This window comes from Halalkalirubrum salinum, assembly GCF_005543295.1.
Classification (GTDB): Archaea; Halobacteriota; Halobacteria; order Halobacteriales; family Haloferacaceae; genus Halalkalirubrum; species Halalkalirubrum salinum.
The window spans coordinates 1-51,457 of the sequence record NZ_SRSG01000053.1; the positions used below are offsets into that span (position 1 = coordinate 1).

Below are 51,457 nucleotides of genomic sequence, written 5' to 3' on the forward strand. Positions count from 1 at the left end.
TTTAAACGAGTAACGCCCCCAGCAGCCACTCCTGCAAACCGAGTATTGAACGTTTTTGCGTTGGACTGGTATCGCCCGAGTTCACTGAGTTTCGATCCTCTTCAGGCACTCGCAAAACACGGAGAAGATACCCCGATAGACACTTTCCGACCACGGCTACAGGACCTCATCCACCGACGATTCCTTCTTGATACCTGGAATTACGACTACATTACAGTCTATCCGGGTCACGAAGCCCGGTCACATAGTTCACAATTAGTAGAACTAGCACAGGACGCCGTGCTTGAAACCGAAATCATCTATACGCCGCTTCTTGAACGAACTGAAACCGTCGAACGTCAACGCGAGAAATCGGAGGAAGAACGCCGACAAGTCGCTTTCCATCCCTCTGAATCGCTCCGCACACGAGCAAAACTCCACGATGATACCGTCATTTTGCTCGACGACATCTGCACGACTGGTAGCTCACTCCTTGCGGGGGCTCATCTTCTCCGCAAGGCCGGTGCTGACCGCGTCGTCTGTATCGCTCTCGGTCTTACCCCTGGCGGACCACAGACCGACGTGAAAGAGATCACTGACCCAGAGGCCTCCGCATCAGAAATCATCGCAGGAGTAGACCAATGAAGCTCAAAAATAAAGCGCTACTGGCTGCCCTCACCGACATCTCTGGGATTGGGGATGCACGTGCATACGAACTATACAACTACTTCGACGACCCGAGAGATCTACTCAGCGCTCCAGCGTCTCTGACCGACAAATACCACTACGTAGACGAAACCACACTTACAGACATCCGGTCGCTCGAAGACGAGGTCGAAGGCTATATTGACCGTTTCGGTGCCTACGAATCGAATGGAATCACAATTCTTGGTATCACGGAAGATCGGTATCCGGAAGCAGTCCGTGCCGGCCCAGCACCGGTTCTCTTATACGCAAAAGGAAACGTCGGACTCCTGATCGAAGACGCAATCGGTGTCTCAGGATCGCGTGAAACGAACGAAACCGGGCAACAATGGATCGAATCGCTCTCGGCAGAACTCGGAGAAAATGGGTACACACTCGTTAGTGGTGGAGCCCGTGGAGCTGATACCGCCGCTCACCGGGGCGCGTTAGGCACGGATGGTTCAACCATCGCCGTTCTCGGAACGGGCGTCAACGTCGCATACCCGCCAGAGAATCAATCCTTATTCGACCAAATCATCGATACAAGCGGGCTCATCCTCTCAATGCGCCCACCCGACGCTGACCCCGCCCGTCATGCGTTCCTTGACCGAAATGAACTCATCGCGGCACTGAGTGACGGGATGATTTTCGTTGCCACCGATGGAAATGGGGGAACCATGGCTCAATACAAAATAGCACTCAAACACGATCGGCCTATATTCGTTCCCCCAACAGATTTGAATATCGCCCCGAACGACGGATTGGCTACGATCCGAGAAGCAGACACTACAAAGAGTATAAGTACTGCTTCCGACCTGCAGAATACACTTGCAACGAGGGATGCTGAGCAAAAGAATCTCGATGAGTGGACGTGACACTCGCTTAGTATCGGAACGAGGTGTGCCGCATCAATAACAACAGTACTCACCTAACAAATCGGAGTTCAAACGGTGACAGAGGCTGGCTGCCAGTCATATTATTCGGTATTTTTTGTCCCCGTACGTAGATTCTCTCGGTACATCACCCACGCTTGATACATCTCTGCTCGTTCCGCTTCGGTCATCGTATCGTGCTCGTCCGAATCGAAAAACGGGAGTTCTTCCTTTTCGGGCATTGCCATCACCTGGCTGAGCGGGTAGAGTTGCTGATAATAATGCTCCAACACCCAGTCTTCGCCGTGCTTATCAATGGCTTGCTGGATATACGAAGCACCATCAGGGTACTTGTCAGCGAGTGTTTCAGTCATTGATTGTCGTGTGCTGTTGTGTTTGTCCAAGTCTGTATATCCACAAGTCAGAATTCAGGCGCTCGTGAATTCTGCGAGCGAGTAATTCTGGCTGTCACTATTCCACTTCCCGATTTGAATCAGGTCGAACGTGTCCAGGGGCTCGTCAAGTTCGTCGTCGATCTGCGTCCGGACTGCGGTGGTGAGATTATCCACACGGATCGCGGTGAGCGCGTGCTGGCCGAGGAAGTAACTGGTTGCGAGGCTCGTGGGGGCGACGATAATGACGTTCGACCCATCGACGTCATCAAGCGCGACTTGAGCATCTCGGTATTGGAGCACTGTCGCATCCAGTTCCTCAATAGGGAAAAGACAGCCAGCAGAACCGTATTCGATACTCGCCCCTGCCGACGTAAAATGTCCTTTGGGCATAATCAAGTAAAAATATATGTTTGATAGACATTAACTTTGTGGGAGATGGATGTATTAATCCGCGACAACACCGCAGACAGCCCCCCATTTTGACTAGCACTGCCCCCCCAATTAGCCGATATGCCCCGGGACCTCTACGACTGCACCGCAGCCGAACTCGCAACTCGCTCCGTCGAACACCTTGGACAAAACACACCACCAAGCGACGCCGCTGCATGGCTGAATTCGAACGGCTACGACGCCGCCCCTGTCTACGCTGGCGACGACCCGATCGGATTCATTCACAAACACGACGTCACCACCGACGACGACGGTGACACTCTCGACAACCACCTCACCCCGCTGACCATCGATTACATGATCAGCGGCGACACCTCGTTCACAGACATTCTTTCCGCAGTCATTGAGCAACCCGTCTTCTTCAAGTCGGTGATTGAACCCGAGTCTGGCATCGTTCTGATTGTCAGGTCGTTCGTGGAGCGTACCGCTCGCGGACAACTGGTGAAAACAGCGAAATGAGGAGTACTCTTATCACTGGATCAACCAATTTTGTACGTATCCGAGGTTCGAGTCCGTGCCATTATCATCTGTTCAACAACAGTTCACAGGAACGCTAGTCTTGTCATCGTTCGGTACAGAGAACGTCACACAAACCGTAGAAAATGAGTACCGATCGCTTCTTGATGAGCACGATTCTGAGGAGGTGCTCGTGATTACGGGCGCACCAACGAGCACCAAGACGTTCCGGGAGGCGTTGAGTGAGGAGATCCCGGGCCCAGCGATACCGTACGTGACGTCGCTTGTCGTGCACGCGACTGATGTTCTCAATCAGACTGACGATCGTGTCATTCTCTCCGACGCGTTGCGGCGTGAACTCCTCCACCGATTTCTCGCAGACTACGAGTGGGAAACCGAGTACTTGCGACGAGCGGCTGTGCAACCGTCGTTTATTGAGGACGTGGATGCAGTGATGGGCACGATTTCTTGGCAGACAGTCACGCCTGACGAGGCGCCGGAACTCCAGGCGATCGCGGCTGCACTTGAGGCGTTCCACGGATGGCTCGCTGAGCACGGTCACATGGAGCGCGGGCAACTCATTTCGGAGGCGCTTGCCGTGCTCGCTAGTGATACCCGCAATGATGTCGTTGATGTAGAGGCGGTGTTAGCAGTGGAGTTTGAGGAGTTCTTCCCGCTCGACCGCGCGTACCTCGACGCGCTCGCGGGGGACTGTGAGCTCGTCTGTATCGCTGAGGAGAACGGGAGTGTGCGTCGTACGTGGGTTGAGGACGGCCCTGTCACGGAGTATGTCTCGTTCAACGAGTCTCGACGTGGGGTATCGGAGACACCGTCAACGCGACCGGCTGCAACGGCAGCGTATTTCGCCGAAGAAACGGTTCTAAAAGATCCGGGAGCAGGGTTGGTTTCGGTCCTTGCTGCAAACTCTAGTGACGAGCAACTCGCGGAGATTGCCAACGAGATCGAAGACCTCGTTGCGCAGCCGGACTGGGGGTACGACGACATCGCGGTCGCCACGAAACAAAGCGGCAGTGCTGTAACAGACACGATCGAAGCGCTCGAAGGCACCGGAATTCCGACGGAATCGACGACTGTCATAGGATTCGGTGACGATCCTGCGATTCGAGAACTTCTCGCCGCCGTTCGACATCTCGCCGAAGAGGATGAAGATGAAAGTCCCGAGCACGGCCCTGACCTTGATACGGAACGCTTAGATCGGGTCAGCGAAATGGATAGCCTCGAAAACGCGATCCGGTGGTGGGCGACAGATTCGGGGTTAAAACAGCGGATCGCGGATCGAGCGTCACCGCTTGACGCGCGGGCGCAGTTCGGGAACGTTCGACGGGCGTTCCGCATGGCTGAGTTTCTCGAAGAGACTGCGTTCGTGGATACGACGTGGGGATCGTTCAAGCAGATGCTCGAACGCGCCCACGAGTACGCCTCGCAGCAGAATCAGACGAGCGCGACTGACCTCGACGGTGGCGTCCGTGTCGATCACTTGCAGGCGATTAAGAACGAGTCGTTCCGCGCGGTTTTTCTGGTGAACCTTGTGGACGGTGAGTACCCGGGTGACGCGTTCTTGACACGGTTGTTCCCGACTGAGCGTGTCGTGTCGATGCCGGATTATCCGGGTGTCACGCAACTCGATGAAGGGGATGTGGATGCAACGTTCCCAACGACATCGACCGCGTCTGGACTACCGTTCGCGCAGTACCACACAGAGCACGCGCGACGCCAGTTAGCGATTGGGGCTGGTGCCGCGACAGAGCGGCTGTACTGTTGTCTCTACGAGTACGAAGATACGGCACTCGAAGAACGTACGCAGGCGTCTCGATTCCTCACCACAGCGTATGAAGATCTCCCGTGGGTGATCGAGGCGGACGAACCACACATTACGAGTGAACGAGCAGCGGAAAAGTACCTGTTGTCGCGGGTTGATGACACGCTCGCGGAGGTGCGTCGCGCGAATAGTCAGAACGTGACGGTGTCGCTTGACGAGGTTGAATCGGAACTCGGTGAGATTCAGGACCTCCTCGATGAAAGCGGTTCCCGCGGTGCCGAGCTCCGGGAAGCGTTGCGTGCGCGTGTCGAATTTGCGAACGGGGAGGTCCGGCGATGAGTTCGTCGCTCTCCCCGTCGCGGTTAGCGACGTACGCGACGTGTCCGCGCCTGTACGACTACCGGCACGTACAGGATGTTAACACTCCAGATCGGACTGAACTGTACCTTACTCAAGGAACGATTTACCACGAGACGATCGAGGATGTCTGTGATGCAACCAGCCGTGACGATGATCCGGGGGTGATTTACGACCGGGCGATGCGGATCTTCGATGCGAAGTGGGACGAGCACAGTACGCCGGATGATTACAAATCACTGGCACATCAAGAGTACCAGCGCGTTGAGAATCGTACTGCTGTGGAGTCGTTTTTTGAGCCGGATGGTGGTGATGGGATCGAGCACGCTCGGCGATCGCTTGCCACGGAGTGCTGGGTTGAATGTGACGTTGATGGGCGAGCGCTGCATGGGAAAGCAGACAATGTTGTCAGAACTGACGAAGGTCTCCATATTTTTGATTACAAGCGGAACACTCGCGGTGTGCTCTCGTCAGGGACAGCCGAGTATCTCGGAGCGCATCTCGACGGAGAGGCGCACGAACCGAAGCGCGTGCGAAATGCGTTCCAGACAGCGACGTACATTGAGGGGGTAAAGAACGAACCGTTCTACGAGGACGGTATGGAGGTCCGGTTCAGTTTCTACGGGCTTCTCAACCACACGTCGTTCGAAAGTACCCCGGACGGGTACGACGTGTCTGCACGTGGGTGGTCACGGGAAACGACTGAGATTTACGACGAGCACTACGACACAATTTGGGCGTTGATTCGGCATGCGCACGACGGCATCACGGCCGAAACCTACGCCCCAGAGCCCTTCGAACTCATCCACGATGAGGCGTGCGCGGACTGTGACTACCGGGAGATGTGTGCTGATCGGTTGTCACCGGAGGTGCGACAATGACCGACCACAGTGACGACTACCCGTCGTGGTACCCGGTCCCAGAGGAAGAGGTGTCGCCGGAGCCCCAGCAGCGAACGATTATCGACTCTGACGCGTACCCGATGCGTGTGCTCGCCGGCGCGGGAACAGGAAAAACGTTCACAATGGTGCGGAAAATCGAGCACCTCATCGACGAGGAAGACGTGTCCCCAGACCGGGTTCTCGCGTTGACGTTCACGAATAACGCTGCGGACTCGATGCGTGAGAAACTCAACGCGAAACTCGGGACGGCCGGGTACGACATTGACGCGTACACGTATCACTCCATTTGTAACGAGATTCTCACTGACTACGCGTACGACGCCGGGATCGATCCTGACTTCGAGGTCGCCACGGATGCCGAAAAGTATGCGATCGTCATCGACGTCCTTGATGAGATTGAGTATCGGTCGGTGAAACCCAACGTGTACGGCAGTGACGGGTACGCGTCAGGTGCGGCGTCGAAACTTCTGAATTTCATCGGGTCAATGAAACGCAGCGGGATTACGCCCAACGACATTGACGCATTCCTCGGCCCCGCTGACCGTGTCTACGAGGTCGCCGGCCTCTCGGAACGCGTCGAGACGATCGCCAGCGACCACTTGGGCGGCCGCTCCGTGTCGAGCGTACTGGACTCGCTTCCAGACGTGCGTGCCGACCTCGTCACTGAACGCGACGCGCTCAGGATAGACGGAATGGTGGCCAGCGCACACGAATTCCTCGACGGTCTCGTGGATCTTTGTGACGCACTAGAAGCAGCGTTCGAAGCCCATGAGGCAGGCAAGCGGGAACTTCCAGAGAATGCACATAAGCTCCCGAAGTACCTTCTCGGTGGATACGCGAACGGTGCACCGACAGGCATTCCGGACGATCTCAACATCGAACTCACAGACCATCTCGACTCGTTCCTCTCAGACTGTCTCACCGCCCGTGATTTGACAGCAGGGTACGCGGCGTATGAACGCGAACTTGACGAGCGGAACCTCATCGACTTCGACGGCCTGGTCGTCAAGACGGCTGCGCTGATGGACTCGCCGGTCGGTGAGAAAATCGCTGAGCGGTGGGACTACGTGTTCTGCGATGAGTTCCAAGACACCGATCGCCTTCAGTTTGAGCTCGTCACGTCGCTTGTCACCGATGATAACCTGTTCGTTGTCGGCGACGACGATCAGGCGATTTACGAGTGGCGCGGTGCGCACGTCGCCAACATCACTGAGGAACTGGACGACGCGTTCGCGGCACTCACGGACGAACCTCTCGAAGAGAACTTTCGTTCCCGACAACCGATCCTTGACCTTGCGAACGAAGCGATTCAGAAACTCGATCATCGTGAACGGCACAAAACCCTTACTCGTGTCAACGAACCCGCGTACAACGGTGACACCGTCGCCACCATCGAACTACCTGCTGACGATGATTCGGACGGTGCAGCCCAGCTTCGCACCGTCGTGCAGAATCTAATGAGTGGAGCAGCAGAAAATCTCGATACAGCGTACGACCCCGGTGAGATCGCGTTACTCGTTCGGAAAAACAGTCACGCGACCCCTGTCATCGAGGAATTCGACGACGCCGGCATCCCGTACCAAGTTGCTGGCGATCTAGCCACGGAATCCGTCGGTGTCAGGACCGTCACTGCGTACCTCAAAGCGCTTGCACGGCCGAAAGACGAAGTGAGTTGGAATCGTGTCCTCTTGATGCGATACCGGCTCTGTGACGCAGACCTCCGCACACTCAACGCCGGTGACGACTTGCTCGTGGAGACGCTCCAAGAAACACCGCTCGACGAGTTCACAGAGCCCGATCGCGTCGCAAAAGCCCGCGAGCATGCGACGGAGCTACTCGAACTCCGCGACGCAGCGTCACTCAGCCGTTTGTACCGTGAACTCACGGATCTTACAAACATTGAGTGGTATCTCAGCGAGCAAGAACGCCGGGACCTCGCCCAACTTGAAGACGTCATCGAACAGTACGGCGATAGTGCAGTCCAACCACCGCTTACTCCGGAGTTCATCGATTCGCTCGAACATTACGATTCTCTGTTCGATGAGAGTGGCACTGCACCCACGAGTCAACCGGATGTCGCCGACGACGCGGTCAACGTGATGACCATCCACAAAAGCAAGGGCCTGGACTTCCCGGTCGTCCTCATCCCGCAAGTCACGGCTGACGAGTGGGCACCGAGTTCACGCACGTACGACGCGTTCGAAACAAGCCTTTCAGATGGCGCACAGGCAGCGTTTGCTGAGGACTTCGTTGAGCGTGATGCTCATGAGACCCGTCGTGTGTTCCACGTCGGGATCACGCGTGCCGAGGACATCCTCGTCCTGCAGGGTGGTAGCGAGGAAAGCGACGATACTGCGGACGAAGACGCTGTTTCTCGATTGGTTGACGACGTGCTTCCATCTCGAATCCCGTGGCAGCCAAAGCGAGGACAGCTCCCGCTCTGGACCGACGTCGAAGAGTGTTTCCCAGACGAAGCAGCAGACTGGACTCACACGTTAGCCAGCAAGCCGATCGGGAACGTCGGTGGGACCGTTACGCATCATGGGGAGGAGCTCCCAGTTGAGACTGCACGCGACCGCGTGGTACACCTCGCAACAGCCTCTCTCAACGGGGGCCTCTCACCGGGAGATGGGCGAGAAACACTCCAAGTTACGTCATTGAGTGGTCCATCGACACCGTCACCATCACTCACCCATAGCTACACCTCACTCGCAGCGTACGAACAATGTCCGCGGAGTCACTACCTAGACTACGTGGTAAACGCGTTCGCTGATTACCAGGAATCTACGACAACTGATGGGAGCGATGTGTCCCAACGTGATATCGGGTTGTTGTTCCACGACACTGCAGAGCAAGCCGCGAATCATGGCACGGACCGCCGTGAGGAGTGGTATGAAATCTGCGAGCGGATCGCCAGTCAACGCCGCGCCGAGGATACACTCCCAGCGGCGAAAGAATGCATCGACCGCTACTTTCAGTTGGATCTCCCCAAGTACGAAATCATCGATTCAGAGCGGGAGTTCGAACTCGATATCAATGGGTACGAACTCGTTGGGTACATTGACGCCGTCTACCGGACACCTGGCGATGAACTGGTTGTTATCGATTACAAAGCGACCGAACGTCACCGTGACCTCCAAGACGACAAGCAACTTCCTATCTACCTGTTGGCATGCCGAGACCTGTACGATAAACCAATCAAACAGGCAGGATACGCGTACGTCGGTGAGATCGGCCCAAAAGTTGAATCACGGCTGTTCACCGAAGCCGAACTAGAAGCAGTCAAAAAAGACGTGACAGAATCGATGAACCGTATTACTCAATTCTCGTTCAGCCGGTACACTGCAGGTGAACACTGCCAATGGTGTCAACACAACCAGCTCCCCTGCGCACCAGATTCGCTCGCGGTCGGTCTTGGACTCGAAAAGTGACCTCCATCTACGACTGATGTTGTGGATTTTCTCCGTGATTTTCCGTACTCTACTGTCTATCGGTTACCGAGCGAAGCCAGTTCGATTCCACTTTCACTACGGTTGGCTGGAGCTTTTTACTCCAGAACACAAACGAGTATATGGAACTTGGACACTGTCACACGCTCCAAGTTCTTCCCCCTTACACTCATGTCGCACGCAGCATCCACGATCGGAACCTGCCCATTTTGCAGCGCTGTGGTCCCCGAAACTGCTGTACTCATCGAGTACGTGGTAAATGCCGAAAAGAGACTCTTTGCAGAATGCTCTCAGTGCGGTGACCCAGTTAGGCCCCAGTAGTTACGTAGGACCCACGTTGCTACTCGCATTTCATGGGATAATTTGTATGCGCAGTCTTGATATTCTCCACACAACTGAAGTCGTGGGATTTCTCCTCAATGTTCTGTAATTAGCTCATCGACGCGCTCACCGATCGCAATTGCAGGAGCGTTGGTATTGCCACTGGTAATTTTCGGCATGATCGATGTGTCGGCGACCCGGAGGCCTTCGACGCCGCGAACGCTGAGCTGTCGATCGACACCAGCGTCTCGCCGCTGCGGCACTACCAGATGATCGCCCAGGGCGGATGCGTGATCACAGTTCCCATTGGTGACGAAGTTGGCTGTCTCGATCGAAGTCCACTCAGTGTGGTGGCCTGTGACTGCCGGACCTGTACCGTATTGATGCAATAAACACACAAGTAGCGTCCCCAGTAACCAGTAGCTATGGCATCTACACTTGCCGATGAGAGCTGTGAGGCCTGTACAACAGACGACGAACCGCTCACAGAAGAGGAGTACGCCGAGTACCTGGCTGCACTCGACGAGACGGTCTGGGACGTCGTTGACGAGCACCATCTGCACGCAACGTATCCGTTCGAGGATTTCCGTTCTGCGCTTGAGTTCACCTATGAGATCGGTGAGCTTGCAGAAACAGAGTGGCATCATCCAGACATCCAGCTTGAGTGGGGAGAAGTGCAAGTCGAGATGTGGACTCACAAAATCGACGGCCTCCACAAGACCGACTTCGTGATGGCCGCACGCATGGATCGCATCCACGAGCAATACGCTCCCGAGTGACGTTTGAAAGACAGTTTGACACATTGGGATATAGTAGCGTTTGCAATTATTTTCTCAGTTCGATTCAGGAACTGCGGGTTCACGCTCTCTCGGACTGCTTTTTGAGGTGCTTGGTGCAAAGCGTTGCAAACGTTACTATAGTTGAGCCATTCAGATACTGGCGTGCTCTTGTATATGTGTATCTCTGTGTCTTCGCAGTATTGTCCGAGGTCGAAACTGATCGAGTTACCGTATAATTCGATTACGAGCTATTGTGCTGGCTTACCAGCAAGCAGAATTTTCATACTCACGTGCTGGATCACCTCAGATTGTACGACCTGTTTCAATTTCGTGCTGGGTTATCTGGGGGTATTGACGGCCGCAACCGCAAATGTAGCGTAATCACTTGTGTGAAAAACATTCATAATCTTATTATACAGATCTCATATATACGTACTCACTCTAACAGTCAGTATATGATTACCCGTCGTGACACTTAGAATTATAATAATGCCGAATAGAGAAACAGTCACCGCCTCACGGGAGCCCAGTGACAAGCCGATCACGGTGTTGCTCGTCGACGACAACGAGCAGTGGGCCCAATTTGTCGCCACTGATCTCGAAGCTGAGTATCCATCACTCACTGTTCATGTCGCTCTCAGCCCCAACGAAGCAATGTTGCGGCTCGGAGAGCTCGACATCGACTGCGTTGTCGCCGACTATCAGATGCCCGAAGTCGACGGACTTGAACTTCTGAAGCGGTTCCACCAAGAGCATCCAGAGATCCCCTACATTCTTGCAACGAGCGAGGGAAGCGAAGACGTTGCGTCGGCAGCTATCGATGCGGGCGTTTCGGATTATGTTATCAAAGATCCACGAGTTGACCAGTCGTCGATGTTCGCCAGCAAGATCAAGCGAGCCGTCGAGACAGCACGTCTCCGGAACGAGATCGCCGAAAGTGAACGTCGCTATCGGTCACTATCTGAACAGAGCAGTGATGGGATCATTATCGTCCAAGACGGTACGTTGGTGTTCTACAATCAGCGGTTCGTCGACCTCACGGGGCGACATCGACGGTGGTTCGAGCCGACTCGACGACTCACAGAGATCGTCCATCCTGCGGATAAAGATGACGTTCGAAGCGTTGTTGATCACTGGAAAGAGAATCCGGGTGGCAGGCAACTTCACGAGATTCGGTTGGTAACTCCCGATGGGGAGGTCCGCCACTGTGAGTACACTGGCCAAAGAATCAGCCACGACGGAGAGCAGGCAGTCATGATCTCCATCCGTGACGTGACCGAGCGGAAACAACGCCAACGTGAAATCCGCTGGCAAAGAGACCTCAATCAAGCTGTTAACAACATCCTCGTTGCAGCCCAAACTCGAGATGAGATTGAGCGTGGCGTTGTCGATCTGTTGGCTGACCATGGCTACGCGCTCGCGTGGATCGGTGTTCCCGAAGGTGGTACGCTTACACCCCGAGCACAGAGCGGCGACAATAATTCACAGACCACAGATTTCACTTACCTAGCGGCAGTCGACTACTCGCTGGAAAGTGGGGCTGCCGACAGCGAGCCAAGTCTCTGGGCGGCCCGCTCGGGCGACAGTCGGTTCGTCACCGACTTCGAGGAGTTGTTCCCGACAGACTGGTGTGAAAAGGCGCTCACAAGAGGTTACCGATCGGGAGCGGCGATTCCGCTTTCGTACAACGGGATTTGGTACGGTGTGTTGGCCATCTATCACGCCGAATCCGATCGGTTCGACCAAACTGAACGCCGACTGCTCGAAGCGCTTGCCGACAGTATCGCCTTTGGGATCCATACTGTCGAAACTGAACAATCACTTGCCTCGGACCATACTGTCGAGGTAACCCTCCGAGTGGCTAACGAGGCGTACTATCTCGTTGCTATCGCCCGCGAAATAGGGTGTACTGACGATGGAACAATCACAGTCCACGGAACCCTCCGTCACGCAAATGGACAGTTACTACAGTATCTATCTGTAGATGAATCAACAGTCGACGCACTCAGAACAGCCCTCGCTGGTCGCCCTGAAATCATTGATGTGGAAACGATTGGTGCGGGACCCACGCCTCGTCTTCAAATCATCGTCGACGCTCCGACACCGGAGTCGCTTCTGATCGATCACGGCGCTGTCGTCCGGTCGACTACCGTCGATACCCGTGGGGCGGATTTGATTGTCGAACTCCCAGCACGAGATACCGTGCGAACGACCGTCGAGAGCGTAGGAGCGGCGTTTGTGGACGTGTCAGTACGCTCGGTGACCGAGGTCACGCACTCCGATACTGACTCAGCAGAGGTGAGCTGTATCGACAGGAGCGAACTCACTGACAAGCAGGCTGCCGCGCTCAAAGCGGCGTTCCATCATGGCTACTTTGAGAAACCACGAGGGAGTTCGGCCACAGAAATCGGGGAGTCCCTAGATATTGCCCACTCGACGTTTCTCCAGCATCTCCGCACCGCCCAGCAGAAGCTCTTTTCTGAATTATACCGGTAACCGAGCGGTCGACGAACAATTATGCTATCGGCCGACGTGTGATTTTTGTCATTACTGCAACCACAATGTTTTCCAACCGGTTCCGCAATGAAGTCGTATGGATTGGCACGTACAGTTGGGATGGTACCGCTGTTGTTCGGTTCGGCATTCCTCTGGGCAACTGTTGGCACTCGGCTCTTGTGTCGACAGGCTGGACGGCGCTCATCCGGGCAGTTACTCGCTATCGGATCTGTTGCTGCGGTAAGACTCTCGCTCGGACTAGAAATGATTCATGCATATGTCAACTGAACTTTAATTTCTCCAAGTTCTCCTCATCGCTAACTTCGTTCTTGGATTAGTTTTTATTTATTATCTTCTCAACAATCGGGACCAGCGAGCAGCAACATCACTCCTCGTCTTGTTTGCTGGACTACTAGTTTGGTTGCTTGCAGACATCATACAAATCTGGACACCCACAAATCCCGCACCACCAATCGGAACAGTACTGAGATTGCCGGGTGCAGATATTACGATTATCGGACTCCTACTGTTTGCATTTGAGTATACTGGCAGAGAAGACCTGATACGCAAACGGGTTCTCGCTTTACTATCCATCAAGCCCATTGTTTCTCTCGTCGTGGTTCTCACACCCACGTTAGATGAGCTTGTACAATTCACCACACCTGAAACGGTTGTGCAAGGATACCAGTTTGTAACGACCCCGTTTTTTGTTTTTCATATCACGTATAATTGGATTTTGACAGGTCTTGCAATAGCAATCCTTGTTCGAATGACGTTCCAGTTAGAGTACCAAAAGTATCGCCAACTATCTATACTTTTTATTGCATTCCTTATTCCAATCGGTGCGAATGTGTTACTCCGTCTTAATGTCACTCGACTAGATCTAACGACTGCCGCGTTTTTTGTGACGGCGACAGCACTAATGTATGCCACATTTAGACTTCAAATATTTAATAAGTTGCCGGTTGCTCGCCGGGCTGTCTTAGAAAAAATGGATGAGCTTGTATTCGTCTTAGATGAGACAGGAACTATTGTGATGGCAAACAGTGCAGCCAGTGAACTGTTCAATCATAAAAGTACGCTAGTAGGGACACAAATATCGTCGATATTAGGCGAGGATACGACTACACTGTCGAATACTGGAGAGCGTCAAGTCGATATTGCCACCAGTATTGATGGTGAATTGCGATACTTCACCGTCAGTCAGACAACGCTAACGGATTACTACGAGAGAGTCGGCGGACACCTGCTTGTCTGTCGAGATGTAACCGAGCGCAAACGCCGCGAGCGCGAAGTTGAAGCCCTGAATACACGCCTCGAACTCGCTCTCGATGAAACCAATACCGGTGTGTGGGAGGCCACTTTAGACGCTGAAGTGCTATTTTTCGATGAGGCATCCGAGCGGCTTTATCGATACGCCCCTGGGGAGTTTCCGAACACTGTCGAGGGGTTTACCGACCGGCTCTCGGATGCGGATTTCGAGGATATCGAACGCAGATTTCAAAAGGCAGTCGACGGCGATGGTGAGTATAGTGCCGACTTCAGAGTCACCCTCCCCGACGGCAGTCATCGATGGATTCAGGCTCGCGGTGTCGTCCAAGATGATGAGGACGGATCACCGGGACGAATGGTTGGTATTCAGACCGACATTACAGCGCTAAAGCGGCATGAACAGCGACTCGAAAATCAAAACAGCCGCCTTATGTTGCTCAACAAACTCGTCCGCCATGACATCCGTAACCAAGCCAACCTGATTACGACACTCACAAGCAGACTCAACACCGATTTGAGTTCCGCGACTGCTACTGGGGAGTACATTACCTATGTCGATCAGATCGCCGCCAGCAGCGACCAGATCATTGACCTCACTCAGCAGGCCCGAGATCTGATGTCTGTCATTTCATCAATAGGGGAGTCGCTGTCTCCCATGGGATTGTCAGAGACGCTCGACCGCGAGATCGCCAGCGCCTCGATGATCGATATGGAGACGACGATCCGAACCGATGGTGTGCCCGATGTCGACGTCGTTGCCAACGAACTGCTCGGCGCGCTGTTCCGCAACCTACTAACCAACGCGATCAAGCATAATGACTCCGAGGCTCCAGAGGTTGTTGTCTCGGGGACGGTCGACGATGAGATGGCGTGTGTTACGATTGCTGACAACGGCCCCGGTATCCCCGTATCCGACCGCGAGGCAGTGTTCATCGAGGGAAAAACACTCCCTGGCAGCGACGGCACCGGCTTCGGACTGTCTCTCGTCAAAACGCTCGTCGAGCAGTACGGCGGGAGCGTCGAGATCGGCGAGGCCGAGGACCTCGGCGGGGCGGCTTTCACGGTCCGACTCCCACTTGCCGAACCGACCGCTACGGACGATGGGACCGCTACCGACACATGACGGTGGGAGAGCTATGTTGCGGCGAGCATTTGTACTGCCATGTCTGATTCACTTGGTGAAGCCGCGATCACGGTCTCGCTTCGGATCGCTGGGCAGAATGCCACAACCAACTGATGACCTTTCCAGCCGAGGCCTGCGCCGAAATTCGTCACATGTCGGTAGTAGAGCTATGACCCAACAGAGCGAATGATTAGCATGTCCAACCGAATTCGGATCCTCTACGTCGACGACAGCCCCTTGACGACGCGGGCCCATAGCAAAATACTGGTCGAGTATGGCTTTGAGGTAGTGACTGCCAATAGCCCCCAAGACGGGCTCGATCACCTCGATGGGGAAACAGTCGATTGCATAGTGAGTGATCTGGAGATGCCTGGCACCGACGGCCTCGAGTTCCTGTCGACGATCAGAACCAACTACCCCGAACTGCCGTTTATTTTATTTACTGGAAGGGAATCCGAGCAAGCTATCGTCGAAGCCTTCGACCGAGGCGCAACCGATTTCGTCCCGAAATCCGTCTGTCGCATCTCTGAGGAACTACTGTGTCGACGGATCGAACAGGCAGTCTCAACAGCATAGATGTCATAGTCATCGGCACAGCCTGACGGAGTCGATTGGAACCTCGTGATCCAGTATTCGGGCATTGGTGGCTCGCTACTCGGGTGGACTGCGGTCGTGGCAGCAGTCGTCTCTTCGGCGCAATTTTTGTGAGCCCAAGACAGCGGGGATGGTATTCCCGTTGCCCGCCGAGAGGAGGTGTTCCAGCCCGGCCGATCGACCCATCCCGACAGGACTGGTCTCGGACTGCCGATCGTCAAGGAAATTGTCGACGCATATGGGTGGTCGACTACTGTCACTCAAAGTCCCGAAGGCGGTGATTGAATCGAAATCACGGGAATCGAGTGACTGACATCGGTGTTTTCGAATAGGTACCCGGCGTAGTCGCGTGGTTCAGTGCGGGTGCGTGAGTAAATCTCTATCTCATCCGTGTCATACCGACATATGAAGCCATCAAAAATACAAAACAGGAACATATCGTTTTTCTGCATTTCAGGGGCTCTAGGGCGTATTTTCAACTCAAAACACGACTTCTCGAAGCGGTTCTGCGCTACAGTTATTGCAAATGGGAGTTGCAGGCGAGACTCACTGATCTCGATACCTTCAGATGTCGCAGTTTAGTATAAGACATCTACTGGTATTTTTATTCTATGTCTTTCGAACGGGTAACGCGGGTCTGTACAGGTTCTCATCCCTGTGATAGGACCTGGCAATGGCGGAACATGGAACTGTTGCCGACCAAATGGGCACTCAATGGTGATAGCCGGTGAGTCACCAGTCGGTTCGGGTCCACGCAGTTGTGTTCACTCGTCAACGTTCTCTCGCAAGTCGCGTAGTTCACCGCTTTTCGGGGATCGGCGGCAGTCTCCTCGGTGGCAGGGCGTTGTGGCCCAGTCAGCCAGCGACAACTCTCGGAGGGATGTATGAATAAATCTAGCCAGCGCGTTGGCGCGGTGGCGTTTGTTTTCCTGCTGGTCGCTTCGTTAGGGCTCGTGTCCTTTGCTGCCGTCCCCGCCGCAGCCGATCACACCGACACATCCGGCGACGGTCACTTCACTGAAGGAAGTAGCGAGAATGTCTCTGTAAATCAATCATTATCGCTGAATATCGATGACAAGGATCAGACCGTCGACGAAGCACGGATCATCCTCGAGAATCCACATAAGGATGACACTATCGAGGTCGACGACTCGGTCAACGACAACGTCGACGTCAAGAGTACTGCCGCGAACACCACCGATGAGATCGGTGAGACGCGGATGGTCATCGAACTGGAAGGGCTTGATAGCAATGGTGACCCTGCCCCGACAAAGGTCAGCGACTTCGAGGAAGTGTTCCAGACCGCCGAGTTCAGGAACACCGCATCGGACACCTCGCTCGAAGAGCGCCGGATCCGGTTCTCGCTGGGGTCACGGCTTCCACTGCCTGAGACCGGCCACTACTACGGAAAATCGTCCGACCCGAAATCGTGGCCGGATGCTAACGATGCCACGCACACGTACCCACTAAACGGAACTCTCGAGGTTGACGGATACCTCGCAACGATTCGCTCCGAGACCGAGAACGAGTGGGTCAAGTCGGTCGCCGACGGGGACTATGTCTTGATCGGTGCCTACGATGGCAACGACGATCAGTCCCAGGGAGTATTCGAGTGGGAGACCGGTCCCGAAGACGAGGTTCGCTTCTACGATGATAACAAAGATGATGGCGAGAAGTTGTTGCGTGGGTACGCGAACATGGACCTCGACGGCGGTGACTACCTCGTAATGAGGGACTCAGGGGTCTGGGCGGACACAGATGGCACGACCAAATTCGACTACGTATATGAGTACGGTGACCACGCCATCGGCTCGGACCTGAACATGGTGTCGACGGTCAAGATCTCGGACCCGGACGCGGGCGGCGCAAGCTTCCCCCTGACCGAAGATTTCAATTCCGGTTCCGTGCCGTCGAACTGGACCATCGGCGGTGACGCGGACTGGTCAGCCCCACACAACGGATCGGCGAGCGATGAGACGCTCCGGCTCACGACTGATGGTGAATTCGAGGCTGGCTACGGGCTCTTCGACAAGGGGTTCGACTCTGAAAAGGGTGTGTACGCAGAATTCGATTACTACGCTGGTGATGGAAGTGGCGGCGCTGATGGACTCTCATTCTTCCTCGTGAACGGGACAGTCACCGACGCGTCGAATATCGGTACTTCCTCTGTTGGCGGTGCTGGCCTCGGCTACACACAACTCGACAACGGCTCAGACCTTGATGGCGTTAACTCGAACGGCGCTAGCACACCAGGATTCATCTCGGACTCCGAGGAACAGGGCGTTCCTAATGCGTACGTCGGCGTCGGGTTCGACGAGTATGGTTTGTTCTCTGACGACGGAGAAGGCAAAGACGGTGGCCCAGGACAGACTGCGAACAGCGTCGCCATCCGCGGCGAAGGCGACCTCGGCACGTACGGGAGCGGCTACGCCTACGAGACGGGTGAGGACGTCACCGAGATCGATTCTGCCTATCGCATCGACGGTGGCTGGCGGAAGGTTCGTGTGAACGTTCAGCCAGCCGCTAGCGGTGGGACCAACCTGACCGTGGACATGAGCTGGGACGACGGCGACAACTGGGAGACGGTCGTCGATGAGTACACCTACTCAAATGACCCGCCGTCGACGTTGAAACTGGGTTTCGCTGGCTCGACGGGGAGTTCGACAAACTATCACGCAATCGATAATTTGGAAGTCAGTCAGTTACCGATTATCGACGGTGTCCGTGCCTCGAATCCGACGAGCGACAAACTCGACTTCCAGTTCGATGCCGATCAGGAACTCTCGACGATCAAAGTCGACGTTTCGGGCCCCGATCCCAGCAAGCGTACGCTCGACGAATCAGATTTCACCGAAACCGAAAATGCGGACGGGAACTATACCTACTCGCTCGACACGGAGGTGACGGGTGATGAGGAAGGCGATTACGACTTTACATTGAACACCGCAGAGAACTCGGCTGGACTCAAGGGCGCTGCAGGCCAGTCGGACTCGGTGAATATCGCGTCGCCGCCATCGGTGTCGACGTTCTCGCTCGACGAGGGCAAAGGTGACGAGATCAAGACGACTGTCGAATCAGACAAGGATCTGAAAGGTATCGAGGTCGACATCGAAGACCCGGATAGCGAGACGGAGACGCTCACGCGTACCGACTTCACCGAAACTGAAGATAGCGGCACCTACACGTACACCGCTGACTACACGACGGAGAAGACCGGGACCTACACCGGGACGCTCCAGTCCGCCGACGACGAAGACGGCAGGGACGGCGCAAGTTCGGAGGTGGACACTGTCGATATTTCGGAACCCGATGACAGCGAAGGTGGTGTCCGCCATACGACCAAAGATGGCAACCTCTTCCTGGGCAGTGATTTCATCGAACTCGGCATTCGATCGGACGGTGGCTTCGGGTCGGAGGTCACTGCGCCGAGTAGCTTCTTCGGCAACGACCGTGGGAACATCGGGATCTACGCCGACGTGGATGGCTTCTACAACGACACCTACGACTTCCGCTACGAGTACTTCCTACCGGGCTCCCCGGAGGAGCGTTGGTCGATGGGCTACGGCGGACCCGATACTGGAACGACCGCCTCGAACGGCCGCAACGTCTATAGCGACCCGCCAGAGATGCCGACGATCGGCGGCGGACTTACGGACCAGAGCACCGACAAGGTCGGCGCTGGCAACCTGACCAGTGAGTTTGACGACCTCGAAATCGACCAGCGGTACGAGTTGCAACCCGACAGTCGCTACTATAAGACGACCGTCAAAATCACGAACACCGGTAGCGAAGTCGAGGACGTCCGCTACCAGCGGTCGTTCGACCCAGATAACGGTGTCGACGAGGGCTGCGGCTTCCCGACCAACAATACGATCGTGAATCAGCAACCCACGGACGACAACGTGCTGGTGAAAGCTGAGTTGACGGACGATGACCTCGACAACGATTGGTGTGACGTCGGTTCGGTCTCGAAGATCCCTGTGTTCTACTACTCGGTTGAACCGGACGCACGCGTCTCCTACGGCGACTTTGGGCTCACGCCAGATAACCCACCGTACGCAGACCGTGAATACGACAACCCACCCGAGGCAGGGAGCTCGAAAACTGCCGACAGCTACATCGCCATTACCTTCGATGCCGGGACGCTCAAAAAAGATGAGACCGTCGAGTACACCTACTATACGGGTTTAACAGACGATATTGAAACGACGGTTGCAGACGTCGAAAAAGAGACTGAAGCACAGCCACCGAAGGCGGATGCAGGCGATAACCGTACTGTCGACGTCGGCAAGACGGTCGAGTTCGACGGTTCGAACTCCACGGCGAACGTCAGCATCAACAGCTACGACTGGGACTTCGGCGATGGCTCCAACGCAACCGGTGAATCCGTCAGCCATAGCTTCGACGACGCGGGAACCTACGATGTCGAGTTGAACATCGCCGATGGGAAGGGACAAACCGATACTGACACCGTGACCATCGAGGTCGAGGATCCGCCGGGATTGAACACCAGTGACGGCGAGTCGGAGTTCGTCGAGTTCCGCGATCCAGTGACGGTCGATCCCGATATGGAAATCACCTCACCGTCGGACATCGACGGGGCGACAGTGAAAATCGAAGACGGGTTCGACTCCGACGCAGATGTTCTTGAGGCCACGGATGATCACGGGATTGAGTCTGATTACAACGCAAAAAAGGGCGTGCTCAACCTCTCCGGAGAGGCCTCCGCCGCTGACTACCAGGAGGTGCTGCGCAGTGTCACCTACAAGAACACGGAGGGCAAACCAGCGGCAAGCGAGCGAAAAATTGTCTTCACGGCTGGCCCGGATGTCCTTCGGTCGGAGGAGACCGGCTACTTCTACGAATACGTCGAGGACGAGGGAGTGACGTGGAAAGAGGCACGAGGCGCGGCGGAATCGAGGGATCACTTCGGTCTCGACGGCTCGCTCGCGACGATCACCTCCGAAGCCGAAAACGACTTCCTCGTCGACCAGTATGACGGAGGCGGCTGGATCGGTGCGAACGATGCCGACGAGGAGAGTGTCTGGCGCTGGGTAACCGGCCCCGAGGGTGAGGAAGCCGACGGCGACGGTCGCCACTTTTTCGACCAGACGGCCTCACATACGGGCAGCCACCGGTTCGCACCGATGTACCCAGACCCACCAGAGGGTGTTCCGGGGGGCGGTGAGGCAGTCGACGGTGAGTACGAGAACTGGGACCCACGCCACGAGCCGAACAACAAGTTCCCGATGAAGGATGGCCAGGACTACGGCTACCTCTGTTCGGACACGCGGGGCTGTTCGGGTGGACAGTGGATGGACCTCAACGGCGAGCTATCGAGTGAGCCCACACCGGCGGGCTACTTCGTCCAGTACGGCGGCATGTCCGGCGACCGCGACGTGACGACGAGCGCCAACCGCACCGTAGCGGTCACACCCGACCGAGAACCAACCGCTGAGACCGGGACAAGCGAAACGGAGGCGGACCTGACCGAGGAGATCGAGTTCGACGCCTCCGAGTCCAGCGACGACTTCGGCATCGTCGACTACGAATGGGACTTCGGAGACGGGGACGACGACAGCGGCGAGACGGTCACACACACGTATGATTCGGATGGCACCTACACTGTCACCCTGACAGTCGAGGACAATCAGCGTCAGACCGATTCCAACACGATGACCGTCAACGTCATAGACGATACGGTCCGCATCGCCGACGCGGGCCCCAATCGGACGGTCGACGAGGGCACAGCCGTCGAACTCGACGGAAGTAACTCCGAGGCGAGTGGCGAGATCACGGATTACGACTGGGATCTCGGCAATGGCGATTCGACCACCGGGGAGCAGCCGATCATCTCCTACGACGACCCCGGGAATTACACTGTCGAATTAGAGATCACCGACGTGTACGACAAGACTGCGACTAACACCAAAACGGTCGAGGTGCGCGATACGACGGCACCGAAAGCGGATGCGGGATCGAATGAAAGCGTCGACGAAGACAGATCCTTCGAGTTCAATGCAAGCGGATCTGCCGATAACGTCGACATCGACAGTTACGAGTGGGACCTCTACGGCAACGGAACGACGGACGCAACTGGCGAAAAGCCGAGCCACACGTTCGATGAACCGGGCAGCTACGAGGTCGAGTTGACGATCAGTGACGCTGCTGGCAACACCGACACGGATTCTGTCACCATCACTGTCGACGACAACACGGCACCGACGGCCGTCGCCGAAGCCGACGGGACCACAGTTCGTGAGGGCGAACTGATCGAATTCGACGGTAGCGACTCCGAAGACAACGTTGCCCTGGAATCATTCGAGTGGGATTTCGACGACAACTCAACCAACGCAACGGGGTCGTCACCAACACATCGCTTCGCCGAGGAGGGAACGTACGAGGTCGTACTGACAGCGACTGACACCAGTGGGAACACGGACACCAATACGACGGATATCACCGTTGAGGCTGTCCCCGAACTCTCCGCGAACGGGAGTGACGCGGAGTACGTAGAGAAACGCGATCCAGTATTCGTCAACGAAAGCTTGAACATTTCCGGCACCGGTGACCTCGGCGGGGCGACGGTCAGCATCGACGACGGGTTCGAGGCTGCCGATACGCTTGAGTTCAACAAATCGCTGGCCAACGACAAGGGCATCTCGGGTAGGTACGATTCCGACAATGGCGTCCTCTCCTTCGATGGGATGGCGAATGAGACGGACTACCGCGACGTCCTGCGAACGGTCACCTTCGAACACGATGGCGACGATCCCTCGGAAACCGACCGAACGATTACCTTCAGCCTGGGTAAAGACGGACTGTACTACGAGGGAACCGGCAACTACTACGAGTACGTCGCCGACGACGGCATCACCTGGCACGACGCCCGGGCGGCCGCCAACGAGAGCGATCACCTCGGTTTGCAGGGGTATCTCGCTACGGTAACGAGCGAGGGCGAAAACGACTTCATCCAGAACAAACTCCGTGGCGCAGGCTGGATGGGTGCCTCCGACGCCGAAACTGAAGGTACCTGGCGGTGGGTCACTGGACCGGAAGGCACAGAAGACGGCGGCGACGGCCGGCACTTCTTCACACAGACGGCCTCCGACGACGGAACGCCGGACGACATCTACGACGGCTCCACGCCGGGTGGCGGCAGTGCAGAAAGGTCCAACTACACGAACTGGGATATCAACGAACCGAACGATCACCTTGCTGGCGAGGACTACGCCCACTTCTGTATGGGTATCAGCTGGTGTCCGAACGGTTACTGGAACGACTTCGAGTACGACCACTCCGGTATCGACGGCTACGTCGTCGAGTACGGCGGCCGGACGGACGATCCCGATTTGAACCTGATAGACACGACGAACGTATCGGTCTCGCGCGACGAAGCGCCTCGGGCCGAAGCTGGCAGCGACATCGAAGTGGGCCTCGACGAGCAGATCGAATTCGACGCCAGCAGGTCCACCGATGACTACGGCATCGACGGCTACGAGTGGGACTTCGACGACGGAAACACCAGTCGCGGGGAAACTGTCCTCTACGCGTATTCGGAGGACGGCCGCTACGACGTCACGCTCACGGCGACGGATACCAGCTTGCAAACGGACGCAGATACCATCGGCGTTCGCGTCATCGACGATTCAGTCCTCGTCGCCAGCACAGGCGGCAACTACACTGTCGACGAAAACACTGAACTCACACTCGACGCATCAGAGTCGGAGGCCAGCGCGGGGATCAAATCCTACGACTGGAAGTTCGATAACGGGTCGACGGCGAGTGGGGAGACTGTCGAGTACACCTACGAAGACCCCGGCACTTACGAGGTGAACCTGACGATCACCGACGAAGGCGACAATACCGCGTCGACGGCTGCTGCCGTCGAGGTGGCGGATACAACTGACCCGACAGCGGACGCTGGTAGTGATTTCACGGTCGATAACAGCACGGCGGCAGCATTCGACGCCACCGATTCCGAGGACAACGACGCCATCGAGTCCTACGAGTGGGATCTCACCGGCAACGGCGAAACCGATGAGACTGGCGCCGAACCCGAGTTCACCTACGCAACGCCCGGCACGTACACGGCAGAACTGACGACGACCGACGCTGCCGGGAACACCGATACTGACACCGTCGAGGTTACTGTAGAGGACATAGAGGCGCCGACGGTCGACGCAGGTCCAGACAGGACTGTGGATGTTGACGAGGAGGTAACCTTCGATGGCTCCAATAGCACCGACGACCTCGCTATCGACACCTACGAGTGGGACCTATACGACAATGGCACGACAGACGCCACCGGTGCCACTATCAACCACACCTACGCTGTCGGCGAGGAAGGAAGCTACGAGGTCGAACTGACTGTGACGGATACGGCCGGAAATAGTGACACGGATACAACGACGGTCGCTGTTGAGGACCCGCCATCGATCTCTGAGTTCTCGATGGCGAATCCGACTGACAAAAACCTCACAATCAGCTTCGACAGTGACGATGATTTGAGCACTGTGAAGGTCGATGTTGAGCATGATGGGACAGCCGAAACGACGTTGAACGAGGCTGACTTCACCAACGAGAGTGGAACCTGGTCTGCAACCTACGAAGGGAACAGCGATGGAATCTACAACGCGACGCTCGTCACAGCGAAGAACGCTGACGGTTACAACGGAGCCAGTGGCCAATCGGCCAGCACCACTCTTGATGAGGACCTCGACGCCGATATCACCGCCAGCAGCGGGGACGTGAGCGTGGAAAGTGAGGTTGAGTTCAACGCCGGACGCTCGTCGTACCCGGACAATGCTACGCTGAGCTACGAGTGGCGTGTCGACGGTGACCTCAGTTCGACCAGCGAGAACTTCACTCACACCTTCGACTCGCCCGGCGAGTACCCCGTGGAACTCAGCATCACAGCTGATGGGGCGAAGTCGACTGACACGGTGAATATCACCGTCGAAGACCGCACCCCGCCGGTGGTCTCGCTAGTGGCCAACGACACCACACCGTCGGTCGGCGACACCGTCTCCTTCGACGCGACGAATACGACCGACGACGTCGAAATCAAGGGCTACGACTGGTCGATCACCGGCAACGTGACGATCGTCGACTCCGATGACGGCATCCGCAATGTCACCTACGAAGAGCCCGGTATGTCCAGCGAGTCGGTCACGGTCACCGACCCCTCGGGGAACGAGGACACCGAGACAGTCATGATAACGGTTCAGGGCGGAAACGCCACTATGGATACCGAGAGCGTCGACTAAGGCAAGGCGACGATCAACTCGACGAACACGACGAGCCTTAATATCAGAAACGACGGCACTGCACCGTTGAACATCACGGAGGCCACATTCGATGATCCCGACGGTCCCTTCGAACTCGTCGGTTCGGCCGCCGATTCGCTTCCTGTGATAGCGCCCGGTGAAACTCGGTCAGTGGGTGTTGGCTTTGCACCGACGATCGCGTCTGAAAGCGAGACGAATCTCAAACTGAAACACAATGCAAGTCACCAAGCAAACTTCACCGTCGACTTGAGCGGAGAAGGCGTCGAGAGCAGCATCAATCCGACAGATTCCACCCAGGAATTCGGCGATGTCTCGGTTGGGAGTAGCACTGATGAAACGATCACACTCTGGAATAACGGGACGACCGATGTCGACATTGAAGACGTTTCGATCACCGGGTCGACGCCCGACGCGTTCGAAGTTGTCGACAGCCTGCCAGGCACACTTGAGAATGACAGTAAGGCGACCGCCGAGATCGAATTCGATCCGGTCAAAAGCGGCGAGCAAACGGCTAACTTGCGGATCGAGACGGTAGACGGAAACGTTACCATAGTCAGCCTCGAAGGAACCGGTAACGGCCCGGAAGTCGGTGTTTCAGATGACGACACGGACTTCGGTGACGTTGGAACCGGTGACAACGCAACCGAATCAGTGAGGATCTCGAACTACGGTACCCAGCCACTAGACATCGAAAATGCCACACTTGATGGAGGGGACGACGATCAGTTCACTGTGACGGACGCGCCATCGACTGTCGCCCCGAATAGTGACGAATCGGTGACCGTTAAGTTCGAAGCCGAAGACGCTGGCAACTACTCCACGGCGCTCGATATTGCCCACAACGACTCGGCCTCGGAGACACAGCGAGTCGATCTGAATGCAACAGCTGTCGCGCCATCAGCCGACGCGGATCCGCGAAACATTGATTTCGGTAATGTGAGTGTCGGTGAAACCGTCACGGGTAATATTACCGTGACGAACCTTCACACTTCATTGTCGAATCTCAGCGTCGAATCGACCTCGATGGTCGGCGAGGATGCAGCCGACTTTGAGGTCAACAAGTCGAGCGATGCGCCGTTCAAGATTGCACCAGGCGATAGCCAAGATATCCAAGTAGACTTCTCACCATCGAAGCCTGCGGGCGAGAAAAAGAAGGCTCAACTGCAGATCATGAGCAATGCGGGTAACGATCCACAGATGGACGTGTGGCTCTCGAACTCGAAGACTTACGTTATCGTTCAAGAGGTTGCCGCAGATGTTGACAAAGATAATGCTAAAGTCGATCTCGATGCAAACAATGTCGAATCAGGGACTGATTTCGATATTAATGTCTCCAAACCCGGCACTCGGGAAACCGAGATGGGCTTTGATACCGTCTCGATGGAAACGGACTACGAAGGCGATTTCGAGATGGACTTCAACCATCAGTCGACGCCGGTAAACCACACGCTTGATGTCGAAGATAGAGACACGACACAGTATGTTCAGCAGAATTACACTATAGACGGTGAGGAGTTCGACAACACGTCATTCGAATACCGAATTAAAGCCGATAGTCTTCCCGACGGCACTGATCCGGAATCGGTGACCTTCAATCGGTACAACACAACACAGGACAAATGGGTCAGCCACGACACTACGCTCGAACGTGAGGGTGGTTCCTATTATATCTTTAGTGTCGATACACCAGGCTTCTCAGAGTTCGCTGTGACAGTGCCAGAATTAGACGACGGCGGATCAGACGATGGTGGATCAGACGATGGCGGATCAGACGATGGCGGATCAGACGATGGCGAATCAGACGATGGCGAATCAGACGATGGTGGATCAGACGATGGCGAATCAGACGATGGTGGATCAGACGATGGTGGATCAAACGATGGTGGATCAGACGATGGTGGATCAAACGATGGTGGATCAGACGACGGCGGATCAGACGATGGTGGATCAGACGATGGCGGATCAGACGACGGCGGATCAGACGACGGTGGATCAGACGATGGTGGATCAGACGATGGCGGATCAGATGACGGCGGATCGGATGCGGCTGATTCAACTGAAGGTAGTGCTCCACAGATCTTCGGCATAACGATTACGCCAGGATTGTTGGGAGGAATTGGCGGTATTTTGCTGGTGGCTGGCGTGCTGGGCTACTTATTCTTACCCGGTCGACAGCGCACACAGCAATACGGGATTTCGATCGGCTCAGACGACGATGCTTGGAGTCGGATGGCAACTGCTGTGGCACTCGAACAGCGCGACGAGCGAGACCTCACCGGAGGCATCGACATCGTTGCTGTCTCCGAGGGTAACGATGACGAGTCAAAGCAGGACCAATCGAGTGAGCAAACCCTTCTTGAGGGTACGGACATTGATGCTGTCACCTGTATCACTGAATCGGAACTCACCGATTGCGACCTCATCGTCTGGGCTGGTGAGCTGCCGGTCGGGTTCGATGAGTTCGGTGACGAGACTAAACTCGTTCGCTGGCCCGCTCCTGAAGGTGAACAGTTCTTCGACGACGAGATCCAGAACGTCGACAGCGAATTTAACCAGAGAATCGCAGCACTGTTTAATCGACTTGGACAATAAATTGGGAAATGATCAAGACTGGCTACTAAAAGATTGAAATTGCCGATTTGCAGCCGACCCACAATTATTGATCTGAATAATTAATCCGTTTCAGACGCGTGTTTTTTCGATCTTCTTATGCGATTACTCGAGTAGAATCTCGTGAGCATAACACTTACACCGGCTCGATGGACTCCAAGTCAGTCGATCACATCGAGAGCCTCACGACCTCCTCCAGTAGATGCTGAATCTGTGTCTGCGGTGGCTGGCTAGCCTTCAGCAAGACGGTGACCGTGAATTCTACTGCTAACCAGTCGCTGTCGGCGGCTAATCGCCGCCGACAGCGACAGCTCTCCGTTGGTTCGTCCAAGATCCTCTCGTCGAGACCACCAGTGCAACCGCTCCGCCACAGAACTCAGGCTTCAGAAACAGCTAGCCGAGGATGCCTTGTGAGGTACTGACGATGGACCGCCATTATCCATTCAGGCTTCAATACCGAGACAAGGCCGTATCCCAACAGCAGGAGCGGTATAAAGTCTACCATGAGCGCACGTTCACAGAACTAATTAAAAAAATAATTCGGGAATTTTACTCTTTGAGCCCTTCGTGCACGGTCGTAGCTTGGGATTCAGGTTCGAATCGAAGATGAAGCTCGCCGTCCCACTCGCACGAATCGATCTCCTCTGCAAACGACGGCGCAACGTCGAGGACCTAGATGGAGTTGACGTCACCACTCACCCGTTGGCGGATGGATGAGTCATCGGGAGCGTCTATCGCCCCAACGGCTGGAAACGCTTCACGCGCAGCTTCGGCCGTGGCGTCGGTGAGCGTTATCGAGACGACACTCTCTCCGGCTTCGTTGTCATTGGTCGGGTCAACGGCCTCGATATCATCATAAAAAAGCTCCTCGGTTCCGTCTGTGCCTGAGATCTTGCCGATGAAATCGATCTCCTGAGAATAACGTAGAAGACTCTTTCAACCAGCGATCACCGTCTGTTCGTGTGCGTCGGCACACAATCTATGATTGGATACCCCTATGCGATTTTGGAAAAAACGTTGTAAGATCGAGTATCGCTATTGTGCTCCACGCGCGGATATTCTTCGATCGATGACTCCTCTCAGTCCAACCGTGACTACACGAAATAGCATGCTGCCTGTCAACTGTTATCAAAATATTTATTACAGAAAGAACACTTTCGGCTAATAAGAATCCCAGACGGCGGCGACCCCCGTGCAGAGAATGCATGGGCTAACGCGCGAGTACGAGGAGATATAGGGCCCCCAAAAGACAGAAAAGGCGGCCACAACCGCTAAGACGGGCGTTAAACGGGATCTAAGATGGGTTCAGAAACTGAGTGGGCCAACGCGGATTTGAACCGCGGACCTCCCGGTTATCAGCCGAGCGCTCAACCTGACTGAGCTATTGGCCCAAGGTGGCGCATTTACGGGTTGCGCGGGGTTCTGTTTAAGAGTTTCCTTTCGGGATCGCCATCCCGTCATTCGGTTTCAGGGGTCACAGTCACAACCCGATCGGCCCCACACAGATTGCTCAAAACCCCGTTACTCCCGATCAGTCGATCGATCTTCCTCGTCTGTGTCAACCGTGTCAAAATCAACGTCAACGATATCATCGTCGGAGCGATTGGCTCTGTCGCTCCCAGCGGCGTAGCTGCCGAAGGGCTGTCCGTCAGTGGATCCGCCGCTGTCGGCCATGCCACCCCCGTCTGGGAATCCGAATGTGTAGACGTTCCCCGAGACGAAACCGCCGGACTGTTTGTCGAGATACGGGCCAATAACGTACCGTTTGAGCACCGCTCTGATCGGGTACCGCGTAACCGGAACCGCAAGCAGGAAGCCAATAACGTCAGTGACGAGTCCGGGGGTGAGTAAGAACGCACCGGCGGCGATCAACAGCCCGCCGTCAAGCAGTTGGTTCGTTGGCACGTCACCAGTCGCGAGCTTACGCTGTGTACTGCGAATCGTTGATCGACCCTCGGCGCGAACGAGGAGCATCCCAAGCAGTCCTGTCAAAACGACGAGTGCGACCGTCTGCAGCGCGGTCAACAGCCCTGAGGCGACGATCGCGACGAGCACGAACGAGTCCGCAAGCGGGATCAAAAGCAAAAGCGCGATCAGAGTGCGCGTACGCATACTCGAGGCTTGACGCTCCGGTGTGATAGCCCTTTTGTCCGCCGCCGGCCGCAGTAGGGCCGCTGTCGGGTCTCGAAGCGCTTAGGACCGCCACGTCCCACCACACCCGTATGAGCGAACCAACGCGGGTTCAGTGGCGATCGTGGGACTCAGATGCCTTTGCGGAGGCCCGCCAAACCGACACGCCGATCCTCCTGTCGCTGACTGTGGCGTGGTCGAAAGAGTGCCAGGAGATGGATACCCGGACCTACGCAGAGCCGCGGATCGCCGCCAACGTGAACGATCGCTTCGTGCCGGTTCGCGTCGACGCCGACAGACATCCTCGCGTCCGCGAACGGTACGCAATGGGAGGGTTTCCGACAGTCGCATTTCTCACGCCGGACGGCAAGCTGTTGACCGGCGCAACATACGTCGGCCCAGAAGGGTTTCGCAAGATTATCGAGCGCGTCCGCGACATGTGGCGACAGAATGGGGCAGACGCCGGGCGCGTCCCGCGGTCGCTCGCGGACAATCCGACGCCGCGGGCACCACTGGACGCGGCGATCGAAGAACACCTCGCAGGCCAGCTCACAGAACAGTTCGATCGGGAGTTCGGCGGGTGGGGAACCGACGCAAAATTCCCGCTACCGCGGACGATCGAGTTTGCGCTCAAACGCGAACGTGAGACGGCAACCCGGACACTCGACGCAATTGAATCGAACCTGTTTGATTCGGTTGCGGGCGGCTTCTTTCGGTTCGCCGGCAACCGTGATTGGACCGACGTTCGATACGAGAAGACGATTGAAGACAACGCTGGACTGCTTAGCGCGTTCGCAAACGGCTATCTGTACACCGGCGAGGAACGCTACCGCGAGACCGCAGCACAGACGATTGAGTTTCTCACAGATGAGCTGTGGACTGGAGTCGCCGTCGGCGGGAGCCTCGGTCCCGGACAGGGAGCGTCGTACTACGCAGCAGACGCCGAGGAGCGCGAATCGCTACCCGGCCCACAATGCGACCTGACTGTGTTCGCCGGGGGGAATGCCCTCGTTGCGGATGCGTTGTTGACCTATCACGCGTACACCGACGACGAACGCGCACGGACCTACGCCGATCGAATCTTGACGGCGATCGAAACCGATCTGCTTGAAGATGATGTCGTCGTTAGGTTCGACGACGGGACCGAACAGGGCGAACGGCTGCTTTTGACCGACACCGCCCGCGTGATTTCGGCGTTCGTCAGCGCTCAACAAGTTCTTGGCGACCGCAGGCGGGTGGAGAAAGCGGCGGCGATCGCCGATCGCGCGATCGAAGAACTGTTCGTCGACGGGACGTTCCTTGACGGTCCTTCTATTGACGTGGGCATGCTCGATCGGCCGCTCCGGCCGCTGGATGGGACCGTTGAAATGGCCGACGCACTCTACGAGTTGTCGGTACTCACGGGAGACAATGGATACGAGTCTGTCGCGCGCGAGGCAATCGAGGCCTTTGGGGGCGCCTGGGACCGGATGGGCGTCCACGTCGCTGGCTACGGTTCGATTGCCCACCGACTGCTCGAAGACCCACTCGTCGTCGAAATCGGAGGGCCCGCAGGCACTGATCTTCACCGCGCAGCGCTCCGAATCGCGGATCACGATGCGATCATCGTTCCTGACGCCAATGGGGTCCCACCCGGGGAAGCGACAGTTCGGGGAAGCGACGATGTCGCAACCCATCCAGACGAGTTACTGTCGATCGTCGCCGATCGACTGGCGTGACCGCAGTAGCTGTGACTAGTGTGGGATAATCAATTCAAACTGAGTTGTTCAGTTGTAAACATCCGGTGTGTTTTTTATGTCGGTAGAGAGTGGATGTAGGTATGGCAAGTCTACGCGATCTCGGGCTGTCTGAGTACGAGGCCCGATCGTACAAATCGTTGCTCCGAACCGGCCCGACAACGGCCAAAGAGTTGTCTCGTACCAGCGAGGTACCGATGGGACGGATCTACGACGTGCTCAGCAGTCTCGAACAGCACAGTCTCGTCCGCAGTCAGGCGGCAAGTCGACCAAAAAAGTACGTCGCGGTGGAACCAGAGGCGGCGCTCGATCGGCTGCTTGAGAACAAACGCCGTGAACTCACAGAACGAGCCGAGCAGTACGAAGAAGTGGTCGACGAACTCGCCGATGAGCTTGAAGCAACCGAGCCGGTGAGCGGGAAGTTCTGGACCGCAGCAGTCGGCAACGACGAAACGATCGACCTCCTCGTCGAGCGGATTGCTGCCGCTGAAGACGAGATTGTCATGATCGCCGGCGCGCCGGGATCGGGATTCGATCTGGCCGCAGTCGGCGACGAGGTCACAGAGTGTCTCGAATCAGCACTCGATCGAGGTGTCGAAGTCTCGCTTCTGATGGCACGGACACTTGTTGATGAGCTCCCAGAGAGTGTCGGCGAGCGGTACGTCGATCGACTTGTCGATCATCCACGGTTCGAGGTACGGGTAGCCGAAACAGTGAACGGTACGTTCAATGTTATTGACGGTGCTGAAGTGTGTATCGAAGTGCCAAATCCACTCGATCCCGATCAGCTGTTCGCGATGATCGATCTCAAGGATCCGGAGTTCGCGACAAACGTCCAAGACGTGTTTGCACCCCAGTGGGACAAAGCGACCCCACTCTCGTTCGGTCGGTAACAATTATCCCGATCGGTCGTGATTACGAAGAGCCGTTCAGTTCGGCGCGGAGCTGGCCGATCGTCACTTCCCGCTCGGCGTGGGCGTTGTGCTGGTGAATCGACTCGTCGTTCGACTGTTTCATCTTGATAATCGCCGAATTCGAGAGGTGATCGAACTCCTCAACAACACCCTCTGCGAGCGCGCGAACGCAGTCCTCGACGAACTTTGCGTCCGAGTGGGCGGCAAACGTCATGTGGTCCTCGTCGGGCCGCTTTGCCATATTGTAGATTCGTGCGCTCATCGAGTCCCGAGCGATATCGATGATTTCTCGCAGATCGACGTCCGGATTGCCGGCGCTCGTAATTGTCAACGTGGCATGGCCGCGCTGAGAGTGGCCGGGCTGTGGGACGCGATCGAGGAAGGAGTCAATCGTCTCACGGTCGACATCGAGGGTTTCGAGTTCCTCGCGCGCACGCGACTCTGACATTCCCTGTGAACATGGACAGACCGTCATCCCGGTGACCTCCGCGCCGATCTCCTCTTTTGTCCCCTCGTCGGTTGCAATGGCGCTCGCAATGATAGTCGCGGTCGACTGAGTCGGCCGATCGCTCGCGGGAGTTCGTTCTTTTGTCACTAGTTCCGCACTCATGCGAACCTCGGCAGTGGAAGTGTAGTCGTGTTTCGCCAAGAGGCGTTCAGCAGCGTCACCACAGACGTCTTCGACGCGATCGAACTCCCCGTCGGTCGCGTCCTCGAGGATTTCGTCGATCGTCTCCATGTTGCGGCTCATGTCGATTCCCTTGCGTCCACCCGGGAGGTCGACGAAGACTTCGAACTCCGCCATGAGGACGATCGGTCGCTTCCCGTTGCGGGCAAGTTTGACCAGTTTTTCGACGCCTGTGACCCCAACTTGGCTGAGCCCGACGGCGATGTCTGGGCGACTCGCCTGTACGTCGGGCAGTTGATGACTCATTACCAAAACGAAGGGTTCCGAGTTCATTAGGGCTTTCGATGCCTGCGGTTTCGACCGTTTGATCTGCCCTAGGCGGTGGTTCCGCTTACGGCCAGTCGTCGCGATCTGATCCCTCGAAGGGATCATCTTTGGCCTCTGGATCAGTGAGATCCCAGCCGGCTGCGTCGGCAGCAGCTTCGAGATCGAGAAACTCCCAGCCGCACTCTGCAGCGATGGCCTCGTCTTCGTCTGTGGTTCCGATAAAGACGTGCCGATCGGTGTCAAACTGCCGTTTGACGTTCGAGAGGCTCTCGGTGACGCCGCGGGGCCCCGAAAAGAAATCCTGTCTGATGCGTTCTTTCCGGGTGAAGTTCGTGACGACGTAGGTTGGCTTCTCGCTGACGACGCCGACGTACTCGGTCCACCCGCGTGCGTCGTTAAATACCGCGTTCGGATCGGCGAGGCGCTTGAGCGCGGCGAGTTCGAACGCGAGCGTCATCGATCCACTGGTGTCGCTACCACTGTCCATGATCGTACGTTCCCTCGGTTCGGTGAAAACGGCTTCGTCTCGGGTGACGCCTTTGTGTGACCGAGACGTGAGTAACCGCAAAGATTTACCCTAACCCGAGTAAGCTATCAGTATGGCCAAGGACTACGCTGACTTACACGACCCGAACGCGGAGTACACCATGCGCGAGCTATCAGGCGAAACGATGGGTGTCACCGCCTCGCGGGGCGGCGATCGCGACGTCGAGATTACCGACATCCAGACGACGATGATCGACGGCAACTTCCCGTGGACACTGGTGCGCGTGTACACTGACGCGGGGATCGTCGGCACCGGCGAAGCGTACTGGGGTGCGGGCGTTCCTGAGCTCATCCAGCGGATGAAGCCATTCGTGATCGGCGAAAATCCCCTCGACATCGATCGGCTCTACGAGCACCTGATTCAGAAGATGTCTGGAGAAGGCTCGGTCGAAGGTGTTACCGTGACCGCGATCTCGGGAGTCGAAATCGCGCTGCACGACGTCGCCGGGAAGATCCTCGACGTGCCAGCCTATCAGCTACTCGGGGGCAAGTACCGCGATCACATGCGGGTGTACTGTGACTGTCACACCGAGGAGGAAGCCGATCCCGACGCGTGTGCAGACGAAGCCGAACGCGTCGTCGACGAGCTGGGATACGACGCGCTGAAATTCGATCTCGACGTTCCCTCTGGGCTCGAAAAAGATCGCGCGAACCGCCACCTCCGTCCGGGCGAGATCCGTCACAAGGCCGAGATCGTCGAGAAGGTGACAGAGCGGGTCAAAGACAAAGCGGACGTGGCCTTCGACTGCCACTGGACGTTTTCGGGCGGCTCCGCAAAGCGGCTCGCCGCAGCGATCGAAGACTACGATGTCTGGTGGCTCGAAGACCCCGTGCCGCCGGAGAACCTCAAAGTCCAAGAGGAGGTCACGAAATCGACGATCACGCCGATCACGGTCGGTGAGAACCGCTACCGCGTGACCGAGCAACGGCGGTTGCTCGAAAACCAGGCCGTCGACATCATCGCTCCGGACATGCCGAAGGTTGGCGGGATGCGTGAAACGCGAAAGATCGCCGACGTTGCGAACCAGTACTACGTGCCGGTCGCGATGCACAACGTCTCGAGTCCGATCGCGACAATGGCATCTGCACACGTCGGGGCAGCGATTCCGAACTCGCTGGCGGTCGAGTACCACAGCTACGAACTCGGCTGGTGGGAGGATCTGGTCGAAGAGGATGTCATCGAAGACGGCTACATCGAGATTCCGGAGGAGCCAGGGCTCGGGGTCACGTTGGATATGGACGCCGTCGAGGAGCATATGGTCGATGGCGAGACGTTATTCGACTGAGCGAAAGCGAGGTCGGACTCGCTGAGCTTGTCTCAGCATTGTTCGACTGAACGGAGTGAAGTCGAGTCAGTGAATCTCTGATTCACATTTATTTGACTGGGCGAAAGCGAAGTCAAGTTAGTGAATCTCTGATTCACGTTTATTCGACTGAACGGAGTGAAGTCAGGCCTGTACAGCGCGTATTCACATCAGCCGATCGAACTACGCCCGATCGACCGACGCGAAAGACCAGACGCTCTCAGACGGATCGAAACACGAAATATCAATAATCGACAATCTCGAAAATAGCGTCGAGCGACGGGATCGGCGATCGGGCTACTGCTCAGTCGGTGCCGCGAGATCGTCGACAGAGAAGTCCTCCTGCATCAGGACCTCTTTTTGATCGCCGACGTAGACCTGTTCGCGCATGAGCTGTTTGTAGGCGCTCTGTGCGGCGAGGTTACCGATGAGGACGCCACCGACGATCTTGCCGTCTTTGAGCGCGACACGACGCCATTCAGTGTCAGAGAACTTCCGCTCGACGGAGTCGTCGCCGAGCGTTGGGTGGCCAAACGAGAGGAACGGGAAGTCAAAGTGGGTAATTGAATACGACGACACCCACCTGAACTCCTCGCTTTCGGGATTGACCATGTTCCGTGCGGCGACCGTCCCCTGTTCTTTCGCCGAGCCCCACGAGCCGTTCTGGGCGCGCTCGCCCAGAATGAGGTCGTGGAACTGTGTGAGATCGCCTGCAGCATACACATCCTCGACGGAGCTTTGCATGTACTCGTCGACGACGATTCCGTTGTCGAGTTTGATATCGGTGTCTTCGAGGATCTCGGTGTTGAAGTTCAGGCCGATCGCAATGCCAACGAAGTCTGCCTCGTAGCGGTCGCCGTTGGGGTCGATCGCAGCGGTCACGTGGCCGTCGTCGTCGACCTCGAAGCGATCAACGCCGCTTTCGAATACCGGCTCAACGCCGCGTTCACGCATGGCGTCGTGCATGATCTCTGCGCCCTCTTCGCTCAGCGCGTAACGCCACCAGGCGTTGCCGCGCATGAGGTACTTCCCGGAGACGTCCTGTGCGCCACAGATCGCTGCCAAGTCGATCCCGAGCAGGCCCGCCCCAACAACGACCGCGTTGTCGGCAGCTTCCATCCCCGCTTTGATTTTTCGGGCATCTTGGAACGTCCAAAAGTGACTGATTCCGTCGGCATCGGAGTTCTCAACCGGCAGCTGCGTCGGCGTCCCGCCGGTCGCGACGAGGAGTTTGTCGTACTCGATCGTCTCGCCCTCGTGGGTGCCGACAGTATGCGCGCCTGTGTCGATACCGGTAACGAGTGTGTTGAGACGAAGGTCGATATCTCGGTCGTCGTACCACGACTCGTCGTGGATCGAGATTGGTGCCTCAGGGAGTTTGCCTTTCGCGAACTCCTTGATGAGAATCCGGTTGTACAATGCCTCGCCTTCGTCGGTGATGACAGTGATGTCGGCCTCGGGGGCTTCCTCCCGCAGTGTCTCCGCGGCCGAACTGCCCGCGATCCCGTCGCCGATGATCACATACGACGCTGTCATGGTGGGGCGTTCGTATTCGGGGTTAATGTGGGTTGCTATTAACTGATCAATAGTGAGAGAATAACACACCCGCTATTTTTTATTTCTACTATGCGAAGTTCTCTAGAGCGTACTGTTCAAGTTGGCGCAGACCATATTTGCAGTATAGATGAAAATTCACCAGAATCCGCGACACTGGGCGGCAAAAAAGGCGCTAACGACGCCAGGAATCGCGTCAGTCGCCAACTACGGCCTCGTCAAACTCCACACGCGGATCTTCCTCGGGAAAGCCGAGGAAGCACACCGAGAGGAACGCCGCGAGCACCTCGACGACTTTTTCGACGCCACAATGGGCACCTACGTGGCGGCCCTTCAAGCGGGCTACTCGGAGGCCCAGGCTCGCGAGATAACCCACATTCAGGCCAACTTCGACTTCTTCAACCATGGATGGACGGAGATGATGGAGATCCCCGGCGACGAACTCGAAGCACACTATCGCCGATACGACGAGTTCTTTACCGAACACGGGATTACGATCGACGACCCACTCGGAGACTTCCGACTATCGAGCGGGATCGCGGAGGCACCTTCGACGCCTGAAAAGCTCGAAACGCCGGAGTACGAGAACGCGATCGCCGGCTTTTCGGACGACGTGTACACCGAAACCGAGGATGGCGAAATCGTCGTGGGCGGGACTGCCGAGCCAAAAGAGGTCGATCCGACGAAGGCCCCCGGCGTTCCCTCCGGAGACGCTGACGGCGAAGCGAACGCGTAGGCATCGACGACTGACGCGATCGAGTAGCCATCGACGACTGACGCGATCGAGTGACTGGAACGCGACGTTTAACCGATCGCCGCGAATACACGAGGTATGGCCCAACCACGCGTCCCTGGTGGACGTGGCGAGGAGATCGACCTCCCCTGTGGAGAGACGGTCACGGTCAGGGAGTTCGACCTCGGGATGCGAGAGTTCGCGTGTGACTGCGGAGCGGTCCATGCAGTCGTCATGGACGTCCATCCGCCCGATCGCTTTCTGCCAGAGTTTCTCGTCGGGGTACTCCAGGAGGCGATCGAGACGACGAGCGAAGAGATGCCGGAGTTCGGCACCCCACACCTTATGGGAATTGTTCTGGAGGAGTTTCCAAATCGCGTCGTCGCGACGGATGCGAGCAACGACCAGGATGTTGGCTTTTCGATGTTGTGGCTCACCGATTTCGACTCGCGACGGCTCCACGAGGTAATCGTCGAGCTCGTAATCGAGCTAATGGAGCACGCGGTAAGCCACGGCTCCGACGATCAGGCGCTTACACAGTTCGAACAGCAGATGCTCGAGTTTGACGTGAGTGAGTTCGTCACGCAGTACCGCGATCAGCGAGATCTCAGCGACGAAGACGTGTACACACAGGGCACGCAAGGCGTCTGACAGCCGTCTTACGTAGGTTGAAGTCCGATTAGGCCTATGTATGACGTATGCGCGCCCAAAACGCCGAATTTGAACGGCTACGAGGTGTGCTTGCCGAGGCTGATGAGCCGTTGACTGCACGCGAGATTATGTCGCTCCTCGAAGAGCACGACGAGGAACCCTTCGAGAGCGCCCACACTGTCGCCACTATTCTGGGTCGGCGAGCCCAACGCGGTGAGGTAACTGTTATTTCCGATCGCCCGTACCGCTACCGGCTTCCGTAGGACCACACCACGTGCCACAGCGGGAGCGGCTTGGGAAACCCACAGCAGCCACAATTGCGATCAAATTGGAGTACACCGGCAGCAATCCGTGACAACCGCTGTCTTACGAAATACAAACTCTCGTTACGAAATTCGTATCTTTTCGCCGGGCTTATTACGATGAGCGTACTCCACTCCGCTAATGAGCGACGAGACGACTCAGACGATCGCTGCGGACACGGACGTGAAGTCCGGGGAAGACAGAACGATCCTGCTGATCGGGAGCGGGCCGATCCAGATCGGTCAGGCTGCCGAGTTCGACTATTCGGGCGCACAGGCGTGCCGAGCGCTCCAGGAGGAAGGCGCACGAGTCGTCCTCGTCAATTCGAACCCCGCAACCATCATGACCGATCCCGACATGGCCGATCGAGTCTACATCGAGCCGATCACCCCTGAGGCGATCGCCGAGATCATCGAGACCGAACAGCCAGACGGGGTCATCGCCGGACTGGGTGGACAAACTGGCCTGAATGTCACCGCCGAACTCGCCGAACAGGGCATCCTAGAGGAATACGACGTTGATATTCTGGGCACACCGTTGGATACGATCTACGCCACCGAAGATCGCGATCTATTCAGAAAACGGATGGAAAAAATCGGCGAGCCGGTCCCCAAGTCGACGACGATCTCTCTCGACGAGGGTGAGTCTGTCACTGACTTCGACGAGGAGGCCTTCCGCAATCGCGTCCAGGACGCCGTTGATACGGTTGGTGGACTGCCCGTCATCGCGCGGACGACGTACACCCTCGGGGGTTCGGGTTCGGGCGTCGTCGACGAGTTCGACGAGCTGGTCGAACGGGTTCGCAAGGGACTTCGCCTGTCGCGTAACAGCGAGGTACTCGTTACCGAATCGATCGCCGGCTGGGTCGAACTCGAATACGAGGTGATGCGGGACGCAGCGAACTCCTGTATCATCATCTGTAACATGGAGAACATCGACCCGATGGGCATCCACACGGGCGAATCTACGGTCGTGACGCCGTCGCAGGTCATCCCAGATGACGGCCACCAAGAGATGCGCGACGCGGCGCTCGGCGTCATCCGCGAGCTCGGCATCCAGGGCGGTTGTAACATCCAGTTCGCGTGGCGCGACGACGGGACACCGGGCGGCGAATACCGCGTCGTCGAAGTGAACCCTCGGGTGTCGCGCTCGTCCGCGCTTGCTTCGAAGGCAACAGGATATCCGATCGCCCGCGTCACGGCGAAGGTCGCACTCGGCAAGAATCTCCACGAGATCGAAAACGAAATTACCGGCGAGACGACCGCGGCATTCGAGCCAGCGATCGACTACATTGTCACCAAGGTGCCGCGGTGGCCGATCGACAAGTTCGACGATGTCGACTTCAAACTCGGGACCGCGATGAAATCGACCGGCGAGGCGATGGCGATCGGCAGGAACTTCGAAGAGAGCCTGCTGAAGGCGCTTCGCTCCTCAGAGTACGATCCCGCTGTTAACTGGGGAGATGTCGACGACGACACGCTCGAAACCGAGTATCTCGAACGTCCCTCGCCCGATCGGCCCTACGCGATTTTCGAGGCGTTCGATCGCGGCTACACAGTTGAGGCAGTCGAAGCGCTGACCGGGATCATGCCGTGGTACCTCGAGCGGTTCAAGCGCGTAAGCGATTCCGCCCAGGGCGCAGCGGAGGGCAATTTCGCACAGGCGGCGACCGCTGGCCACACTAACGCCGAGATCGCGGCGATCGCTGGCGGCATCGACGTCGACACCATCGAACAGGACGTCCCCGGTCGGACGTACAAACAGGTCGACACCTGTGCGGGCGAGTTCGCCGCACAGACGCCATACTACTACTCTGCACGGCAGTCTGAGTTTAACCGTGGACCACTGAAAGGCAAGGCGGCAGCGGGCGAGCTCGTCGTGGACAAGGAGATCGACAGCGTGGTCGTCGTCGGCGGCGGTCCGATTCGGATCGGCCAGGGCGTCGAATTCGACTACTGTTCGGTCCACGCGATCCAGGCGCTCAGAGAGCTTGGTGTCGAAGCTCACGTGGTCAACAACAACCCCGAAACGGTCTCAACAGATTACGACACCTCCGATGGGTTGTTCTTCGATCCGATTACCGCAGAGGAGGTCGCCGACGTAGCCGAGGCGACCGGCGCGGACGGCGTCATGGTCCAGTTCGGCGGGCAGACTTCGGTGAACATCGGCGAACCGCTGGAAGATGAGATCCAGCGCCGCGGCCTCGACTGTGAGATCATGGGGACGACCGTCGAGGCGATGGACCTCGCGGAGGACCGCGATCGGTTCAACGCGCTCATGGACGACCTCGGAATCGCCCAGCCGAAAGGCGGGACCGCGACCTCCGAAGCCGAAGCACTAGAGCTTGCACACGAACTCGGGTATCCCGTGCTCGTCCGTCCGAGCTACGTGCTCGGCGGCCGCGCGATGCGGGTCGTCCACGACGACGCCGAGTTGGAACACTACATCGAGGAAGCGGTCCGTGTCAGCCCCGATAAGCCGATCCTCGTCGATCAGTTCCTCGCAGACGCGATCGAACTCGACGTGGACGCGGTTTCAGACGGCGAAGACGTCCTCATCGGTGGCGTGATGGAACACGTCGAAAGCGCGGGTGTTCACTCCGGAGACTCCGCGTGTATGATTCCGCCGCGTTCACTCGACAAAGCAACGCTCGCTCGAGTGCGCGATGTAACAGAGGACATCGCGGGTGCGCTCGACACGATCGGGCTGTTGAACGTCCAGCTCGCGGTGAAAGACGGCGAGGTATACGTCCTCGAAGCGAACCCGCGCTCGTCGCGGACGGTCCCGTTCGTCTCGAAGGCAACCGGCGTCCCGATCGCAAAGCTCGCGGCGAAGGTAATGGCCGGCAAGTCCCTAGCTGAACTCGACGTGGACGAGCAAATCCCCGAAGACATAAGCGTCAAAGAGGTCGTCTTGCCGTTCGATCGGCTCCCGGGCAGCGATCCACGACTCGGGCCGGAGATGAAATCGACCGGTGAGGTCATGGGAACCGCCCAGACGTTCGGAAAAGCCTACGACAAAGCCCAGGATTCGGTGGGCAAGCCGGTCCCCCGCGAGGGCGTGGTCGCCCTTGACCTCTCTGCAGACGAGTTCCCAGATCCCGATACGCCGGAGGGCGAGGAGCTCGCAGACGGATTCGGCGAATTCTACGAGTTCTCCGAGGCAGTCGATCTGATCGACGCCGCCCGCAGCGGCGAACTCGACCTCATCATCTCGCGGGATCGCGACCTGCTGGAGGTCGCTGTCGAAGAGGAGATCACCTACTTCTCGACGAAAGCAAGTGCACGGGCGGCACTCGAAGCCCGGCGTGCAAAAGACGAGCCGATCGATGTCCTCGCTGTCTCCGATCGCCCACGTAACGTCGGGACGTGGGGCGGTGACTGACGCAGTCTGGCAAATCGGCTGTCCCTGGGTCAATTAGACCGTTCAGTGGTTGATACAAACAGTTCCTGTGGAATTACCTCACATATATCGGTGAAAGCACCTTCTTTTTACACATGTAGCTGGACTTCCACTGTATGAGTCATACGAGGTCGTCACGGGAGGCACCAAATCCGGCCGTCCGAGCGGTGTATGATGAGCTCGGTGCGCTCCTTGACCGCGGTGACGACGTGTTTGTTGAAGAGGGGCCGCCGCTCTTAGAGGATGCAATCGAACGCGACGGGTTCTTCGAGGGTGTGACGTCGGATTCCGCACCACCGGACGAGTACACCCGCGAGAAGGTGATCGGCGATCCGGGCGAACACGTCATCCGGTTCATGGAGTGGCCGCCCGAGTACACGCTGATGCCCCACGAGCACCACGGCCGCCCGTGTTTTGAAGTTCTCGTGGAAGGACACCTCGTGCTTTCTGATATGAAACAAACCCGTGTCGGTGATAACGAGTTCACGTTCGATGTGATCGACTCAACGGTTGCCCAGCCCGGCGAATCGGCAGTCGTCGATCCCCGGAAAAACGAGATTCACGCGGTTTACAGCCCGGTTCGGAGCAGGTCCCTGCACGTCTATCCCGAAGATGACTGGCGGGCCTACGGGTACGTCCACAAAAAAGAAGAGAATAACACCGACATCTACGAGCGCCGTGAGTTCCAGCTCCGGGAGCCAGAGAACGGGCCGGACAATCAATAAGCGACGAGAAAGCACACCGAACGATGTCAACAGCGCCGGTCAGGACAGTTTTCCGAGCGCCTCAAAGAAATCACCTGTCGGTCCAGCAATCCGAAGCGGCGGATCGCTGCGGGTGATCGTCACCTCAGCGGGCGGCTCGATCGGATGAGTGAGTCGGCCGTCACTCGCGACGATCGCCCGGTCAGTGCCCGTAACCGTCACTGTGATTGTCGCATCCTGATCGACAAACAGCGACGGCATTCCACCTGTTGCGCACATCTCAGTGATGAGTAGCCCACGAACATCCGGGTGGACGATCGGCCCGCCCTCGCTAAGGTTGTAGGCCGTACTGCCGGTAGGTGTCACAATCAGGACGCCATCAGCGTGCCCACTCGAGTACAGGGATCCGTCCACGCGGGTCTCAAAGTCGATGCCGGCCCCGGGGCCGCGTCGGTTTCCCTGCACCAGCACCTCGTTTGTCGCCGCATCGCTTGTCCAGTCGCCGACGGTCGCTGAAAGCCGCGGTGCTTCCCGTATCTCTGCAGTGCCGTCAGCGATCGCTGCTGCCTCTGCAGCAACCGCATCGATCGCGTCGTCGGGATCAACCGCGTTCAAAAAGCCGACCTCACCGAGATTGACACCGAGTATTGGCGTGCCACCGGCCCCGCGTGCAGCGAATAAAAAGGTTCCATCACCGCCGATGCTAACGACCAGATCCGATCGGTCGAATGTCTCAATCGGGTCACCGGAGTGACTGAGGTCGGCCGCGGTCGCAGCGTCGAGGCGAACGGTAACCCCGTCCGCACGGAGGCGATCGCGGATCCCGTCGGCGATCCGGGCGGCACGAGCATTGCCGCGCTGGGCGACGATCCCGACTTCCATACATCCCCGTTTCCGAGCGGCAATAAAAAACACACCGTGTCGGCGCGCTGGTACGGGTGAAAGCGTAACACAGGCCCGGACGTTTTTCGTTATTTACCCTCGAATTCAGGATCGTCGTCGCCCATGAAGGCCGTAATTCCTTCCATCAGGTCCTCAGTGTTCATCAGGTGGCCGAAGGCCTGCGACTCCAATTCAAGCCCTGCGGTCGTACTATCGCGGCCGGCCAGCATGGCTCGCTTGGTGTACCGTTGGGCGATCGGCGGCCCGCTTGCGAGTTTCTTTGCCAGTTCCATGGCCTTCTCCTCTAGTTCGTCGTTCCCGACCACTTCATTGACGAAGCCATATTGCGCCATCGTCTCGGCATCGTAGCGATCGGCGGTGAGGATGATCTCTTTTGCGCGTCCCTCGCCAACGATATGTGGAAGCCGCTGGGTGCCACCCCAGCCGGGAAGAAGCCCGAGATTGTGTTCGGGCTGGCCGAACTCCGATCGCTCGCTTGCGATCCGCATGTCCGCACACATCGCCAACTCCATGCCGCCGCCCAGACAGTAGCCGTCAATACCCGCAACAACCGGTGTATCGGCAGATTCGAGTTTGCCGAACGTCTGCTGGCCGGTTCGTGAGAGCTCAACAGCCGTGAGTGGATCTGCACCGCCGCCGGCCATGCTCATCACGTCCGCACCGGCTGAGAAGGCCTTGCCACCCTCACCGGTGATGAGGATCGCCCGAACCTCCTCGTCACTGTCGAGGGCGTCGATCGCCTCGGCGAACTCGTCGAGCAGTTCGTTGCTAATCGTGTTCATCCGGTGAGGGCGGTCGATCACGACGCGAGCGACGCTATCGTCGAACCCGATTCGAAGCGTCTCGTAGTCGTACTCGTCGCCGCCTTCGTCGTCGCTTTCGTGGAACGTCCCGCCGTCTTCGCCGAGTTCTCTCAACAGCGACGTTGCTTCGTGGCGCGCGGATCCAGAGTCCTCGTGTAACTCATCGAGCGTATCGAGAAGCACATCCAATCCCGCAGCGTCAGCGAGCTTTGCCGGTCCGTCTGGGAATCCCGCCCCAAGCATGACAGCGGTGTCGATCGACTTGGCGTCGGCCACATCGGCTTCGATCAGCCCCGCGACCTCGTTTGCCATCACCGCAAGCAGGCGGTGTTCGATCGCGTCGCTGCCGGCATCGCTTGGAATCTCGACCCCGCCATTCTCGTAGTCGTAGAAGCCGCTCCCGGTCTTTTTCCCCAGATTCTCCTCATCGACTTTCGCCTCGAGCAGCGGACACGGCCTGTAGGCCTCCCCGAGGGTCTCGTGCATGTACTCGAGGACGTGATAGCCGACGTCGATTCCGACCTGATCGGCAAGTTCGAACGAACCCATCGGCAGCCCCATGTCGAACTTCGTCGTCGAGTCTACCTCGGCGACGGTTGCGTCGCCCTCTTCGACGATCCACGCGGCTTCGTTCATCAATGGGACAAGGATCCGGTTGACGATGAAGCCGGGGCTGTCCTTGTGGACCCGCACGGGCGTTTTGTCCATTTCTTCGGCCAGCGACTCGATCAGGTCGAGGGTCTCTTCGGCCGTGTGGGCGCCGGAGATGACTTCGACAAGCGGCATCCGGATCGGCGGATTGAAAAAGTGCATGCCACAGAACTGTTCGGGCCGATCTGTGACCTCAGAGAGTTCAGTGATAGAGAGGCTTGAGGTGTTCGTCGCGAAGATCGTCCGATCGGGTGCGTGTGCTTCCACCTCGTCATAGACTTCCTTTTTGATATCCATGACCTCCGGAACGGCCTCGATCACGACGTCCGCGTCGGCGACGGCCTCTTCGAGTGGGACGACCGGCGTGATGCGATCGAGGGTCGCCTCCGCCTCCGCCTCGGTTATCTGGTCTTTTTCGGCGAGTTTACCGAGACTCCACTCGATGTCGTCGTAGCCGTTTTGGACGAATTCATCGTTGATGTCCCGCAGAACCACATCGTACCCTGCCAGTGCGGCGACCTCCGCGATCCCGTGGCCCATGTTTCCGGCACCAAGAACCGTGATAGTGTTGATATCTTCGAACTCCATGCACGTACCGACGGAAGACAGCAGTTTCAACGTTTCCCTCTCTGAGTAAAGAAACTGTAGTTAGATTTATTTTGGTGATTTTAGCAATGGCGGTGTTCACACAGCGTGTCAGCCACCGCACGCGAGGGGTCTTACCTGTCCAGGTTCGAACGAAGGATATGGACGAGTCGGACGCACACGGACTGACAGACGATCGAGAACCATATGGAACGCTTCGCAGGACAGATCTGGCACCGCTCGTCGATCGCTACGGCGAACTCGAACTGTCACCCGCTGATGATCTCTTTGAACGAATGGTCGTTTCGATCATTAACCAGCTCATCTCGACGGAGGCCGCGCGGACGATCCGCGGACGGGTGTTCGATCGGTTCGAAATAACCCCCGCGGGAGTGGCGACTGCACCAGAGGAAGCGCTTCGTGAGGCAGGAATGTCGCCGCAGAAGATCGACTATATCAAGCGAATTGCCGAGGAATTTGAGGCAGGAACACTCACCCGCGAGCAGTTAGAGGAACTGGACGACGAGGCAGCGATCGATCGGCTCACCGAAATCAAGGGAATTGGCGACTGGACGGCGAAAATGACGCTCATGTTCGGACTCGGGCGACCGGATGTGTTCCCTGTCGAGGACCTCGCCGTGCGCCGGGGGATGGAGGCGTATTTTGGTGATGACAGCCGGGGGGCAATGCGTGAGCGCGCAGACGGCTGGCGGCCGTGTCGATCCTACGGAACATTGTACATTTGGAAAGAATACGTCCGTGAGAACAGCGCAGTCGATGGACCAGTCACCGAGTGAGCCACGCGCGATCGCGTAGCTATTTCACGCTCGATTGTCGGTTACTCTTCGAGGTACTCTTTGTCTTCGGTAGTCCCGCCACGCTGATCGCGATCGGCGCGCTTTCGAACGTCAACACGGTAGTGTTCGAGGATATCTCGGCCGAGCAACAGCGGATACTCCATGTGACCGCGGTCCTCGACACTTGCGGTAACGGTATGTTGGGTCCCGCCGATTCCGATGACAAGATCGATCACCGGCCGAGATCGGCCGCCCTTCACCGATCCGGATTTGATCTTCGTCATACTCTTTATTGGCCCAGCGCCGATCTCGGCGGCGAGGCTGGTGTCGATGCTCGTGCGAGTCGCCCCGGTATCGGATTTCGCCATGACCTGTTTCGAGCCGCTGGTTCCGATGACGAGCACCTCCTCGATGTAGCCGATGAGGGGCGTGTCTTCGAGCGACGGCGGCTCAACCCGAGGCATGCACGAGGGTGTCGAATCGTCGAGCGTGGCCGACAGCCCCACAACGCGATCGTCGTCGACGGTCCCGCCAACTGATTCGATCGCCAACTGTGCGATGTACGGTGCCGGGCTGGTGCCGGTGGCCTGGTACAATCCTTTGAATCCCGCAGTTGGATTGACTTCGAGGACATACCAGCCGTCGTGGCCTTCGATCAGATCGACGCCGGCGTAGTTTAAGCCGAGTACGTCCGCGGCGTACAGTGCGGTGTCAGCGGCCTCCTCAGGCATTGAGTCGGTTGCGTCCTCAACCGCGCCGCCAAGTGCGACGTTCGTTCGCCAATCGCCCTCTGGCGCGTAGCGGTACATCGCACCGATGATCTCGTCACCAACGACGTATACGCGGAGGTCGCGGTGTTTCTCCTCGTCGCGATCGATCAGCTCCTGTAAGAATGCCTGCCGATTACCGACTTTCGGGTTGACCGGCTCCGTGAGGTCGACTTTCCACGTTCCGCCGCCGTGGGTGCCGATCGCCGTCTTGTATACGGCAACGTCGCCGAACCGCTCGCGATCCTGATTGAGTCGATCGTTCGACAGCGCGAGAAGGGCGTCCGGCACTTGGATGTTCCAGTCGGCGAGCGTTGCTGCGGTCGCGAACTTGTGGATCGACGTGAGTACCGTGTTTGGCTCGTTCAACATCGGACGGATACGGTTAAATGTGGTCGCAAGCCCCAGCAGTTCGGCTGGCTCCTCGGTGTTTGAGAGCAACAGCCGGTTCGCGATGACATCGACATCAGGGTCGATCGTGACCTTGCTGTCTTCGACAGTGACCGCAGTATTTTCAGACCGCAACCAGAACGGCTCGTGACCGAGATCCTCGACGGCGTTGAGGATTGCTTTCGTCTCTTTGCTGTTGTGGAGTGATAACACTCCAACGCGTACTGCCTCCCCGTCGCTCATATAGGATGATCCTGTGCCGGAGACATATGCGTGCCGGTCTACGAAGCCGATAGGTGAACAGCCGAATCAGGCAAAGATCGAGTCGACGTACGGCGAGTACAGGAACTGCAGCCCGTAGTAGCCTGCGTACAGCAACACGAAAAGCGACGCCACGATCGAGCTTTTCGGCCACTCGATCGCCATCCGATTTCGCGCTTCGACCTTTCGGGATTCGAACTCGAAGAGGTCAGCAATGAACGCCGCCACGACCGGCAGCGCCATGATCGCGCCGCTCACGGGACGGTACAGCATGAACGCGAACACGAGAAACACAAGCGCGAAGTTCGAAACGACGTGTGGGAGGTACGGTTCAATCCCCGAGTCGTCACCCTCCTCAGCCTGACTTTTGTGTACTCTGTGGGCCAAAAACCGAGTGAGCATGTTTCCGATTGCGACGACGAGAAGTGCGATCGGAAGGAACTCGCCGATCGAGTCGACCCAGCCGAGCGGAACGAGAAACTGCAGTGGATCCATACGTGTGTGTGGGCAGACGACTCATTAGAGTTTTTCCAATCGCGGCCGACGGTCTCCGCGTCAAGTGTGTTCGTGACTGTCGACCGAGGTACCTGGGTTCTCTGGTCGGAATATCACCGTTCAATCGGGACGACAAGCGTATACGAATCCTTGACGGAGACCCTGAGTAGTTCGCCTGTGGTCGTGGTCGCCTGCTCAACGCCATCGATCACGACGGTGATTTCGTCATCGCGCTCGACGCCAATCCAGAGTGGAGTATCGTGGACCCAGGATCGAGTGTGCGTCGAAAACGGGGCGATCGGAGCGACCGCAAGCCCTGCAGTCGCGTGTAACACGGGCGTGCCGACTGCGCCAGCGTATCCACCGCTTCCGAGCGGTGTCGCCACCACGACGCCGTCGGCACGGAATCGGGAGCGATCGCGCGTCGCATCCGCATCGGGGCGCACGCTGTACTCAGAGATATGTGCGGGTTCGGCGGTCACGAGTGTGAGATCACTCACGAATGTTGCGACTGGCTTGTCGTCGATCGACAGCTCAAACGAACGATGAGTTTCCTCCCGATAGTGACCGTTCTCAATCGCTCTGACGGCATCGCGGACTGCCGCCGGTCGGACCGTGTACGGTCGTCGCTTCTGGTCAATGAACAGGAATCGTCCATCCCACGTCGCGATCGCCTGCGGCTCTGTAACGACAGACAGCGACGCTTTTGGCGTGATCGAGTGGCCATCGCGCCCCAGCGCGTCGCCGACGCGCTCGGCGAGCGACCCCTCACCGATGACGGCGATTTTCATGGACCCTCCGAGAGCGATCGTTCATGATCGACCCTTTCGTCGGGGGCGCAAAAACCCCGCTGCTTCCGCCCGATCGAAGCTCGCTTCAACGCCGCTCAGTACGGCCAGTCACCAATGACTTTCATTCCCTCGGCCAGATCCTCAGCTTCGAGCGCGGCTGCGATTGCCGTCTCGGATTTGTGTGTCGGTTCAACGGTGTCGTCTGCAAGCTCAACGACAAGCTCACACAGGAGGATCGACTGTTCAGTGAGATTTCTGTGTTCAAGTTTTTCGAGCGTATCGGCGAAGGTGTGTCCCCACCCGCGGCCGCGATCCTCGGTTTCGCCGCTCACCATGTAGCCTGGAACGCCGCGCTGGACGAACGGCCAGTGATCGCTGTGAGGGACGAGATTCGAGGACAGCGAAATCGGGTGGTCGAAGCGATCGCCGACCCGGTCTGCGGCCGCCTCCAGCGCCTCAAAGCCGTGGTATCCAAGCGACAGTGTCCGGCCGTAGACGTTGCTGTCGATGTTGACGATCGCTTTGATCGCCTCGAGATCAGCCTGTTCGGCCTCGTATTCGGAGCCAACGAGCCCAACCTCCTCGGAGCCGTAGCAGATGAACCGCACACGGGTGTCAAGTTGGGCTTCCCGGGCCGCCAGCGATTCGGCGAGTTGGACGACCGTGGCGGTCCCTGCGCCGTTGTCCATGGCACCCTCAGCGATATCATGGGCATCGACGTGGCTGGAGACGATGACCTCTTCGTCGGTGTCAGGGCCCAACTCGGCGTGGACGTTGCCGCTCGTCGCCTCGGGAGTCGCACACGTCACGTCGACTGTCACCGATTCGCCGTCGAACCGGCGGGCGAGACGGCCGCCGACCTCCTGGCTTACCCCGACCGCAGGGATATCGCCGATCGGGGCGTCTGCGGTCCCGACGCTACCAGTCGGTGGGAGACAGCCGGGGACGTGGTTCGCGAAAACGAAGCCGGCGGCACCGCCTTCGACAGCGTAGTAGTACTTCTCGCGGCGGTGGATGAACCGATCGTAGTCGTCGGGAACCGTCGTCGAAACCATGACGATCTTGCCATCGATATCTGCCTCGAAGTCGTCAGGAAGACCGTAGCCGAGATCAACCAGCTCACCGGTCACCGCCGCCGAGGGACTTCTTGGGAGTGCGATGCAGTCCTGTTCGGTCTCGCCGGCTTCGATCGTACTTTCGCCGCGCTCCCATCCTTGAATCGAGAAGTCGTCGATCCGGGCGTTTCGGGCGCCTGCATCCGCCAATGCGTCGCGCGTCAGTTTGAGTCCCGCCCGCTCGCCGTCGCTGCCAGCCATTCGGTTGCCGATATCGACGAGCGCTTCGAGGAAGTCCCAGCCCGTCGTACTCACAAAGGTGTTGCCGATCCAGTCGGTCATACACACTGGTTCTGCGGGTGCGTGCTAACCGTTTCGGTGGCCGACGGGTTCGCCGCTTCGGCGCGCCCAGTGGGCTACAGGAAAACGATCGCTGCCTGTGCGGCCTCGAACGTTGAGTCGTAGACGTGATTCAACAACAGATAGGCAATGACGCCAAGCGTCAACGAGAGGAGCCACGCACTGGCAGCGATCCGTCCAACGCGCTTGTGGGGCGTCTCGGTTCGGAGCTCGTGTTCGGTATGTGTGAGTCCAAGGATGACCGCGTACAGGACGACGGGCACCGAGACAATCGACAACAGAATGTGGATCCCAAGCATGAGCAGGTACGCGTAGTACGCCGGATCCGGGCCGACGAAGTACTTTGTTCCACCGCCGGCGACCCGCGGGAGGTACATGCCGAGGAACACGAGGATGAGCACGAAGGAGCTCGTCATCGCCATGGCGTGGCGTTTGACCTGTCCCTTTCTGATCCAGTAGACGCCGAGGCTGATGGTGACAATCGTGACGCTGTTGACCGCGGCGATCGCGTGCGTCAGAAACTCGACCTGTCCGCGGGACAGTTCGGGAAACAGTGCCGCAAAATCGGGGATCAAGAACACGCCCAACACCGCGACGTAGCCGATCGCCGAGAGGATCGCAGTGACCGTGCCGGGGCGCTCCCGTATCGGGCCGCTGATGACCGGATGTTCCATACAGGCTGTTGTGACTCTGGGGGTATTCGTGTTCCGGAACGACGATCGATCGGCGATTACATTCACGATCGGTTTGGTAGGAGGGACAGTGACATCCTCGCCCGCCGTGAACGGCGGGGCTTCCACACCACGTGGAATACCCAGATTGGCCGGGATTAAGGTTTCAAGACGTGTTCGCGCCACT

34 protein-coding genes, 1 tRNA gene and 3 pseudogenes are annotated in these 51,457 nt (G+C 57.5%); 23 read left to right on the forward strand and 15 right to left on the reverse strand.

Annotated features, from left to right (window positions below; all coding sequences use genetic code 11):
• A partial coding sequence (locus E5K03_RS13880) for a ComF family protein (RefSeq protein WP_138007398.1) occupies nt 1-624 on the forward strand: 624 nt, incomplete at its 5' end.
• The gene (locus E5K03_RS13885) at nt 621-1,538 is read left to right on the forward strand and encodes a DNA-processing protein DprA (RefSeq protein WP_138007399.1); all 918 of its coding nucleotides are present in this window, start codon (nt 621-623) and stop codon (nt 1,536-1,538) included. The genes E5K03_RS13880 and E5K03_RS13885, both read left to right, overlap by 4 nt.
• 101 nt (nt 1,539-1,639) lie before the next feature.
• Here E5K03_RS13885 and E5K03_RS13890 read toward each other — a convergent pair whose 3' ends face one another.
• Together E5K03_RS13890 and E5K03_RS13895 are read right to left on the reverse strand one after the other, a co-directional pair.
• Nucleotides 1,640-1,909 carry a hypothetical protein gene (locus E5K03_RS13890; RefSeq protein ID WP_138007400.1) on the reverse strand — a complete coding sequence of 90 codons (270 nt, stop codon included), beginning with the start codon at nt 1,907-1,909 and terminating at the stop codon, nt 1,640-1,642.
• 54 nt (nt 1,910-1,963) lie between these two features.
• Complete coding sequence (locus E5K03_RS13895; protein ID WP_138007401.1) at nt 1,964-2,320, reverse strand: hypothetical protein; 357 nt, start codon at nt 2,318-2,320, stop codon at nt 1,964-1,966.
• Nucleotides 2,321-2,440: 120 nt separating this feature from the next.
• Between E5K03_RS13895 and E5K03_RS13900 the strand changes: the two are divergent.
• The 5 genes and pseudogenes from E5K03_RS13900 to E5K03_RS18030 all read left to right on the forward strand — a co-directional run.
• Nucleotides 2,441-2,743: pseudogene (locus tag E5K03_RS13900) on the forward strand (CBS domain-containing protein); the annotation flags it as partial.
• 547 nt (nt 2,744-3,290) lie between these two features.
• The gene (locus E5K03_RS13905) at nt 3,291-4,955 is read left to right on the forward strand and encodes a DNA helicase UvrD (RefSeq protein ID WP_394343986.1); all 1,665 of its coding nucleotides are present in this window, start codon (nt 3,291-3,293) and stop codon (nt 4,953-4,955) included.
• The gene (locus tag E5K03_RS13910) at nt 4,952-5,854 is read left to right on the forward strand and encodes a RecB family exonuclease (protein ID WP_138007402.1); all 903 of its coding nucleotides are present in this window, start codon (nt 4,952-4,954) and stop codon (nt 5,852-5,854) included. Before E5K03_RS13905 ends, E5K03_RS13910 begins: the two co-directional genes overlap by 4 nt.
• On the forward strand, nt 5,851-9,306 hold the full coding sequence (locus E5K03_RS13915; RefSeq protein WP_138007403.1) for an ATP-dependent helicase: 3,456 nt from the start codon (nt 5,851-5,853) through the stop codon (nt 9,304-9,306). The genes E5K03_RS13910 and E5K03_RS13915 overlap by 4 nt, the downstream gene beginning before the upstream one ends.
• A gap of 189 nt (nt 9,307-9,495) precedes the next feature.
• Entirely contained in the window at nt 9,496-9,645 is a 150-nt protein-coding gene (locus E5K03_RS18030; protein ID WP_449267302.1) for a DUF7837 family putative zinc-binding protein, read from the forward strand.
• Nucleotides 9,646-9,740: 95 nt separating this feature from the next.
• On the opposite strand, the pseudogene E5K03_RS17855 reads toward E5K03_RS18030, so the two are convergent.
• Nucleotides 9,741-9,890 (reverse strand): annotated as a pseudogene (locus E5K03_RS17855) (GMC oxidoreductase); the annotation flags it as partial.
• A 180-nt stretch (nt 9,891-10,070) separates the two neighbouring features.
• On the opposite strand from E5K03_RS17855, the gene E5K03_RS13930 reads away from it, so the two are divergent.
• From E5K03_RS13930 to E5K03_RS13960, 7 genes and pseudogenes are all read left to right on the forward strand, one after another.
• Nucleotides 10,071-10,424 (forward strand): 4a-hydroxytetrahydrobiopterin dehydratase, encoded by a 354-nt coding sequence (locus tag E5K03_RS13930; RefSeq protein WP_138007405.1) that lies wholly within the window; start codon nt 10,071-10,073, stop codon nt 10,422-10,424.
• 489 nt (nt 10,425-10,913) lie between these two features.
• Nucleotides 10,914-12,920 carry a bacterio-opsin activator domain-containing protein gene (locus E5K03_RS13935; protein WP_138007406.1) on the forward strand — a complete coding sequence of 669 codons (2,007 nt, stop codon included), beginning with the start codon at nt 10,914-10,916 and terminating at the stop codon, nt 12,918-12,920.
• Nucleotides 12,921-13,233: 313 nt separating this feature from the next.
• Complete coding sequence (locus tag E5K03_RS13940; RefSeq protein WP_394343987.1) at nt 13,234-15,315, forward strand: histidine kinase N-terminal 7TM domain-containing protein; 2,082 nt, start codon at nt 13,234-13,236, stop codon at nt 15,313-15,315.
• 195 nt (nt 15,316-15,510) lie between these two features.
• Entirely contained in the window at nt 15,511-15,891 is a 381-nt protein-coding gene (locus tag E5K03_RS13945; protein WP_205743009.1) for a response regulator, read from the forward strand.
• Between the two features lie 147 nt (nt 15,892-16,038).
• Nucleotides 16,039-16,194: pseudogene (locus tag E5K03_RS13950) on the forward strand (sensor histidine kinase); the annotation flags it as partial.
• A gap of 599 nt (nt 16,195-16,793) precedes the next feature.
• On the forward strand, nt 16,794-25,178 hold the full coding sequence (locus E5K03_RS13955; RefSeq protein WP_138007409.1) for a PKD domain-containing protein: 8,385 nt from the start codon (nt 16,794-16,796) through the stop codon (nt 25,176-25,178).
• A 12-nt stretch (nt 25,179-25,190) separates the two neighbouring features.
• Complete coding sequence (locus E5K03_RS13960; RefSeq protein ID WP_303645964.1) at nt 25,191-27,791, forward strand: choice-of-anchor D domain-containing protein; 2,601 nt, start codon at nt 25,191-25,193, stop codon at nt 27,789-27,791.
• Between the two features lie 1,335 nt (nt 27,792-29,126).
• Here E5K03_RS13960 and E5K03_RS13965 read toward each other — a convergent pair.
• Nucleotides 29,127-29,200 (reverse strand) — tRNA-Ile (locus tag E5K03_RS13965).
• 130 nt (nt 29,201-29,330) lie between these two features.
• Nucleotides 29,331-29,921, reverse strand: a complete 591-nt coding sequence (locus tag E5K03_RS13970) for an FxsA family protein (protein ID WP_138007411.1) — start codon at nt 29,919-29,921, stop codon at nt 29,331-29,333.
• A 62-nt stretch (nt 29,922-29,983) separates the two neighbouring features.
• On the opposite strand from E5K03_RS13970, the gene E5K03_RS13975 reads away from it, so the two are divergent.
• Both E5K03_RS13975 and E5K03_RS13980 read left to right on the forward strand, forming a co-directional pair.
• On the forward strand, nt 29,984-31,657 hold the full coding sequence (locus E5K03_RS13975) for a DUF255 domain-containing protein (RefSeq protein WP_265338739.1): 1,674 nt from the start codon (nt 29,984-29,986) through the stop codon (nt 31,655-31,657).
• A gap of 101 nt (nt 31,658-31,758) precedes the next feature.
• Nucleotides 31,759-32,568, forward strand: a complete 810-nt coding sequence (locus E5K03_RS13980; RefSeq protein WP_138007413.1) for a TrmB family transcriptional regulator — start codon at nt 31,759-31,761, stop codon at nt 32,566-32,568.
• A 22-nt stretch (nt 32,569-32,590) separates the two neighbouring features.
• On the opposite strand, the gene mptA is transcribed toward E5K03_RS13980, so the two are convergent.
• Together mptA and E5K03_RS13990 are read right to left on the reverse strand one after the other, a co-directional pair.
• Entirely contained in the window at nt 32,591-33,523 is a 933-nt protein-coding gene (mptA, locus tag E5K03_RS13985) for a GTP cyclohydrolase MptA (RefSeq protein ID WP_138007414.1), read from the reverse strand.
• Nucleotides 33,524-33,608: 85 nt separating this feature from the next.
• Nucleotides 33,609-34,031, reverse strand: a complete 423-nt coding sequence (locus tag E5K03_RS13990) for a DUF7124 domain-containing protein (protein ID WP_138007415.1) — start codon at nt 34,029-34,031, stop codon at nt 33,609-33,611.
• Nucleotides 34,032-34,143: 112 nt separating this feature from the next.
• On the opposite strand from E5K03_RS13990, the gene E5K03_RS13995 reads away from it, so the two are divergent.
• Nucleotides 34,144-35,376 carry a mandelate racemase/muconate lactonizing enzyme family protein gene (locus E5K03_RS13995; protein ID WP_138007416.1) on the forward strand — a complete coding sequence of 411 codons (1,233 nt, stop codon included), beginning with the start codon at nt 34,144-34,146 and terminating at the stop codon, nt 35,374-35,376.
• A gap of 315 nt (nt 35,377-35,691) precedes the next feature.
• Here the strand turns inward: E5K03_RS13995 and E5K03_RS14000 are convergent, their stop codons facing one another.
• Nucleotides 35,692-36,930: an NAD(P)/FAD-dependent oxidoreductase gene (locus E5K03_RS14000; protein WP_138007417.1), complete on the reverse strand. Its 1,239-nt coding sequence runs from the start codon at nt 36,928-36,930 to the stop codon at nt 35,692-35,694.
• A 148-nt stretch (nt 36,931-37,078) separates the two neighbouring features.
• Between E5K03_RS14000 and E5K03_RS14005 the strand changes: the two genes are divergently transcribed.
• The 5 genes from E5K03_RS14005 to E5K03_RS14025 all read left to right on the forward strand — a co-directional run bounded on the left by E5K03_RS14005 (nt 37,079) and on the right by E5K03_RS14025 (nt 42,762).
• Nucleotides 37,079-37,684 carry a DUF6149 family protein gene (locus tag E5K03_RS14005; RefSeq protein ID WP_138007418.1) on the forward strand — a complete coding sequence of 202 codons (606 nt, stop codon included), beginning with the start codon at nt 37,079-37,081 and terminating at the stop codon, nt 37,682-37,684.
• A 96-nt stretch (nt 37,685-37,780) separates the two neighbouring features.
• Nucleotides 37,781-38,332, forward strand: coding sequence for a DUF5815 family protein (locus E5K03_RS14010; RefSeq protein WP_138007419.1), 552 nt, complete (start codon nt 37,781-37,783; stop codon nt 38,330-38,332).
• Nucleotides 38,333-38,379: 47 nt separating this feature from the next.
• Nucleotides 38,380-38,595, forward strand: coding sequence for a hypothetical protein (locus E5K03_RS14015; RefSeq protein ID WP_138007420.1), 216 nt, complete (start codon nt 38,380-38,382; stop codon nt 38,593-38,595).
• Between the two features lie 181 nt (nt 38,596-38,776).
• Nucleotides 38,777-42,019: a carbamoyl-phosphate synthase large subunit gene (gene carB, locus E5K03_RS14020; protein ID WP_138007421.1), complete on the forward strand. Its 3,243-nt coding sequence runs from the start codon at nt 38,777-38,779 to the stop codon at nt 42,017-42,019.
• 134 nt (nt 42,020-42,153) lie between these two features.
• Nucleotides 42,154-42,762 carry a hypothetical protein gene (locus E5K03_RS14025; RefSeq protein ID WP_138007422.1) on the forward strand — a complete coding sequence of 203 codons (609 nt, stop codon included), beginning with the start codon at nt 42,154-42,156 and terminating at the stop codon, nt 42,760-42,762.
• Nucleotides 42,763-42,801: 39 nt separating this feature from the next.
• Here E5K03_RS14025 and E5K03_RS14030 read toward each other — a convergent pair whose 3' ends face one another.
• Nucleotides 42,802-43,623, reverse strand: a complete 822-nt coding sequence (locus E5K03_RS14030; protein WP_138007423.1) for an NAD(+)/NADH kinase — start codon at nt 43,621-43,623, stop codon at nt 42,802-42,804.
• Between the two features lie 89 nt (nt 43,624-43,712).
• The gene (locus tag E5K03_RS14035; RefSeq protein ID WP_138007424.1) at nt 43,713-45,686 is read right to left on the reverse strand and encodes a 3-hydroxyacyl-CoA dehydrogenase/enoyl-CoA hydratase family protein; all 1,974 of its coding nucleotides are present in this window, start codon (nt 45,684-45,686) and stop codon (nt 43,713-43,715) included.
• Nucleotides 45,687-45,868: 182 nt separating this feature from the next.
• Between E5K03_RS14035 and E5K03_RS14040 the strand changes: the two genes are divergently transcribed.
• A complete protein-coding gene (locus tag E5K03_RS14040; protein WP_394343988.1) occupies nt 45,869-46,480 on the forward strand; it encodes a DNA-3-methyladenine glycosylase family protein in 612 nt (203 codons plus the stop codon).
• Nucleotides 46,481-46,521: 41 nt separating this feature from the next.
• Here the strand turns inward: E5K03_RS14040 and E5K03_RS14045 are convergent, their stop codons facing one another.
• The 5 genes from E5K03_RS14045 to E5K03_RS14065 all read right to left on the reverse strand — a co-directional run bounded on the left by E5K03_RS14045 (nt 46,522) and on the right by E5K03_RS14065 (nt 51,273).
• Nucleotides 46,522-47,880 (reverse strand): RimK family alpha-L-glutamate ligase, encoded by a 1,359-nt coding sequence (locus tag E5K03_RS14045; RefSeq protein WP_171006703.1) that lies wholly within the window; start codon nt 47,878-47,880, stop codon nt 46,522-46,524.
• A 66-nt stretch (nt 47,881-47,946) separates the two neighbouring features.
• Nucleotides 47,947-48,393, reverse strand: coding sequence for a DUF7313 family protein (locus tag E5K03_RS14050; protein WP_138007426.1), 447 nt, complete (start codon nt 48,391-48,393; stop codon nt 47,947-47,949).
• A 113-nt stretch (nt 48,394-48,506) separates the two neighbouring features.
• On the reverse strand, nt 48,507-49,184 hold the full coding sequence (locus tag E5K03_RS14055) for an NAD(+)/NADH kinase (protein ID WP_138007427.1): 678 nt from the start codon (nt 49,182-49,184) through the stop codon (nt 48,507-48,509).
• Between the two features lie 95 nt (nt 49,185-49,279).
• Nucleotides 49,280-50,581: a M28 family peptidase gene (locus E5K03_RS14060; RefSeq protein WP_138007428.1), complete on the reverse strand. Its 1,302-nt coding sequence runs from the start codon at nt 50,579-50,581 to the stop codon at nt 49,280-49,282.
• A gap of 74 nt (nt 50,582-50,655) precedes the next feature.
• The gene (locus tag E5K03_RS14065) at nt 50,656-51,273 is read right to left on the reverse strand and encodes a DUF420 domain-containing protein (RefSeq protein ID WP_138007433.1); all 618 of its coding nucleotides are present in this window, start codon (nt 51,271-51,273) and stop codon (nt 50,656-50,658) included.
• Nucleotides 51,274-51,457: the final 184 nt, after the last annotated feature.

Coding starts and splice junctions, on each gene's coding strand:
- E5K03_RS14000 (WP_138007417.1), bottom strand. CDS start 36,930: ATGACAGCGTCGTATGTGATCATCGGCGACGGGATCGCGGGCAGTTCG.
- E5K03_RS14035 (WP_138007424.1), bottom strand. CDS start 45,686: ATGGAGTTCGAAGATATCAACACTATCACGGTTCTTGGTGCCGGAAAC.
- E5K03_RS13955 (WP_138007409.1), top strand. CDS start 16,794: ATGAATAAATCTAGCCAGCGCGTTGGCGCGGTGGCGTTTGTTTTCCTG.
- E5K03_RS14025 (WP_138007422.1), top strand. CDS start 42,154: ATGAGTCATACGAGGTCGTCACGGGAGGCACCAAATCCGGCCGTCCGA.
- E5K03_RS13910 (WP_138007402.1), top strand. CDS start 4,952: ATGAGTTCGTCGCTCTCCCCGTCGCGGTTAGCGACGTACGCGACGTGT.
- E5K03_RS14015 (WP_138007420.1), top strand. CDS start 38,380: ATGCGCGCCCAAAACGCCGAATTTGAACGGCTACGAGGTGTGCTTGCC.
- E5K03_RS14055 (WP_138007427.1), bottom strand. CDS start 49,184: ATGAAAATCGCCGTCATCGGTGAGGGGTCGCTCGCCGAGCGCGTCGGC.
- E5K03_RS13970 (WP_138007411.1), bottom strand. CDS start 29,921: ATGCGTACGCGCACTCTGATCGCGCTTTTGCTTTTGATCCCGCTTGCG.
- E5K03_RS14005 (WP_138007418.1), top strand. CDS start 37,079: ATGAAAATTCACCAGAATCCGCGACACTGGGCGGCAAAAAAGGCGCTA.
- E5K03_RS13905 (WP_394343986.1), top strand. CDS start 3,291: ATGGGCACGATTTCTTGGCAGACAGTCACGCCTGACGAGGCGCCGGAA.
- carB (WP_138007421.1), top strand. CDS start 38,777: ATGAGCGACGAGACGACTCAGACGATCGCTGCGGACACGGACGTGAAG.
- E5K03_RS13895 (WP_138007401.1), bottom strand. CDS start 2,320: ATGCCCAAAGGACATTTTACGTCGGCAGGGGCGAGTATCGAATACGGT.
- E5K03_RS14030 (WP_138007423.1), bottom strand. CDS start 43,623: ATGGAAGTCGGGATCGTCGCCCAGCGCGGCAATGCTCGTGCCGCCCGG.
- E5K03_RS13930 (WP_138007405.1), top strand. CDS start 10,071: ATGGCATCTACACTTGCCGATGAGAGCTGTGAGGCCTGTACAACAGAC.
- E5K03_RS14045 (WP_171006703.1), bottom strand. CDS start 47,880: ATGAGCGACGGGGAGGCAGTACGCGTTGGAGTGTTATCACTCCACAAC.
- E5K03_RS14050 (WP_138007426.1), bottom strand. CDS start 48,393: ATGGATCCACTGCAGTTTCTCGTTCCGCTCGGCTGGGTCGACTCGATC.
- E5K03_RS13915 (WP_138007403.1), top strand. CDS start 5,851: ATGACCGACCACAGTGACGACTACCCGTCGTGGTACCCGGTCCCAGAG.
- E5K03_RS14060 (WP_138007428.1), bottom strand. CDS start 50,581: ATGACCGACTGGATCGGCAACACCTTTGTGAGTACGACGGGCTGGGAC.
- E5K03_RS13885 (WP_138007399.1), top strand. CDS start 621: ATGAAGCTCAAAAATAAAGCGCTACTGGCTGCCCTCACCGACATCTCT.
- E5K03_RS13945 (WP_205743009.1), top strand. CDS start 15,511: ATGTCCAACCGAATTCGGATCCTCTACGTCGACGACAGCCCCTTGACG.
- E5K03_RS14010 (WP_138007419.1), top strand. CDS start 37,781: ATGGCCCAACCACGCGTCCCTGGTGGACGTGGCGAGGAGATCGACCTC.
- E5K03_RS14065 (WP_138007433.1), bottom strand. CDS start 51,273: ATGGAACATCCGGTCATCAGCGGCCCGATACGGGAGCGCCCCGGCACG.
- E5K03_RS13990 (WP_138007415.1), bottom strand. CDS start 34,031: ATGGACAGTGGTAGCGACACCAGTGGATCGATGACGCTCGCGTTCGAA.
- E5K03_RS13980 (WP_138007413.1), top strand. CDS start 31,759: ATGGCAAGTCTACGCGATCTCGGGCTGTCTGAGTACGAGGCCCGATCG.
- E5K03_RS13995 (WP_138007416.1), top strand. CDS start 34,144: ATGGCCAAGGACTACGCTGACTTACACGACCCGAACGCGGAGTACACC.
- E5K03_RS13890 (WP_138007400.1), bottom strand. CDS start 1,909: ATGACTGAAACACTCGCTGACAAGTACCCTGATGGTGCTTCGTATATC.
- E5K03_RS13935 (WP_138007406.1), top strand. CDS start 10,914: ATGCCGAATAGAGAAACAGTCACCGCCTCACGGGAGCCCAGTGACAAG.
- mptA (WP_138007414.1), bottom strand. CDS start 33,523: ATGAGTCATCAACTGCCCGACGTACAGGCGAGTCGCCCAGACATCGCC.
- E5K03_RS18030 (WP_449267302.1), top strand. CDS start 9,496: ATGTCGCACGCAGCATCCACGATCGGAACCTGCCCATTTTGCAGCGCT.